Genomic DNA, 57671 nt, shown 5'->3' on the forward strand with positions numbered 1-57671 from the left:
GGGACTCTTGAGTGGGTGAAAAACAAACGGAAAAGTCCCATATCCCGACAAGACTCAATGTCTTGTTTTTCATCGTATTTCTGTTTTTTGCTGCCATCATCTTGCGCCTTGCCTTCGTTCAGCTTGTGGAAGGTGAGAAATATAAGCATGACCTTGAGAAATACAGTACAAGGGAGTTGCCAATCCCTGCTCCCCGTGGCCGCATAGTGGACCGCAACGGAGAAGTAATGGTGGATAACAAACCGGTATACACTGTCACGTATGTGGAGCAACAGAATCAGGATATCAATGAGGATTTGGTTGCGGATAAACTGGCAGGAATTCTGATCATGGATGATGAGGAGATCGGCACGGACAAGGAACTGTTGAAGAAAGCGCTGGACCTTCGTTCGACACTGCCTGTATCCTTTGGCCCCAAGGAGACCTCTCAGCTTATTGCCATGATCGAACCAAAAATCAAGGCATTACCACCTTCTTCTGCTGTCGATACGCTGTCTGATGTTCAACTGGTCAAGACAGCTCTTGCTCTGGGGATGCGAATGAACATCCCGATCGTGGACAAAGAGCGGGAATCGTTGAAGAAGCAACTGACTGCACAAATTCAAGCCATTCAAAAAAAATCAAATGGCGAAGAATTTACGGACATCGAGTTATTAAACCTGGCGTTTCAATCCAATAAAACCGTCAAAATCACCCTCGATGAGAAAGAGAAAGACGATCTGAATAAGGAATTGAAAGCACAGCTTCGAGCGTTGCCGAATCCTTCCGATCTTCTCAAACAGGATGATATGGATTTGCTCCGAATCGCAGCGATGTTCAATTTGGATGTTCCATTGCCGCTGACGAATGAGCAACGACATTTTCAGTGGCGCAAGATGGCGATCCTAAAAGAAATGAGAGCATACGGGATTGCTAGCTACATTCCAAGACGTGTGAAGGTAAATATTTCACAGAATGAAATGTTCAAAATAGAAGAACGACGCACAGAACTCCCTGGAATCAATGTTATCGTGGAACCAATCCGACAAATCCGCAAAGATGCTGATGGAGGGCCTATAGCGACTCATATTTTGGGCTATATCAACGCCATCCGCCCCGAGGTGTTAAACGAGTATTTAGCACAAGGGTATTCGGCTACTGACCGTGTAGGGGAGAATGGTCTGGAGCGTTACTACGAGCGTCAATTGCGTGGTAAGGACGGAATTGAGGAAGTTCATGTCAACAAGGATTCAGAGACGGTGGAAAAGAAAATGCAGCGTGCTCCTGAACCGGGGAATGACTTGGTTCTTGCCCTGGATTGGCGCTTCCAAAGCAAAGTGGAAGATATTTTGAAAACGAGTCTTGCAGAAATGAAAAGCAATCCCAAAACAGCAAAGTATGTAACAGACGCACACGCTTTGGTCATGAATCCGAAAACAGGAGAAATTCTGGCAATGGCAAGTGCACCTGACTACGATTTGAATGTCTACTATGATCGGAAGCAGTTTAATAAAGATTACCGCACGATCATTTTGCCAAACGAGGCCAATCGTTTCATTAATGCTGCATACGCTCCTGGTTCAACTGTGAAAGCCTTATCCGTCATGATGGCTTTGCAAGAAGGGTTAACAACTCCTACTGAGACAATTTATGACCGAGGTGGATGGAAAGTAGGGAACATGTACAAGCGCAACTGGAAATTGAGTGGGCACGGCCAGGTCAATGCACGTAGAGCACTCCAGGTTTCCAATAACACCTACATGTACGCCATGGCAATGCGTCTTGCAGACAAAGGATACAGTCAAGGCAAGCACTATAAAGAGATGTTTTCCGTTATTGATTTTTATAACGCTCAATTTGGTCTGGGTGTCAAAACGGGAGTGGACTTACCTTTTGAAGGAAACGGGTATTTCTCTCCATATACTGAATACGGTCGTCTGGCAGATGCTTACATTGGCCAGTATGATTCATTCACTCCCATGCAGTTAGGACAGTATGTAAGTACAATAGCCAATGGCGGTTATCGCATTCGTCCTCACTTAGTCAAGGAGATTCGCAAAGGAACTATTGATCCAAAGAAACCAGGTAAAATCTTGACGATGATGGAACCTGAGGTCTTGAACCGTGTAGGAATTGATCAGCAATGGATCAAGGTTGCACAAGAAGGTATGCGGATGGTAACTCAGCCAGGAGGTACCGCTTATAACACGTATAACGGACTTCCTTTCAGTGTTGCTGCAAAAACAGGTACAGCACAAACTGGCGGAGATCAGGACAACTCGTTGATCGTTGGATATGCTCCTTACGAAGATCCTGAAGTAGCGTTTGTCGTCCTCGTTCCTAAAGGAGGACACGGGTCAGACTCATCAGGCCCAATCTCACGTAAAATTCTAGAAGCGTACCATTCGTTGTATCCTTTAACAGCAAACGGTTCTTCTGAAATTGCTACAACAAAGTAAACGACTTTTTTCGGCAAATTTTTGCAACTGAGCAGGAAAAATTTCTCTTCATGGCGAATGGTTACGGTCGAGGTGAAGAAGGTCCATGTCGAACAAGAATAAAGTTACCATAAAAGGAACAAAAGATGGCCTTGTCTTCTTCATGGACGACATGTGTTCTTTTGAAGAGCTGCTAAGCGAACTGAGAGAAAAGATCGAACACAGTCATCAGCAGATCTTAAGCGGGCCGTTAATTCGAGTATCTATCAAGCTAGGGAAGCGATATTGCTCCAGTGACCAACAAGAAGAATTGACCAAAATCATTCGCCAAAAAGGTAATCTAGTCATACAGACGATAGATTCTGACGTGATCACCAAAGAAGAGGCTTTTGCTGAATCTCTTAAATCAAAATTTACCATAGAGACCCATACGGTACGTTCCGGGCAGGTTTTGGATGTAAACGGAGATATTTTATTGTTAGGCGACGTCAACCCGGGTGGGACCATACGAAGCACTGGCAGTATTTATGTACTGGGCAATCTGCGTGGAATCGCCCATGCAGGGATGCAAGGCGACACACAGGCAATAGTGGCTTCAGCCGCAATGGCTCCCCAGCAATTGCGTATTGCAGATGTGATTAGCAGACCAGGGGAAGAATGGGCTGAAGTAACTGGTGGAGCCGAGTTTGCCTATCTGGAGCAGGAGAAAATGGTTGTCGGTAAAATGAATCTGCTTCATCGGGTTCGTGCTGATTTCGGACAGAAGAAAGTGTAAGTGGGCTAAAGGAGGAGAACGACTTGGGGTTAGCAATCGTAGTCACTTCGGGGAAGGGTGGCGTGGGCAAAACCACGACATCAGCTAACATAGGTACCGCTTTGGCATTAAACGGGCAAAAAGTGTGTATGGTGGATACGGATATCGGGCTGAGAAATCTTGATGTAGTCATGGGACTAGAGAATCGGATTATCTATGATCTTGTTGATGTAGTAGAAGGAGCTTGCCGGCTTCAGCAAGCGCTGATAAAGGACAAGCGGTTTGAGAATCTCTCCTTGCTCCCTGCAGCACAAACCAAAGATAAGTCGGCTGTTCAGCCACATCAAATGGAAGAAATTATTACTCAGTTAAAACGGGAATTTGATTATGTCATAATTGATTGTCCTGCCGGAATTGAGCAAGGTTTTCGCAATGCAGTAGCAGGTGCTGATCAGGCAATTGTAGTCACCACTCCTGAGAAAGCCGCTGTTCGTGATGCTGATCGAATCATCGGATTATTGGAGCGAGAAAAGGTTGGAATGCCAAAGTTGGTCATTAACCGTGTCCGCTCGCATATGGTTAAAAATGGAGACATGCTGGATGTAGAAGACATACTGGATTTACTAGCCATTGACTTAATTGGCGTCGTGCCAGATGATGAGTTTATTATCAAGTCAGCCAACTCGGGAGAGCCTGCAGTGATGAACCACGAGTCACGAGCAGCGATTGCGTATCGCAATATTGCCCGTCGTCTCCTGGGCGAGTCTGTGCCATTACTCCCGATGGAAGAGAAGCAAGGTGTATTCAGCAAAATGAAAAAGTTCTTCGGGATGAAGTAACAATCAAACAGGGGAATTCTCCTGTTTCTTTTTTTGGAATAACTCCTATAGATACTTTTTAGGATAGGGGGAGAAGAGAGTGGACCTCGAAAAAAGACATCTGAAGGAATTGGATTGGTCGATCATCTTGATTCTTTTCGGATTGGGCATATTTAGCTATCTTGGTATTTCAGGATCTGCTCCTGGCCCGGAGATGGCAAGCAAACAAGCCATGTGGTATGTAATTGGTTTTATCGTACTAGGATTATCGCTGCTCTTTCATTATCGCCTGTACCAGAATCTGGCGTATATCTTCTATGGTATGGGAATTGTATTGTTAATCGGGGTATTTTTCACACCTGAACGGAATGGGGCTACAAGCTGGTACAACCTTGGCCCGGTGTTATTCCAGCCTTCCGAGTTGATGAAGCTTTTTGTCATTTTGGCCGTGGCGAAATACCTGTCCAAAAAGGAAGAGGACCCGGAGAGATTTCGCAAGTTCTATCAACTCTTTCCCCTGTTTCTGATCATCGGGTTTCCGTTACTGTTAATTTTTTTACAGCCTGACCTGGGGACTTCCCTTGTTTTCACTGGAATAATGGCGACTATGCTTGTGGTTGCCGGTGTTCGTCTGCTTCATTTTATCTATCTGGGCACCAGTGTTCTCAGTGTATTTGGATTTTTGGCTTATCTATACCACTTTAAGCAAGAAGTCTTCTTCAAAGTGATCAGACCATACCAATGGAAGCGGATCGAGTATTGGGTCAATCCTGATCTGGATGTAATGGGCTGGGGTTTTCAGTTGAAACAATCGCTTATTGCCATTGGCTCCGGGCAGTTGATGGGAAAAGGGGTCAATACAGCGACTCAAGCAAGCTATGGCTGGGTACCCGTTGGTGAAAGTGATTTTATTTTTACGGTAATTGCTGAGAAGATGGGCTTCATCGGTGCTGGAATCCTAATGATTCTGTTTTTCTTTTTGATTTACCGCATGATCCGAATCGCAATGGAAACCAAGGACCCGTTTGGCTCCTACGTTGTATCTGGTGTTGTCGGGATGCTGACATTCCAGATTTTCGAAAACATTGGAATGACCATCCAGTTAATGCCAATTACGGGTATTCCGTTGCCGTTTATCAGTTACGGGGGTAGCTCGCTAATTACGAACTTCCTGATCATGGGGGTTGTTCTGAATATCGGCATGAGAAAAGAGCAGCTTCGTTTTGATTAAAATGAATTTAGGAAATATTTCCAAATGTGTGTTATACACCCGCAAAAACAGATGACAAACATGTAGTGATATGGTAGAATTTTTCTAAGTTAACCATTTTACTTACCTAGTGATTTGATGGATTGGATGATAAGCCGTACCTTTAAGAGATACGTCACCATGTGATCAAATCTCTTTCAGGTGTGGCTTTTTTCCATTCATGAAGGAAGTGTAAGAAGGAAGGTTAACGAATTTCTCACCAACAGTTTGGTGGTTATTTTTAGGAGGTTTATCCATGCAACAAGGTACAGTAAAATGGTTTAATGCAGAAAAAGGTTTCGGTTTCATCCAAGTTGAGGGTGGAGAAGATGTTTTCGTACACTACAGCGCAATCCAAACTCAAGGTTTCAAAACTTTAGAAGAAGGTCAAAAAGTAGAATTTGAAATCGTTCAAGGTAGCCGTGGACCACAAGCTGCTAACGTAAACAAAATCTAATTTGACACCTCAAATGAAGCAGTCTCCAACAGGAGGCTGCTTTTTTGCGCTGTTAAGAATTTATAAGTTTGGGGGCCCCGCCCGACGCCAGCGATAGCTTGTGTCGGGTGGGTAACTTTCGTTATGGCCTTGTGGGAATATTGGGAGTAGACAAGTCATAAAAATAGTACAAACGTAGGTGAGGAGGAACGGGGATGTTTGATGAAGTAGAACGAGTAAAAGAAAGACGTCGCGAACGAGTAGAACAAATACGGTTAAGGACAAGGGACAGTCTGCCCCCTTATTACAATGAAATACATGATCCGATAGATGACCCATATCCTTCTGCACGTATTCAGACAGCAGCTTACAGGGAAAACAATCCCCCTTCAACCTTTCAACCACAACAAATCCTTTCCTTGCAGGTCTTCTTTTCCGTTTTATTAATTGGGTTTGCCTATTTATTGTTTCAATCACAAGTGCCTTTCCCGTCCTCGTGGCGAACAACTGGACAGGAAGTGATGAACCGGGATTTCAATTTCGAAGCGGTTGCTGTATGGTACGAGTCTCGATTTGGTCAAGTCCCAACTGTTCTGCCCGTGTTAACACCGCATAAAGGTTCAGTGCCAGCAGCTACATCTACACAGATTCCGGCCTGGACGATACCGAAGGATTGGATGATCGTAAAAAAATACGCACCTGCCAGTTCACGAATTGTCGTCGATGTAGGGGAGACAGGACATGTACTCAATCAAGAAACTGGCATTGTTACGTTTGTTGGCGAGAAAAGCGGCTACAATCAGACAGTGGTGGTTCAGTTGGCAGGTGGGAGAGAAGTATGGTACGGGAACCTAGAGGCATCACAGGTACAAGTGAACGATTATTTGAAAAAGGGTGAGTTGATCGGTATTGCCAAAAAGTTCTCACCCCAAAGCAGATATTTATATGTAGCCATGAAGAAAAAGGATGTATTCATTGATCCGATGGAAGTGATTTCGATTGACTGAGCTTTTGCTCTTTCAAATTCGCTTCCGCATCCACCTCCTGTTTTGGGGAATGATCGGACTGTCCATCGTAGCTGGTTACTTTATCGAAGTCATTACATTGTTTTGCATTGTATTGATTCATGAACTGGGACATGTTGCCGTAGCTAGAGAAGTAGGGTGGAGGGTAACAGAAGTTCAGTTGTTGCCCTTTGGTGGCGTTGCTACGGTAGATGAGGAAGTGTCAAGCGATCCATTGGACGAAATTGTCGTAGCACTGGCTGGGCCATTTATGAATGTTGCGATGATCTTTGTCTCTTTTTTATTTTGGTGGTGTGATCTTTGGACAACGGAATGGACCTCTTTTTTTATGAAGTCCAATCTGATGATCGCCGGGTTTAACCTGTTGCCCATTTGGCCGCTGGATGGGGGGAGGATTGTCCAGGCGTTACTCTTTTACAAGCTTCCATACCGCAAAGCGTGTCTTATCTCGATGGGAACCAGTTGTCTGTTGGCGGCGTCCATGTTTGGAACCGGGCTGATGTTATGGCAGTTTAATCTCGTGGCAATTGCAATCTATCTGGTCGTTATCAATATTCAGGGATACATCCGCTTTCCCTATCAATTCATGCGATTTCTAATAGGCAAATACATGCAAGAGAGGAAGGATGTCCCCGTACAGTCAGTCATGATTGAGTCTCGGTCAAGTACAATGCAGGCAGCACAAAAGATGTACAAGGGATATGACCATCTGTTCTATGTACGGTTGGGCGATAAAGGGACATTTATTCATGAGTCACAGCTTTTGCATGCGCTTCTGGTTGAGCAGAGATACGATGACGAGGTAGCAAAACTTTTGTCTTGAGAGGAAACAAAGGGTACAATGGATACGTCTTACAGAATAGATTGCTAGCATTCTGAAGGAGAGTGTATCTATGCTGATCTCACTAAAACGGGTGATTTTTCGGCTATTCCTAATTGGGAGTCTGATTCTTGTTCCGCAAATTGGCTGGGCACAAGCCGCTCAAGGACAAGCAGTCATGTTTCAAGATATACAAAATCACTGGGCAAAAGATACGATTGAGAGACTGGCCAAACAACAGATCATTCGTGGCGTTACACCACAGCTTTTTGCTCCCGATAAAACGGTTACCTATGAAGAATGGTATGCTTTACTTGATCGGATCAACAAATATCAGCCGATTTCTACGGCAGCCGATCCTCTTATGGAAGCGTATGTACCCACCAACCACTGGGCCTATCACTCTGTGAACCGTCTGTACAAAATCGGCGTGTTATATGGATTCGATCGGGGTAACCCCATTTTGCGAGAAGAAGTAGCGGAGACGGCGGCCCGATTCCTTGGAATCGATGAACTGCGTCGCAAGTATTACGATCAACCTGTTAACCGGTTCAAGGATATCGCCAAAAATGAGAATGAACAATTTATTCAACCCTATACAGCTATTCTGGCTGCCAACGACTTTGGTATCATTAAAGGCTTCCCTGACGGCACATTCCGACCGGCTGCTCCTCTGACCCGTGCACAAGCTGCTGTGATTATCGAAAACATCCAGAATCAACATCAGGCAATGATTAAAGCTGCATCGAATGATCAGGCATTGAAGGCAGACATTACGGAGGCACTGCAATCGATTAAGACGGTCAGTGAACAAGCACATGGGAATCAGACATATTCCGAGTTGCAAAAAACGCTCTCTGGTATCGCATCTCCTGCATTTTTGGACACGCATGTGAAGTGGTATCATGACATGAACTTGGAGGGAACCGATGCTTCCGTCATGATTCCTTCTGGGAAAATTGCAGCGTCAGGGCATGGGATCTATCTGGTAACACCAGTCGTGAACCAGTCAGAGATCTACAAGGTTTACATTCGTGAGAACTGGGGTGAGCTTCACGGCTTCGTACAAATCGAATGTTATGTCGTCCGTGACAAGAACCAGTTGAAAGTTATATCGAGCCAGGATGTTTATCAACAGACAGCGAATTGAGAAGCATTTTTCCATTGATCCAGGAGGTACCCTTCGTTGAAACAAATTGTAATCAGTACCCAAGAAAAGCAAACCAGAATCGCCGTGCTGGAGCAAGGAACGCTTGCTGAACTGTATTTCGAATCCGCTCAAAACGAGGCAGTGGCAGGCAATATTTATCATGGGAGAGTCGTCAATATCGTCGCTTCCATGCAAGCGGCTTTCGTAGATATTGGAACAGACAAACATGCGTTTTTGTATATTGACGAAGCTCTTCCGCCAAGCTGGCAAAACGAACGGGGCAAAAAAGAGAAGCCTGGTATACAAGAGCTGGTTCAAAACGGCCAAGAGATTTTTGTCCAGGTCGTAAAGGAAGCATATGGAACCAAAGCGACTCGGGTGAGCACAGAGATTAGCATTCCAGGAAGAGCACTTGTTTATTTGCCTTCTGGTGAACAGATTTCGATCTCTAAAAAAATACGAAAAACCATCGAACGAAATCGTCTGGAGGAAATTGCCAGAGAGCAACTGACGGGTTCGGAGGGAGTCATACTTCGAACGGCTGCGGAAGGTATGGAACGTGAGCAGTTACTAGCTGAGTTGCAGTATTTACGCAAAATTTGGCTAGAAGCGACCAACAAAGTCCGTGACCAAAAGCCGCCTGTTCTTGTCCATCAGGCGACAGACAGCATTTCGTGGACAATCAGAGAACTGTTTTCCGAGCAGGTGGATGAATTGATCGTTGACTCTTCCACCTTGTTCGCACGTATTCAATCAATGGTACAAGCTTTATTTCCATCTCTGCGCAAAAGAATCAAAGCGTATTCAGGAAAGCAGTCTCTCTTTGAAAGCTTGCGAATTGAAGACCAGATTGACAAGCTGTTAACCCGATATGTACCGCTGGCAAATGGCGGATCAATTGTAATTGATCGGACAGAGGCAATGACCGTCATCGATGTCAATACCGGCAAGTATACGGGAAAGAGCATGCAGCAACTGGAGCAGACTGTTACCCAAACCAATTTGGAGGCAGCCCGGGAGATTGCCCGACAACTTCGGCTGCGAGATATTGGTGGTATCATAATCATCGACTTCATCGATATGAAGGCCAGTTCCAATCAAGATAAGGTGCTTGAGCGGTTGCAGATGGAATTGTCTAAGGACCGCACGTCTACCTTTGTGCTCGGCATGACCCAATTGGGATTGGTGGAGCTTACACGCAAGAGAGTGCGTGCCAGTGTTCCGGAACTCCTTACCAGATCATGTCCTACTTGTGATGAGCGAGGAAGAATCCTGAATCAGGAAGAAGTGCTTTTGCGCATGAAGCGAGAGATACGGGCACTGATTCAAAACCAGGAAGCAGAAGCGGTTATCGTGGAGCTTCACCCAGAATTTGCTCCGTACCGCAATGATCTGACAGACTGGGCTCAAGCAATCGGGACTCAAATCCACCTGCACTTCCAACCAGAGGTTCATCCGGGAGAGTATTTCCTGCGATTTGTGGGATCCCTTGAAGATGCCCGGCGACTGTCTATTTGAATTCACCTATAAATCACCTGTATTCACCTATAAATCACCTGTATTCACCTAAATAATGCCTTGACTTGCTCTTGCAGATTGTGATAATCTAAGCTTTGTTCATACAGATATGCTTGTCACCTCAAGCATGCTGTAACCGCACGAAACAGGTCATGTAAGCCAACATTTCTTTCGAGAGAGTTGCACCTGCAAAGGCGAGTCTGAGTATAAGAGGAGGTGCAATACATGTACGCTATTATCGAAACTGGTGGAAAACAATACAAAGTTGAAGAGGGTCAAGTACTTTTCATCGAGAAATTGGCTGCGAACGAAGGTGAAGCAGTTACTTTTGATAAAGTATTGTTCGTAAGCAAAGACGGCAAAGTTACTGCAGGAGCTTCTGTTGCTGGAGCAACTGTAACTGGTAAAGTAGAAAAACACGGTAAAGGTGAAAAAGTTATCGTGTACAAATACAAAGCCAAGAAAAACTACCGTCGCAAACAAGGTCACCGTCAACCATTCACTAAAGTTGTAATCGAAAAGATCAACGCATAAGGTGAACGACGATGATCAAAGTCTCTGTTACCCGCAGTAAACAGGGGGTCGAGGAGATTACGATATCGGGTCATGCCAGAGCTGCCGAGCACGGGAAGGACATTGTATGTGCTGCTGTGTCAGGTATCAGCTTAGGGTTACTGAACTCGGTTGTCCATCTCTTGGGCTTCAAGCCAGATGTTTCACAGGCTGGCAAAGAAGGCGGGTTTCTCCGCTGGAGCCTTCATCAACTCGATGATCAAAGTCTCCATGAGAAGCAACAGCTTTTAGCTGAAAGTATGATTATTTCCCTCGTTGCGATTGAGCAACAGTATGGGAAGTTTATAACTGTCCGAGATTCCAAATTACAAGGAGGTGCAGAATAATGACAATGCTCTTTACAATGGATCTCCAGTTTTTCGCATCCAAAAAAGGGGTAGGTTCCACAAAGAACGGACGTGACTCCATCTCGAAGCGTCTTGGTACAAAACGAGGTGACGGTCAATTCGTTAAAGCTGGAAATATCCTCGTTCGTCAACGTGGCACAAAGATTTATCCAGGTGCTAACGTAGGAATTGGTGGCGACGATACATTGTTCGCAACAGCAGACGGTATCGTTCGTTTCAAACGCTTGGGTCGTGACCGCAAACAAGTGGTAATCGAGCCAGTAGCTGTTGAAGCATAATACTCGACTGAATCAAATAAACCCAGCCTTTGCGCTGGGTTTTCTTTTTGTCCGGGAAAATGTGTGCTACAATAGTAAGGATAGGAATTCACATGTATAATGCAGGTAAATTCGAGGTATCGGGTGGGAAAAAATGAAGGACAAACAGAATTTGTTGTATGAGGACGCTGAGATGCTGCTCACGATTCTGAACCAACAGCGGCACGATTGGCTGAATCACTTTCAAGTTCTCTTGGGGTATCTGCGTTTAGGCAGACCTGCAGAGGGCGAGGCATATTTACAGCGAGTAACAGAACAAACCCACCAGGAAAGCAACATCGCTCGGATTCAGTGTCCACCTTTATCGGTATTCTTTTTGACGTTTCATGCACTGCATCATGATTTTCGCTTGGAAGTCGAGATTTATAATGATGTCAATCTCTCTACTCTACCTATCTCTCAGATGGATTTATATCATTTCATCACCCAAGTGATCTATACGATCAAAAAATACATACATTCAGAAGATGTTGAGCTGCCAAATCTGCTTATTTCGTTAGAGAGCAAGGAAGAAGGAGTGGTTTTCCACTTTGATTTGGCAATGAATGTTACAGCATCTGCAAAGCCAGAAATGGAAAAGCTGTTAGAGAGCGGGAAAGCAACAGGATTTACAATCGTACACAATACTTACGAAGAGGATGAATGGGTACTGGAATTGCTTGTTCCTTATCGTACCTAAAGAGGTGACTTCACATGTTTGTCGATCAGGTAAAAATATATGTAAAAGGCGGAGACGGTGGGAATGGTGCTGTATCTTTTCGCCGTGAAAAATACGTTCCCCTCGGTGGCCCCGCAGGCGGAGATGGTGGACGAGGTGCCGATGTAGTCTTTGTCGTAGATGAAGGGCTTCGTACACTTGTCGATTTTCGCTATCAGCGACATTTCAAAGCGCAACGTGGTGAGAATGGACGCAACAAATCCCAACACGGAGCAGGTTCAGAGGATATGGTCGTTCGAGTCCCGCCAGGAACCGTTGTCCACGATGCTGATACCAACGAGATGATCGCTGACTTGACTGAGCATGGTCAACGTGCCATCATTGCCAAGGGTGGTCGTGGAGGAAGAGGAAATAATCGCTTTGCCACATCAGCAAATCCAGCTCCAGAAATTGCCGAGAATGGTGAACCAGGTCAAGAGCGCAATGTTATTCTTGAGTTGAAATTACTGGCTGACGTTGGGCTTGTCGGTTATCCAAGTGTAGGCAAATCAACGTTATTGTCTGTTGTTTCTGCAGCAAAACCGAAAATTGGTGCTTACCACTTTACAACTCTGACCCCTAATCTGGGTGTGGTTGATTTGGGTGAGAAAAGTTTTGTTCTTGCTGATCTTCCCGGATTGATTGAAGGGGCACATGAAGGAGTTGGACTTGGCCATCAGTTCCTGCGCCATGTGGAGCGAACTCGCATCATCGTTCACGTAATTGATATGGCTGGGACAGAAGGACGAGATCCTTTTGATGATTATCTAAAGATCAATGAAGAACTAAAGCTGTATAATGCTCGCCTGGAAGAACGACCGCAAATGATTGCTGCAAACAAAATGGACTTGCCCGAAGCCCAAGAGCATCTGGAGAAATTCAGACAAGAACTTCCCCACATTCCGATCTATCCAATATCTGCTGTTACTAAGCAGGGTGTGAATGAATTAATGTATGCACTTGGGGACTTGCTCGCTACATTGCCTGACAAGATTCAGGTCGAAGAAGTAGCAGAAGTGGAAGAGCGTGTGGTTTATAAGGCAGAACCGGAAGATACTGGATTTGAAATCTCTCGTGAAGAAGATGCCTTTGTCGTCACTGGAGAAAGAATCGAGAAGCTGGTGCGGATGACCAACCTGAACAGCTATGATTCTATTCAGCGTTTTGCTCGCATTATGCGTCATATGGGAGTCGATCAGGCATTAAGAAAGAACGGAGCCCAAGACGGTGATACTGTTCGAATTGGAGATTATGAGTTCGAGTTCGTCGAATAGGAAAGAGATGATGTAGATGCTAGGGCGGTTCCTGAAGGATAATTTGCTTACACGCGGTCAAACTGTTCGCTTTGCCGATTCCAAGTTGGTCGGTCCACCATTGGAAGGAATTATCGAGCATGTGCGAAATAATTACATGGTTTTATCCTTTGAGCGTCAAAAAGAAGGGAAAAACCTGGTTGGATCCACCGTCCGCATGGATTTGAATACACCTGACAACACCATTCAACTTCAATTTGAGACCATAAACGAGACCAGTATGTGGCCTGTTAATCTGTTAGGCCTCATACCAATTCATGTGAATATCGTCGAAATGGACACCAAGACGATGGTAAAGCCTGATTATATCATCAATGTTCCCTACAAGGTCATGGGAGCCAAACCGATTGAAGAGAAGGGAGAAGGCGTGATTCTGTCCTTTTCTCCTACTACCATCATGCTGGGAACCGATGGATATGTGGCAAAAGGTGAATTCATGAAGCTTTCTTTTCTGATTCCCCGTTCAAAGGAACAAATTGTTTTTATGGGGCAGGTAATAGAAAAGGAATTTATCGAAGGAAGTGCCGAGCTGACCATTACGATCACGGACATGGATGACAAATACAGAAAATTGATCACCGACTACTATAAGAAGCTTCGAAAATAAAAGGAGATCCTGTCAGCACAAATGACAGGATCTTTTTCTTACGTTACATGGCTGATGTAACCATTCCAATCACGTCATCGAGGGTAGCCTGTTTGGGATTGAACAGGGCGCAAGGATCTTTCATCGCCAGTTCTGCCAATTTGGGTATTTCCGATTCTTTTACTCCTATGGCTGACAAGCCTGCTGGAATTCCGACGGTTTGAGCCAGTGATTGAATGGCTTCAACTGCTTTTTGGGCAGCTTCTATTGTGGATAACCCAGCTACATCCTGACCGAGTGCAATCGCAATTTGAGCATAACGCTCAGGCTTTGCATCCAGATTAAATGAGCATACATGAGGCAGCAGGATCGCATTGCAAAGTCCGTGTGGCAAGTTATACAATCCACCTAACTGATGAGCAATCGCATGAACATAACCAAGTAAAGCATTGTTGAAAGCCATACCTGCCAGGAATTGTGCCTGCATCATATTCGAGCGTGCCTCAATGTTCTGACCGTTCTGAACAGCAGAAGGCAAATTCTCACCAATTAGTCGAATCGCCTGAAGGGCACATGCATCTGTTACGGGATTAGCTAACGGTGAGACATAGGCTTCGATGGCATGTGTCAGTGCATCCATGCCCGTACCTGCTGTGAGTTCAGCCGAGAGCGGTATAGTAAGCTCCGGGTCATTGATGGAAATGGCAGGGGTAATGTGCTTATCGACGATGACCATTTTATGTAAGCGAGATGTGTCTGTAATTACGGAGATTCGTGTCATTTCACTGGCAGTTCCTGCTGTTGTATTAATCGTAATCAAAGGGAGCACCGGTTTTTTGGAACGGTCAATTCCTTCATAATCTTGAATGGTTCCACCGTTGGAAGCAACCAGAGCAATTGCTTTGGCGCAATCCAATGAGCTGCCTCCACCCACAGCCACAATTGTATCGCAGCTTTCTTGCAGACAAAGCTCAACGCCTGCCGCTACATTCAGATCAGTCGGGTTAGGATCAACTCCAGAGAAGTAGGTAACATGGGCACCTGCCTGACGGATGATTTCTCCCACTTGTTCTGCCACTCCAAGCTTGTAAATAACTTCACCAGTAACAACCAAAACGTTGCGAGCGTTTAGTTGGTTTATCAGTTCACCCACTTGTTTTACTGCACCTACACCGATGTAATTTTGAGCAGGCATGAAAAAACCGAATACTTGATTACTCATGATCGAACACCTCAATTATTCATTTTTTAGGCACGCTCCCATTTTATACAAATTGGTATAGTGATTTTTGTGATTGTTATCACGTTTAAAATATTGTTTATACACAAAAACCACCGAGGTTTTTCCCACGGTGGTTATCTGTTTTCTTAGCAATGATGCTTTTTACTATTGCCGCCTCCGACCCCTGGTTCCACGGGTTTTCGTCCACGGATGTCACCGAATTGATCCAGATCACTTGGTTTACCCGGAGGATGATTGTTGCGACTCTCCGATTTATCGAACTTCCTGCGTCCTCCCACAGCTACCACCTCACTTTGTAGAATGTGTAAGTCCAATCTAAAATTATTCTGTACAAAGGTAAGCGTTCTCATGTAGGAAACTCTCGGCAACTGCGTACACAATTTTTGCAAGTATGATAAATGTGCTTGTAACAGAGGGAAAGCTCTATTATAATGTCTCCTATGGGTAAACATTTGTATCCTTATGGAGGACATATGACGAAGCGTGAAGAGAAATTTTATCTGATTCGATCAGATATTTTGCCGGAATCCATTTTGAAAACAATTGAAGCCAAAAAGCTGCTGGAATCTGGCGAAGTGGATACAGTAAACGAAGCAGTTGAACGGGTTGATCTAAGTCGAAGTGCTTTTTATAAGTACAAGGACGGGATTTTTCCGTTTAACGCCATGATGAGTGAGCAAATCATTACCGTTAATTTGACATTGGAGCATCGGCAAGGAATCCTTTCTAAGGTACTTCAGTTTGTCGCAGAAAAAGGCGGAAACGTGCTCACCATCAACCAGACCATTCCGTTACAGGGGATTGCCAACGTAGCGATGTCGGTCGATATGGCACATCTGCAAATCTCAAGCACAGAGCTTCTTGACGCCCTGCAACAGCTTTCCGGTGTTCGCAAAGCGATGATTGTAGGACGAGGATAGGATAGATAAAGGAGGCAATACAATGGGGAAACATACGGTGAATGTAGGCTTGATGGGATTTGGAACAGTCGGAACAGGAGTGGTTCGGATTGTTCAGGCTCATCAGGAGGATTTGGTGAAGCAAACAGGTCTGGGAATCAATATACACAAGATTCTGGTACAGGACGTTGATAAAAACCGCAGTATTGACAATGTAAATCATCTGGTGACCAATGATCCGAACGAGCTGCTGCTTGACCCGGAGATTGACGTAATCGTGGAAGTAATTGGCGGAATTCATCCGACTAAAGAATATATTCTGACAGCGTTGGATCAAGGAAAACACATCATCACTGCCAACAAAGACTTAATGGCATTGCACGGCGGTGAAATTTTGAAAAAGGCACAAGAAAACAATTGTGATGTTTTTTATGAAGCGAGTGTTGCAGGTGGAATACCGATTCTGCGTGCCTTGGTGGAAGGATTCTCGTCTGATCGAATCACCAAAATGATGGGGATCGTGAACGGAACCACAAACTATATTCTGACCAAAATGAGTCAGGAAGGTGCAGATTACGCCGAAGTGCTGAAGGAAGCACAGCAATTGGGTTATGCAGAAGCAGATCCAACTTCCGATGTGGAAGGATTGGACGCTGCCCGCAAAATGGCCATCCTCTCGACATTAGGCTTCCGTGTAGCGATGAATCTGGATGAGGTTAATGTCAAAGGAATCAGCAAGGTGACCAAAGAGGATATTTCGTACGGGAAAAAACTCGGCTATGAAGTGAAGCTGCTGGGGCTCGCCAGAAGAGATGACGAAGAAATCGAAGTAAGTGTTCAACCGACAATGGTTCACAAATCACATCCACTGGCATCGGTGAACGGCGTATTCAATGCTGTATATGTTCACGGGGAAGCGGTTGGAGAGACCATGTTCTATGGTCGTGGAGCAGGAGAACTTCCGACTGCTACGGCTGTTGTATCTGATCTCGTAACGGTTGTGAAAAATAAAAAGCTTGGTGTTAATGGCCGAGGCATGGTGGCACCTTATAAAGAGAAGAAATTGAAGCCAGACTCAAAAATCCTGTCCAAATACTTCTTGCGCATTATCGTAGCAGACAAACGAGGTGTACTTGCACAGATCACACAGTTGATGGCTGACAAGGACATCAGCCTGGATCAAGTATTGCAGCAGCCGTACAATGGCGGAAAGCAATCAGAAATAATCATGGTAACCCACGTAGCTGCCAAACAGAACATGGATGAAGTGATTCAATCAATGGAGGACATGGATATCGTGGATGAAATCAAGAGCTGCTTCCGTGTAGAAGGAGGAGATCAGGCATGAGTCTCGATATTCAGCAGTCCAGACAAAAAGGGATCATTTCCCGCTATCGTGAGTACCTGCCAGTAACGGCTGACACACCAGAATTGACTCTGCACGAAGGAAATACGCCGCTTATTCATGCACCGAACCTTTCCAAGCAATTAGGTGTAGAATTGTATCTGAAATATGAGGGGCTGAACCCAACCGGCTCATTCAAAGACCGTGGTATGGTGATGGCAGTAGCCAAAGCCTTGGAAGAGGGCAGCACGACGATTATGTGCGCTTCGACAGGGAATACATCGGCAGCAGCAGCAGCGTATGCTGCGAGAGCAAACATGCGCTGTATCGTGTTGATTCCGAATGGCAACATATCCCTTGGCAAACTGGCACAGGCGTTTGTCTATGGGGCAGAAGTAATCGCGATTGATGGAAACTTCGATGAGGCACTCCATATTGTAAGAGAAATAACAGCAAGTGAGCCGATTACACTGGTTAATTCTGTGAACCCGTATCGAATTGAAGGACAAAAAACAGCATCCTTTGAAATCAGCGATGCGTTGGGCAAAGCACCTGACATCCTGGCGATTCCAGTTGGCAATGCAGGCAACATCACGGCTTACTGGAAAGGGTTCAAGGAGTACCATGCTGCGGGTAAAGTAGCCAATCTTCCTCGTATGTTTGGATTCCAGGCGGCAGGAGCGGCTCCCCTCGTCCGTGGAGAAACGGTTGAAAACCCTGAAACCATTGCAACAGCAATCCGAATCGGGAACCCGGCAAGTAAAGAGGGTGCACTTAACGCTCTGAAGGAATCAAACGGATACATTGATGCAGTTACCGATGACGAGATTTTGGAAGCCTATCGTCTGTTGGCAAGCAAAGAGGGAGTTTTCTGCGAACCTGCATCTGCAGCATCTGTAGCGGGCATTCTGAAACTGCATAAAGAAGGCAAGCTGCAACAAGGGCAAACGGTCGCATGCGTCTTGACGGGTAACGGACTCAAAGACCCGAATATCGCTTTAAAAGCGGTAGCGGCAGAACCTCGTGTCGTTGCTGCGACACGTGAAGCAGTAATGAATGTGATCCGAGAAAACAAAGCAGGTGAATAGCAGCATGAAGAACCAAACGGTCAGAGTGAAAATACCTGCGAGTACCGCAAACTTAGGCCCGGGCTTTGATGCACTGGGAATGGCATTTCAACTCTATACAACCATATCGATGCGAATTTCAGACACAACTACCATCCAGTTGCATGGAAAAGAGCTGGAGGGAATTCCTCAAGACAAGTCCAATTTGCTCTATGAAGTAGCAAGCTTCTTATTTCAGGAAGCGCAGATGGAAGTTCCGGAACTTGCGATGGAGGTAGAGACGGACGTACCGCTTACCCGTGGATTAGGCAGCAGTGCATCAGCCATTGTAGGAGCGTTGGTGGGAGCCAACGTTCTTGCTGGTAATCCGTTCAGCTATGAACAGCTTTATTACTTTGCCAGCAAGTGGGAAGGCCATCCAGACAATGTAGGTGCGTCTTTCTTTGGAGGTATCATTGTCGCAACCATGCCAGGAGACGACGAAAGCAAGCAGATTCCTTATGTCCGTTTTCCGGTTCCTGCCGGCCTTAAAACACTCGTGGTCATTCCGAACTATTTTCTGGCCACGGAGAAAGCTCGCAATGTTCTTCCAGAGAAATATGACAAAAGCGATATTGTTTTCAACATTGGCAGAAGCAGTTTGCTAGTTGCTGCGCTTGCCACAGGAAATCTGGATTTGCTTGGAACGGCGATGCAAGACAGGGTTCACCAGCCGTATCGCTGTCAACTCGTACCAGGACTTGAGGAAATGTTGGAAAAGTCAACCGGACACGGTGCGATTGGTGCCGCTTTAAGCGGAGCTGGGCCGACCGTTCTTTTCTTTTACAATGGAGAAAATGAAAGAGAAAAGCTGGTTTATTTCGTCGAGACTGTCATGGCCAAGCATCAGATCACATACGACTTATTGGATTTATTGCCGGATGAAAACGGTGTAGAGGTTGACGTATTTGCTTCCATTGGCTCATAATACAAAAAACGGTCATAACGGATAGTGGTTGGCTGTTTGTGAAAAACATCGTGACGTTTTTCACAAGATAAAAATTCAGAGAAGTTTGTAAATAGGAAGCCAGGAGAGAAAACCATGACAAGTACAATCGCTTTTTTGGGCCCGCACGGCACGTTCACGGAAGAAGCGGCCCGTTCGTTTCCGTTACAGAGTGGATCTGTATTTAAGCCGTATGGAAGTATTATTGATGTGATTGCAGCCGTTCATCGGGGAGATGCCGATTACGGAGTTGTCCCGATGGAAAATTCCATTGAAGGCTCTGTAAATGCCACGTTGGATTGGTTGATTCACGAGGTTGATTTGCCGATCATCGCAGAGCTGGCTTTGCCCATTTCACAGCACTTGCTTGTGGCCAAACGGGATTCCGCGCTCACCTTCGAGCAAATTACCAAGGTATTGTCTCATCCTCATGCGGTAGCCCAATGTCATACATTTATTCAGAACTATTTACCGCATGCCGAGATTGAATACACTAACAGCACGGCACTTGCCGGACAAATGGTCAGCTCCCAGCCTGGTGAGTCATGGGCAGCTATTGGCCCACGATTAGCTGCAGAGGTATATCCGCTGCAATTTGCCAAGCAAAATATCGAAGACTATCAGAACAACTATACGAAATTTGTGTTAATCAGCAAGCAGTCTCACAGCATGCCAGAGGCAGCTACGGAGAAGACAACCATTCTCGTTACGCTGCCAGAGGATTTCCCAGGTGCCTTGTATCAGGTACTGGCTGCTTTTGCTTGGCGCAAAATCAACTTGTCCCGGATTGAATCGAGACCAACGAAAAAGGGACTGGGCAGTTATTACTTTGTCATTGATATTGAGCAGCGAATGGACGATGTCCTTCTTCCAGGAGCATTTGCTGAAATTGAAGCGCTAGGCTGTCAGATTCGCTCATTAGGCACGTATCCTTTTTATGTCAAAGAATTTCAGCCATCCACAACCTAAAAGAAACAGAAACGTTTTGTAAAGAATCGGGGGAAAGGCATTGACGAGCCAAATCCCCCGTTTTATAATCGAATCCATAGTCTGAAAAGTGTGATTTTTCTGTTGAGTAATGCGGTGAGAATGAGAGATAGAAAACAGATGGAGGGAAACCAGATGGAACAACAGCAGTTGATTTACTTAAATGGGGAATTTGTTGAGAAAGAGAATGCCAAAATATCTGTCTATGACCATGGCTTTTTGTATGGCGATGGGGTTTTTGAAGGCATTCGTGCATACAACGGCAACGTTTTTCGCCTAGATGAGCATATTGAACGTCTGTATGAATCGGCATTGTCCATTCTTTTGGAAATTCCTCTTACTCAGGAAGAGATGGCTCAGGCTGTAGTAGAAACGATCCGCCGCAACAATTTGCGAGATGCATATATTCGACTGGTAGTTTCCCGTGGGAACGGAAATCTGGGATTGGACCCCCGTAGTTGCAGACTACCAAATATCATTATCATTGTTGAACAGCTTCAGTTGTTCCCCAAAGAGCTGTATGAGACTGGCATGCGTATTATCACCGTTCCGACCAGACGAAACAAACCAGACGCTCTGAATCCAAAAATCAAATCGCTCAACTATTTGAATAACGTTTTGGTGAGAATTGAAGCTCATCTGGCAGGTGTGAGTGAGGCGCTGATGCTCAACAGCGAAGGATATGTAGCCGAGGGGTCTGGAGACAACGTATTTGTTGTCAAAAAAGGGGTTATCTATACACCGCCAAGCTATGTCGGAGCATTGCAGGGAATCACTCGCCAATCTATCATTGAAATTGCCGAAAAGCTGGGCTATTTAGTCAAAGAGGAACCATTTACACGTCACGATGTTTATGTGGCAGATGAAGTATTCCTGACGGGTACAGCAGCGGAAGTAATCTCTGTGGTCGAAGTGGATGGCAGACGGATTAAAGAGGGCAAGCCAGGGCCGATTACCAAACACCTGCTCACAGAATTCCGTCGCATCGTAGAAGAAGATGGCGTAAAAGTGTATCCGGAGGCATTACCGAAAATGGGATAAAAAATTAAGGCATGTGAGGGTAACAGCTTACATGTCTTTTTTTGTTTGAAAGTTAATTCACTTTAAAACGTTAAAGTGAATTAACTTATCCATTTGCTGAGCCAGAAAAATGCTTGTTCTTTGTAAAGCGACTTTGACAGTGCAGCTTAGACTTTCCCTCAATCGATAGGGAAAAAGTGGTCAACCAGCGATTCATAAGAGGCGGCAGCGTGTTTGACCACTTCCTAGCGATGAGGAAAGTCGGACAGTTGATCTCCTATGCAAGCTGTCAGGGAGACCTGCAAAGGACAAGCATTTTTCTTTTTTTTGGGCTGGGAGAGATTGGCTTTTTGTGAGCAAACAGCCTATGGGTGCATACCATGGTATGGAATTTACCAGGGAGGAGATCGACTACGTGAAAATCCATACCGTACAAAAAGGCGATACCCTATGGAAAATCGCCAAGCAATACAATGTAGACTTCAAAGAATTACTCCGTGTCAACAGCCAAATAAAAAATCCGGATCGAATCATGCCAGGTATGAAGGTCAAAATCCCTTCAGCACAGGTCCCGCTACGGTCGTACGGAAATCCAGGACATTCAGGAAATCCACGACATTCAGGAAATCCAGGTCCAGGCAATAACAGACCTGCCAAGAAGGAGTTTCCGATTACGCCACCACAAATGGAAATGGAGATTGAAGAATTGCCCCCTCTTTTAGAAGAGCTGGAGCTTCCTCCTGTAAAAGAGGCGCCAATCCCGCAAATGCCGATGCAGCCAGCGCCACAGCCAGCACCGCAACCACCGATGCAACCACAAATTCAATTTCAACCACAGATCCAAATTCAACCACCACCACAGCCGCCCATGCAACCACAAATTCAATTTCAACCACCGCCACAGCCACCGATGCAACCACAAATCCATCTGCAAATGCCACCGATGCAACCACAATTTCATTTGCAGATGCCACAGATGCCGATGCAACCGATGCCACAGCCGCAAATGCAACCGCCAAGACAGTTTTTCTTTCAAATACAACCCCGGTTGAATGTACCAATGCCAATGATGCCTTGCCAGCCTTGTCAACCTGGGCCAATGCCGCATATTCAGCCGTTATGCCCGCCAGTACCACACGCTCCGCATCATCAATCACACGGGCAATCTACTTATGATTGTTCAACTTCATCAGAGTATCATGCGATGTATCCATCTTCTACTTACCCTAGTCAAACCTATCCGTCTTCATCGTACCATGGTTCAACTTACCATAGCCCCATCTTCCCGATAACAACCGGGCAATCTTCTTCCGGCTACCAGCACCACCACCCTGTCAGAAAAGAATCGTCTTCCAGAGAGATGAAGGAATCTTCGTGTCATGAAATGCGGGATTCCTCAACGGGAGATAGCAGTGGTGAGTGTCATGACGGGTGCTCTGGCAGAAGTATGGATCAGCCGATGAGACAGCATCCAACGATGCATTCTTTGTTACATCAGCCTTATCATCATCACTCAAGCAGTAGTTCGACTCATTTGCATGTCACCCCGCATATGCACAGCCCGATGTACCATCTGCATCAACCAATGCCTTTCATGCCGGGACATGAAGTAAGTCCATGCTGGGATGACGGGTTTGATTGGTCATCCTCTGGAGATTGAGTGATCGCCTATGAGCGAAGCCTTTCTTTCATCACTTGAAAAGGCATTCCGTTGTCATATTTATGGGGTGAAACCAAAACGTAACGTCTACCAAGTAAGGACAAATCGTGGTTCGTGGATTGTAAAAAGCTATCGAGAACGTGAAAGAGCTTATTGGGTTACACAACTGGCTCAGACGCTCAATGATCAAGGGTTTTACAAAACCGTACATTATGTCAGCTCCGAAGATGGGCAACAAGTGTATCCATTTGAACGGCGGTTCTATACAGTGATGAAAACGATTGACGGTCAAGAAGCCACCTATTCTTCGGACTATGATATCAGGAAAGCGGCAACAACACTCGCTCAATTTCACCAGGCTGCACACGGAATACCGTTTATGACGGAGAGCCATTCAGGGAGTTTTCCGTTACTTGATAAATGGGATGCCCGGGTAGAAAGCTTCGATAAAATTACAAAAAGAATTGCAAGAAAAGGACCTGAGAACCGATTGGAGCAGTTGGTTGCACAAATGATGGACGATGTGAAAGAGGGCGCTTATGAAACACTGGAGCAAATGAGGAAGCTTCCGTTTGAAAGAGAAATGTACCATGCCTACCGTGAAGGAACCTTGGCCCATCGTGATGTAGCCAGTCATAATTTCTTGATTACATCAAAAGGCAATTGCTATCTGATTGATTTGGATACTGTGCATTCAGATATGCAGCTGGTTGATCTGGCACAGTTCATGAGTCGCATGCTGCTGCTGCAAGGGTACCAGATGAATGCATATATCGATGCCCTGCATGCTTATATGAAAGTCAGGCATCTCTCCGATACACAAATCAGACTGCTGACCGCCTTGCTGCAATTCCCTGATAACTTTTTGCGAGAAGTTACCGGATTGTATGGGAAGCGCTCTGGTTATAAAGTTCGCGGGGTTACTCAGTTGCTGCAAGTCAAGCGCCGTTTTTGGGCGAATCGGAAAGAATTTCTGCGCCAGGCAAAACTTACGATGCAGTATTCTTCGGCAAACAGCAATCTGTACGAGTATTCCAGATGAAGGTAGAAAAAAGAGCCGAATGACTTGGAAAACGTCAAACGGCTCTGATTTCATATTAAGTTATTATTTTTTTGCTCCGAGGTCAATCGTATACTTGGCAAATCCAGTATCAAGCGTAGAAACGTATTTGATTTGTGGAAGTTTATCCAAGTATTTTTGTGCATTTGGAGAAGATTCAAAAGTCACTTTTCCTTTTGTTGCTACAGGTGCAAATGTCCAGTTGCTGTCAGCAGCAGGGTTAATTGTTTTTTGATCAAGGATGTAGTCGATGATCACTTGACGGTTTTCATCTGGAGAATCGATGATGATGTTATCGCCTTTCAGACCTGGGAAGTTTCCGCCACCACTTGCACGGTAGTTGTTAGTTACTACAACGAATTTTTGATCTTTTGTAACCTCTTTGCCGTTGAATTGAAGATTTTTGATACGGCTGGAGTTTGCATTAACCACATTACCTTTTGCATCGTATTTTGCAGGTTGGGTAACATCGATTTGGTATGTTACGCCATCGATTACGTCGTAGTTATAAGTTGGGAAGTCAAGGTTCACAAGGGCTTGATCTTCTGTTTTGTTCGGATCGATCTGATTGAATTGTCCTGCAGACATTTCCAACCATTCTTTTACTTGATCGCCTGTTACGAGAACAGCTTTAACTGTATTTGGATATACGTACAAGTCAGATACGTTTTTGATTGCGATGGTACCAGCAGCGATATCAGTAAAGTAGCTCGCACCGTTACGGCCACCAGCTTTGAATGGTGCACCTACAGAAAGAATTGGTGTGCCATCGTATTCAGTACCTTGCAATTTCTTGCCAACATACCATTTTTGAGCGTTGGTAACGATCTGAATGGATGGATCATCATTTACCAGAGCGAAGTAGCTGTTGATCGGAGCAGTAGTTGTACCTACAGCGCCACGAACGTAAGCAAGCGTACCTTCGTGCTCAGCTTTCACGGAATCGACAATCGCCTTATCTGCTTCGACCAGCGCTTTTTTGTTCGCTTTGTCGTAGATAGGCAATGCTTTGGATTGGGAAGTCACTACTGTCCATTTGCCTTGAACTTTTTGCAAAGTCAAATCGATTTGACCCAGGTTGTCGCCCCAGAAGCCAGGCATTACAGAAGCAACACCGTTGATTGTACCTTTTTCTGCGTCTACACCAGGTACAGTTGCAAATTCTTTACTTGGGAAGATTTTGTGAGCATGCCCGAAAAGAATTGCATCAATTCCTTTAACATTGCTCAAGTAGTATGTAGCATTTTCGTCGAATCCTTTTGCTGCTGCTTTTTCGAAACCGCTGTGAGCGATCGCTACAATGACATCAGCGCCCGCTTTTTTCATTTCAGGGATGAATTTGTTCGCTGTTTCGACGATGTCTTTCGTAATTACTTTTCCTTCGAGGTTTGCTTTATCCCAAGCCATGATTTGTGGCGGAACGAAGCCGATTACACCAACTTTGATTTTTTGGTCTTTGCCGTTTTCATCCTTGAACACTTTGTCGAGGATGATGTATGGAGTGAAGTAGTTTTTGTCGTTGTTCGGGTTCTTGTCCTTGTCATCGATAAATACGTTTGCATTTACATAAGGGAACTTGGAACCTTTGAGGGATTTGCCCAAGAAGTCAAGACCATAGTTAAACTCATGGTTACCGATGTTACCTGCATCGTAGTTCAATTGGTTCATTGCTTTATAAACCGGGTGAACTTCTCCGTCTTTTAAAGGTTTTACTTTCGCAACATAGTCACCGAGTGGGTTACCTTGAATCAAGTCCCCGTTATCAAACAATAAGCTGTTTTTCACTTCAGCTCGAGCTGCTTTGATCAAAGATGCTGTTTTTGCCAAACCAAACTCGTTCGTTTCTGCATCTTTATAGTAGTCATAGTTCACCATATTGGTGTGCAGGTCAGTAGTTTCGAGGATGCGAAGCTTGACCACCGGATCGTTATCAGCGAACGCAGGAACAGCCAATACGCTTACTGCCAAAGAAGAAGCGACTAAACCACTCAGTACCTTTTTCTTGTTCAAGAAAAAAAACCTCCTTAAAAATAGAAAAATAATATCATTAAGAAACATCTTGGAAAAAAAAGTTTCTTAACACTCAAATAATATCATATAAATTGGGAATTCGACATATGATTCACCCTTTTATAAAATATTTTTTACAAAAACTTTTTCAATCTTCTCTATTTTTCACCCCAACACTAGTATATCGAACAGACTGGTTGGGAAGACTGAGAAAAAAGAAATTGAAGGAGTTTTTGGAATGCGAAGGTACAAGCTATTCTTCCTGACACTCATATTGCTTATCGGGGGTGTGTTGGGCGGAGGAATTGTAAACATACAACAAAATTTGCAATCAACCAACCAACTTGAAGAAGAAAAAGCAATGCCTGTGATGGCTAAATCGTTTGAGCTTATTCTGCGAAGGACGTATCTTTGTGGAACCATGGATGAGGAAAAAATACAAGCTGCCCGATTGACGATTGATGAGCTGTTGGCAAAATATATCGGCTGGGAGATTGTCTCCACAGAAGGCGAACAAATCGTTCTGGCGAGACACGAGAATGACATTTCACCCGAATGCAAGAAAAACGGGTATTTTGGGCTGACACCGGATGGCATGTTAACGTTGTTCAACGGTCTTCCTGGAGAGCAAAAGGTGATTCAAACGTTCTATCAGATTAATACGGCTCGGATGGAAGCCAGTTTGCCCAAGGAAGAGTTGGATTTGCTCCGAAACGGCATTCGTGTACACGATTTGGCAGAGTACAACAGCATTCTTTCCACGTATGGAGAATTTCAATCAGAAGATGAAAAAAAAGAATAGAAGACGAAACAACAGTTTCACATATTTCAGTGAGAAGATTGCCATACTTGATTTCATACGGTGCTAACAAAAGGAGGAGACCTACAGCATGTCTTCGATGCCTCGAGGAAGCTATAAGGATCAATACCATCAGCGCTTGTACGTTCAACTGAACCAAGGGCACAATAAGTTGGATTACCGCAGAATCAACATTCTGAAGGAAGATATGCAGGAGCACGTAGACAACTATGCGCACATGCAGCACGACTTTTCCGACGCTCTGGGAATGAACAAGCACTAGGCACCGTGTAACCCGACTCAGGTCATACTGGGTCGGGTTTTTACTTTTCGTAGCCCAATCAAGAAAAACGCTTGTCCATTTTCAAAGCGACTTTGGCAGCGCCTGCCCAGATTTTCCGAAATTGTCAGGAGAAAAAGTGGTCAACCAGCGAAGCATAAGAGGCGGCAACGTGTTTGACCACTTCCTGACAATGAGGAAAGTCGGACAGTTGGTCTCCTGAGCAAGCTGTCAGGGAGACCTGAAATGGACAACGTTTTTCTTTGCACACAAGTGTTCGCTTTTCCTCACTCTTGTGGTACAGTTAATGGAGAAGGAAGAAAGCGGAGAGTGGAACATGCGGATTTTAGGAATAGACCCGGGTATTGCGATTGTAGGGTTCGGATTTGTCGATAAACAGGGAAGTCAGTTGAAGCCTGTCCAATATGGTTCAATTCAAACAGAGGCAGGATTATCCGTTCCGTTGCGGTTGAAGATGATATACGAAGCGACTCAGGAGTTGCTCGCAACTTACAAGCCGGATGAGATTGCCGTAGAGAAGCTGTTTTTTAATAAAAACGTTACCAACGCATTCAGTGTAGGACAGGCACGTGGAGTCATTTTGCTTGCAGCAGAATTGGCGGGAATCCCGTCATTTGAATACACGCCAATGCAAGTAAAGCAGTCTGTTACGGGATATGGCGGAGCTGAGAAAAAGCAGATCCAGGAGATGGTTCGTATACTGCTCAAGCTGCCTTCCGTTCCCAAACCGGATGACGTAGCAGATGCACTCGGTGTAGCAATCACTCATGCTCATTTCAGGGCATACCACCAGATGGTAGAAGGAGTACGGTTATGATTGATTTTGTTGAAGGTATAGTTTGTTACATAGATACGGAATTTGTTGTGGTAGAAGCAGGGGGCATCGGGTATCGTCTGTTTTGTCCGAATCCTTATTCCTTTGTAAAAGATGAAGGGACGAAGCGCCGTTTTTTCACGCATCATCATGTGAGAGAAGACGCCATTCACTTATACGGTTTTGCTAGTCGAGATGATCGGGATATGTATCGTCGCCTGCTCGATGTAACCGGAATCGGACCAAAGGGAGCACTGGCGATTCTTGCAGCAGCATCACCGGAACAGATCATTCTTGCGATACAACAGGAGAACGTCAATTATTTGACCAAATTCCCAGGGATCGGCAAGAAAACGGCACAACGAATTATAATTGATCTCAAAGACAAGCTGAAAGGATTTACACCATCCATGCTGACCTTGGAAGTGGCATCAACATCGCAAGAAGTGGCTTCGATTGGCTCATTCCAGGAAGCGCTTGAAGCATTGGAGGCACTCGGATATTCAGATAACGAGCTTCAGACCATCAAAGCGATGCTGCGTGATAAATCACAGACAGGAAGCTCGGTAGAACAACTGGTGAAGTTGGGATTAGCACAACTGATGAGGGGGTAGCGGGACGTGGAGGAACGTATCATCACAACTCATATGCAATGGCAAGAGGATATGAGTGAACTTAGTTTGCGCCCCCGGTATTTGTCGGAGTACATCGGACAGTCTCAAGTAAAAGAGAATCTGAAGGTGTTTATTGAAGCAGCTAAAATGCGCAAGGAATCACTGGACCACGTCTTATTGTACGGTCCTCCAGGGCTTGGGAAAACGACACTTTCCCAGATTATCGCAAATGAGTTGGGTGTAAATATTCGCACGACATCAGGGCCTGCTATCGAGCGTCCCGGTGATTTGGCAGCGATTTTGACAAACCTGCAAGAAGGAGATGTCCTTTTCATCGACGAGATTCACCGACTGCATCGGACAGCCGAAGAGGTATTGTACTCTGCGATGGAGGATTTTGCGCTGGATATCATGATCGGCAAAGGGCCGAGTGCAAGGAGCGTTCGACTCGATCTTCCATCATTTACACTAATCGGTGCGACCACACGAGCGGGCCTGCTTTCTTCTCCGTTGCGTGATCGCTTTGGTGTCGTCAACCGCCTCGAATACTACACGGTGGATGAACTGAGTTTTATCGTCAGCCGTGCAGCCGACATATTACAAATCGGCATTGCAGAGGGCGGAGCAATCGAAGTGGCCAAACGTTCAAGGGGAACACCAAGGGTAGCGAACCGCCTGTTAAAGCGTGTACGTGACTTTGCCCAGGTACAGGGTGAAGGCATGATTACGACGGAAATAGCCCATGAGGCATTGGAGAGACTACAGGTAGATGCTTGTGGACTCGATCATGTGGATCATAAATTACTGCTTGCGATCATGGATAAATTTGCGGGTGGCCCAGTCGGTCTGGACACAATTGCTGCGACGATCGGGGAAGAGTCTCAGACCATTGAAGATGTGTATGAACCATACCTGCTGCAAATTGGCTTTTTGCAACGAACTCCACGAGGACGGGTTGTGACACCAAGTGCTTATTACCACTTTGGGAGGGAGATGAAGGAATGAGTTCATTCCCCAAGCTCTTGATTGGAATTGGTGCACTTTTGATCGTGATTGGACTGCTGTGGCAAATCGGTGGCCGGTTCCTTCCATTGGGAAAACTGCCGGGAGACATCGTGGTAGAAAAAGAGAATGTGAAGGTGTACTTTCCGATTGTCACCTGTATTATCATCAGCATCTTGTTATCGCTCGGAAGCTATTTGTTCCGCTTATTTAAATAGTTGGCAAACTACACAAGCGATCAAACACCAGAAGATAGCCGTCAAAAGCTATCTTTTCTGTTATTAGGAAGGTATTCATCCTGTTTTATGCCAGATGAGAAGGGAAGTTTTTAATGAAGTTAAACTTTGATGGAAAAGGATTGACAGAGACACCAGAAGTCGTGTTTGAAGCGAATCACCTGATCGAGTTAAGTCTATATAACAATCGGATTGAGGAAATACCGGAAAGACTCTTTTTGCAGCAACGGGAATTAGAGGTACTAAATTACGCTGGAAATGAAATCGAAGAATTGTCGGAGGGAATCAAAAACCTGATCAATTTGAGAATGCTCGATCTTGGTCACAATAAACTGAAGAAATTGCCTAAAGAGATCGGACTGTTAACGAGTCTGGATTCGTTTCTCTATCTGAGCAATAATCAGTTTGAACACCTGCCAGATGAGATTTGTGAGCTTTATCAGCTAAAGTACTTGAATGTGACCGACAATCGTTTGAAAGGGTTGCCTCCCAGCATGGGCAATTTAAAGAGTCTTATTGAATTACGATTGTATCACAATCAAATCGAGCAACTTCCCGAATCGCTAACTACGATCACGAACCTGAGGGAAATGCATCTATACGGCAATCAATTGAAAAACTTGCCAGAAAGACTAGGGAATCTGGAGCAACTCCGCATCTTAGATCTGGAAGACAACAAGCTGAAAGGACTGCCGAAATCCATTGGCAATCTGAAAAAATTACGAAGATTAAATCTACGTACAAACAAACTAACGGAACTGCCTGAGGAAGCAGGTGGATTAAGCAATCTCATCGAACTGGACTTGAGAGAAAACGATCTGAAAGAAATTCCTGATTCTATTACATACCTTGAAAACCTGGAGAAGCTGGACTTGCGATGGAACAAAAATTTGAAAGTAGCAAAATGGTTGGACGATTTGGAGAATAAAGGGTGTATTGTATATTTATAAGTCCATGGAAAAGGAATGAGTTTGATGAATAATCAAAAGCAAATCACATTCAGGAATCCACAAACGATGCCGTCTGGAAATGGCTATACACAAGTTGTAGAAGTACGAAGCGGCAGAACCATCTATGTTTCCGGCCAGGTTGCGATGAATCAGAACGGGGAATTGGTAGGCGCAGGTGATTTGGCTGCCCAAACCAAGCAGGTATTTGAAAATATTAAAGCAGCATTGGAAGCGTCCCACGCAAGTTTTGACGATGTGGTAAAATTGACTTTCTTTTTAACAGATTTCTCCCAGATACAGATCGTTCGTGACATTCGTGATATGTATATCAATACGAAAAACCCACCAGCCAGTTCGGCGGTTGAAGTAAGTAAACTGGTGAATGAGCAGTTTTTGATTGAAATAGAAGCAATCGCTGTTGGTGAATAGTTATTGGGTTCAAAGAAACTAAGATAGCCGTCAAAAGCTATCTTTTTTTATTCTTTAAAGGTTACTGTGACGTACCATCTAAAGACCAGGAACCACCCATCAAAGGTTCAGGTGTAACGGGATATGATGTGCCTCCTACGATTTGATGTTCACTGACAAAAACAAAGGTATTTGTTTTACCCGACGGCTTCATCTTGCAGCATGTAAAAAGGTCTAGTGGATGGTTTTTCACAGTGTGATGATACACGTCAATTTGCTTGCCATACAAAGCGGCGGGATTGTTTCCGGGGAGATGCCAAGTCCTCTTGTAAGGCAAGGTTTGAACAAGCTCATGAGTTAGAACATACGTCTCCACAAGCCCTTTTGAGGATATGATTTCATAACCTTTTTCATGTAAAAAAAGCTCCACAAGTGCTTTGTCATTATCAACTACAAGTGTTTTGTCATCCTGACCAAGTTGAATGCCAAACCAAACCGCAAAGGTAAACAACAATATAATCAAGAAATACGCAGCCAAGCCATTTTTTTTCACTTGAAAGTTCCTTTCTAATCTAAGGATTATTTCCGAATGGTATGACGATATAAATGAACAGGATGTTACGAGCAGAACATCGATAAAAGGCTTATTTCCCCCAAATAAAATAAAGAAAATTTAGTAATACTGAACTACAAAATGTTGCAGGAATAGACATTTTATTTGACGAATTCATAGAAGTTATACGCGTGAAATGACAAGCTAAAAAAAGCCACCCGACTCAAGCTATCGCTAGCGGTCGACTAAACGCAACATCCGTGTTGCACCGTCGACACTTGCACGTCCTGAGCATCGACTGGCGCGGCCCAAAACCATGCTCAAAGAATTACATAGAAGACTACAACGAACCAGTAAAGGAGTTGAGCAGATTGTCTAAACGCTGGTTAACCAAAAATATTTTCGTCTTTGCAAGCGTTCTCTCACTTACTCTTCCCAGCATGAGTGCACCCGTCAAAGCTGCAGACGACATGATTCGTGTTGCCCTTTTTGTGGACACCGGGCAGGGCTATCGAGGTGTCGTACCTTCTGTCACCATAACGGGTGAAGCAGGTATCGAAATAAAAGCAACAGCGAAACAGGCTTCCGCATCCATTCCTGTTTCCGACAAGCAGGCAAGATTTCGTGTAGATGAATTTTCTCTGATTGTAGAAGAAACAAGTGACCTGCAGAGAGCAGAGCGTGTGGCGCAGCTTTTGAACAAGCAGAAACTCGATGCGTCCATTACACAGGAGAATGGGGCGTATCAGGTAATTAGCGGTTCATTCACCACATACGAAGCGGCTCAGTCACAAAGTAAAGTTGTCAGCTCGAAAATCGGTCAAGCTCCTTCGATTATCGGGCCGTACCGTGTGGAGGCAGGCCGCTACAAGGAAGAGGCAGAAGCAAACAACTGGGAGTCTGCCTATGAGGCGTCTGGTCTCAGGGCACATACAGTGCTTCTGTTGAACGGCTCCAAACCGGTCTATTCGGTGTGGGTAGGAGACGAAATATCCAAATCAAAACTGAACCAGGTGATCGCAGCAGCTTCCCGGATCAACCCGGAAGTTTCCTTTAATGAGACAAATGAAGCTGCCTATGTCGTCATGAAAAAAGAAGTCGTTGCATCAGGAAATGACCTTGATACCGTACCTCTCTTTGCTTTTTCACCTCAGGTAAAGCTGCATGTCACTCCTAAAAAATCAAAGAGTCTGTTGACGGTGGAAGAACGAGATCATCGAAAGTACCGTGGCAAGATAGAACTGTCTGATTACAAAGGCAATTTGACTGTTGTAAACGAGCTTCCCCTCGAACAGTATTTGTACGGGGTAGTTGGTACCGAAATGGTTACGGGATGGCCGATGGAGGCTTTGAAAACCCAAGCGGTTTTAGCGAGAACCAGAGCCGTTGGACAAGGAAACAAATACGGTGTCGCCAATCTTTCCGATACAGTCTACGAGCAAGCGTATTACGGGTATGGAAAAGAAGCAGAGGATATTCGAAGAGCGGTTGATGAGACAGCAGGTGAGATCATTCGCTATCGGGGAAAAGTGGCCCAATCTCTGTTTTATTCCAATGCTGGCGGGATGACGGCAGACGGTTCCGAAGTGTGGGGGAATCCCGTGCCTTACCTGCCTGTAGTAGACAGCTTTGATACAGGTCCGATGGAAACAGCAATGACGTGGTATCAGGTTTCTTTGGATGATGGAACGATCGGCTATGTGAGAAGTGATTTTATCGATGTGTCTGACACCCGCAATCCAATGGGGCTTATGCAGGGCAGAGTGAATATTGACAATCTCAACTTCCGGATTGGCCCAAGTACCTCCTACCATCGCAGCATTACTACCTTGCCTATCGGGACACAAGTAACCATCATCTCGTCTGAGCCGGAGGAAAACGCCTATTCGTGGACGAGAGGCCCTTATACAGCGACGGAATTGACAGCAATCGTAAATGCGAGTCAAGCTCGTAACAAAGCTGCTCAGTTCAGTATTCCGATCGAATCCATTGAGGTAACGAAGCGGGGACCTTCAGGACGTGTTATGGAAATGCAAGCAGATGGAATGGCAATTGCTGCCTCTAGCCCAGATGCCTATCGTTCTGTTTTTCAGCAAAACGGCAGCAGTCTGCGCAGTACCAAATTTGAGATTGAGCAAATGGGGTCTTATACCGTACTGGGAGCGAATAATAAAACTGTTCACTTCCCGCAAGCCTCTTTTGAACTGTATGCAGTCGGAGCAGATGATGTGGGACCGATCACAGCAAACAACTACAGTGATGAATATATTATTTTTAGTGGCAATAATGAGTTTCGGGTAGCATCCAAACAACCTAAATTCGTCATTCGAGGCTATGGGTTTGGACATGGACTCGGTGTATCCCAGTTTGGAGCCAAGGGGTTGGCCGAACAAGGGTATGACTACCGACAAATCCTGCAACACTATTATCAAGATGTCACCATCGAACCATAGCGAAGAGGAAGTTCAAAAAGTCTGGGAAACATAGCGTTCGAATCTCTGCGTTGCGTTGCCCTTCCGCTGCTCACGTAGACTCACCTACGCTGCGCTGCTCAGGTCTTCCGCGCCTTGACCTTCGAGGCTCTGTTTGTCCTCCTTTTTGAACAAGTTCTTATAGAGGAGTTTTTTAGCGTGAATGTTCAACTATTTGATTTTGATTTGCCCGATCGTTTAATCGCCCAACATCCGCTCGAGGATAGGACGTCATCTCGACTGCTGGTTTTACACAAAGAGACCGGACAAATTGAACATAAACAATTTACAGACCTGATTGATTATTTACTGCCAGGAGATGTACTCGTGTTGAATGACAGCCGGGTACTTCCTGCACGGTTAATCGGGGTAAAAGAAGATACGGGAGCCAAAATTGAGGTTCTTCTGTTGAAATCACTGGGCGATGATCGCTGGGAAACATTGGTCAAGCCTGGAAAACGGGTGAAGCCGGGAAGTGTCATCCAATTCGGAGATGGTCTGTTGCGTTGTGTCTGTGAAGATACGACAGAAGTAGGCGGACGAATTGTGCGCTTTGAGTATAGTGGTATTTTCTATGAGGTTTTGGACCAGCTTGGCTCGATGCCTCTGCCGCCTTATATCCATGCACAACTAGATGACAAAGAAAGGTATCAAACAGTTTATGCAAAGGAACGAGGTTCAGCAGCAGCCCCGACAGCAGGACTGCATTTTACTCGTGAGTACCTGAATCAATTAGAGCAAAAAGGCATACAACTGGCTTTTGTCACCCTTCATGTCGGCTTGGGTACATTTCGCCCGGTGAGTGCTGAGACGATTGATGAGCATGTGATGCACTCAGAGTACTATGAGCTGTCTTCCGAAACCGCAAGAATTGTACAGCAGGCAAAAGTTGAGGGAAGACGTGTCATTGCCGTTGGAACAACGTCCTGTCGAGTGCTGGAGACGGTAGGTAGCACAAACAGCGGACAGGTTGTTGCTCAATCGGGCTGGACGGATATTTTTATTCATCCGGGTTATCAGTTCACCGTAATCGAAGGCTTGTTAACGAATTTCCACCTGCCTAAATCCACGTTGGTCATGCTCGTGAGCGCATTGGCTGGACGTGAGAATGTTTTGGCAGCCTATCATACAGCGGTACAAGAAGAATACCGGTTCTTCAGCTTCGGGGATGCAATGTTAATTATTGAATAGAGAACAGGGGGATGGGAACGTGAGTACACACGAAGAATTGCTTTCTGCCGAATTTGCACAAAAGGTCTGTGATATCTTTTTGGAGGAGACAGGTCGTCATGTCATTTTAGTCAATCGACAAGGCACGATTTTTGCTGCAACCAAAAAGGAGAGAATTGGATCTACGCATGAGACAGCAAGGCAAGTCGTCGAGGGAATGCTTAAAGAGGGTGTAGTAACGTTTGAGCAAGAGAAAGCTTCAGGCGGCAAAATGAAAGCGGGAATTAATATTCCGATCATTTTTGAGAATCAAAGGTTGGCAGCGATGGGGATCTCTGGTGATCCAGTCGAGGTTCGTCCGTTAATTGGATTGGCAGCGAGAACCATTCAGCTTTGGCTGCAAAACCAAGCGCAATTACAGCATCTTACCCATGTCGTCCAAGATATAAATGAACAATTGCATGGCATTGTTGCAACCGTACAACAACTGACTGCTGGAGCTGAGAATGTAGCCATTTCCAGCCAAACCACACATGAAATTGCAATGAGCTCCGGTGAGAAAATGCAGAGAATTGAAGAGGTTTTTAAACTGATTAAAAATATTGCCTCTCAAAGTAATCTGATCGGGTTAAATGCAGCAATTGAGGCCGCCAGAGTCGGTGAACAAGGCAAAGGCTTTGCGGTCGTTGCCAATGAAGTTCGCAAGCTGGCGGCAACGAGCCAAACGTCTGTAGAAAATGTTCAAACCGTACTGAATGATATCCGTGACGTATTCCGAATTATTTCCGAAAAGGTCGCAGAGAACAAGGAAGTGAACCAGGAAGTTCTTATGGCGCTACGATCCATCTCAGGAAATATCATGACCATTGAAGAATCGATGAGTAATCTGGTAAGTCGAATTAACGAGTAATGTTGTCTGGGGTCATCTGATGATCTTATCAATTGTATTATTTTTTTCAGTGTTAGCGCTTTCCCAAAAAGCCCTTGAGCAAGAGATTCAAGGGCTTATCGTGCTTCTTGCCTTGTGAATCTTTCTCAATCACACTATAATAAGGAGACGTGGAAAGAAGATGATCTATCAAGGAGTGCAACTTATTTGGCAGTTCGTTATGAATTAATCAAAACATGCAAACAGACCGGAGCAAGATTAGGCAAGCTACATACCCCACATGGGACAATTGATACGCCCGTTTTTATGCCTGTAGGTACGCAGGCGACAGTTAAGACCATGAGCCCGGAAGAAGTCGGGGAGATGGGTGCGGGCATTATTTTAAGTAATACATATCATTTGTTTTTACGGCCAGGACATAAAATTGTAGAAAAAGCTGGTGGCTTACATAAGTTTATGAATTGGCCAGGAGCGATCCTTACTGACAGTGGGGGTTTTCAGGTTTTCAGTCTGAGCAATCTGCGGAAGATTACTGAAGAAGGCGTCTCGTTCCGTTCCCATCTAAATGGAGAAAAGCTGTTTATCGGGCCGGAAGAGGCAACCAATATTCAGAACTCGCTTGGCGCAGACATTATGATGGCATTTGACGAATGTGCGCCGTACCCAGCCGAATATGATTATGTAAAACAATCCATGGAGAGAACGACACGTTGGGCAGAACGCTGTCTCAAAGCGCATAAAAATCCAGATAGACAAGCTTTATTTGGAATTGTGCAGGGCGGAATGTACCGTGACCTGCGTGAACAAAGTGCTCGTGATCTCATTTCTCTCGATTTTCCTGGATATGCGGTTGGTGGATTGAGTGTGGGAGAGCCATTCCCGCTCATGTATGAAGTGTTGGACTATACAGTTCCACTTTTGCCTAGCAACAAACCGCGTTATTTAATGGGTGTCGGCTCACCGGATGCTTTGATTGAAGGAGCCATGCGTGGAATCGATATGTTTGACTGTGTATTGCCTACCCGTATTGCACGCAATGGTACATGCATGACAAGCCAGGGGCGTCTCGTGATCCGGAATGCCAAATTTGCCGAAGATTTCACTCCGCTTGATCCAAATTGTGACTGCTATACATGCCGTAATTACACGAGAGCGTATATTCGTCACCTGATTAAAGCAGAAGAAACATTTGGTATACGTTTGACCACGTATCATAACCTGCATTTCTTGATCAAGTTAATGGAGCAGGTACGTCAAGCAATTGCAGAAGACCGCCTCGGCGATTTCCGCAACCAGTTTTTTGCCCAGTATGGTTTGGGTGAAGATAGATCTTTCTAACATGCTAAGGAGGAATTTGTAGTGCAAGGATTGGAAAGCATTTTACCTTTAGTGATTATGTTTGCGATTTTTTATTTCCTGTTAATTCGTCCGCAACAGAAAAAAAACAAGCAACGCAATGCCATGCTCGCAGCCATTAAAAAGGGTGACAAAGTGATAACAATTGGTGGAATGCACGGTACTATTCAAGAGTTGACTGATGATTCAGTTGTGCTTCGTGTGGCTCACAACACGAATGTAACATTTGATCGTGCAGCAATTAACAGTGTGACTGCAAGCAGTGAGGTAACAACACCACCTGCAGCGTCTACTGAAAAAGAAAAAGAAGCATAATCATTGACCCCATAGAAAGAAGCAGGCCGTTTACAAGCGACCTGCTTTCTTTTTTTTACGAAATTACTTTTGTGGAGTGTAGTCGTTTATCTACGTGCCATATTCACACCAATGGCACCACCCATGGCGCTCACGACGAACGCTCCGATGAGATAGAGCAGCGTCATGAGTTGCAGCGGAGCATCGAAACCGAGGAATCCGATCAGCAGGACGAGCGTAAAGTAGGCGAGGCCCGTCAATCCGCCATAGTACCAGCCCTTTGCCCCGCATTTTCTGCCCGTAACAATGCCGCCAATTAAGAGCCCGATTGTATTTATGGCGTACGTAAAATAAGGAAGTGAATTTTCTCGTAAGTCAGTAAATTGGAGTAACAACGCTGTCAGCAAAGACCCGATCAACACTAGGCCAAAAGTAAATAGGAGCCCCGAAACAACTGAGGCCGTAGTTGTTCGCATACCAAGTAACCTCCCCTGCACTTGAGTTTGTACCATTTATATGAAAAGCTTGGACGTGATATTCATCTTCTGCGTTGAACATATCGGTGTTTTTTCGTATGATGAATGGTGGAACCAGATAGGGTGGTGAGCGATATGATAAAAACTTACTTCTATAATCATTCAGAACAAAAGATGTATCATGATGTCGATCTTGCAACGAAGGATGATTGGTTGCGTTCTCCCGAAGACCTTCTGTGGATTGATCTGTATGACGTGGGCAATCATGAGCTTCCGTATATCGCTCGAATCTTTGACTTTCACCCGTTAGCAATTGAGGATTGTCTTCATGTAAGTCCACGTGCCAAGGTAGATAATTATGAGGATTATTTCTTTTTTGTTTTTCATGCGCTGCGATATAACGAAGAAAGTGACAATGAGATTACTACGGTCGAGTTAAACGTTTTTTTAGGGCCGAATTACATCGTTACCATCCATAAGTCACCGATGAATACCATCGGCCGAATCGCTGCCCAGTGCCATCGAAGCAAAGCATTTATGAATCGTGGTCCCGATTATTTGCTGTATGCCATCGTGGACGGTATTACCGATGAATATTTCCCGATTATGGATCGAATCAGTGTCCGTATCGACGAGCTGGAAGACGAGATTTATGAGCATCAGATGGAAGAGATTACGGAAGAATTCCTTGCGTTGAAGAGAACGATTATCCTGATTCGACGGGTGATTATGCCGCAAAAACGGATTTTCGCCAATGTAAACGGACGTTATTCGTTTGATATCTCCGAAGATAATGTTCCCTTCTATTCTGACCTGACCGATCACCTGGAGCGGATATCAGACTCAACCGAGACGTTCCGTGACCTCGTGAACGGTGCACTTGATACGTACTACACGATTATCAGTGCTAAAACAACAGAAACCATGCGAGTCCTGACGATCATCTCGACGATCATCCTGCCGCTTACCTTTATCACCGGATTGTTCGGGATGAATACATTTAGTTGGCTGGGACATGAGGCGGAACCGATTATGCTTGCCATTGCCTTGTTTGTCATGGTGTCGATGTGTGCGGGGATGCTGTATCTGTTCAAACGAAAGAAATGGCTGTGAAGGAAGTTCAAAAAGTCCGGGAAACATAGCGTTACTAACCATATGTGAAAACTGGTACGCATAGAGCCGTTTTCCTAAGCAGAGAATAGAAATGATTCTCTGGAGGGGAGGTTCGGTCCAAAGTGGAAATAACGACCATTTTGATGCGTACCCTTTTCACGTATTTTTTTATACTCGTGCTGCTACGGTTAATGGGTAAACGAGAGTTAGGTAAAATGTCTGTTTTTGACGTGGTTATCTCCATCATGCTCGCTGAAATGGCTGTTCTTGTGATAGAGAATGTCGACCGGCCCGCCATTCATTTTTATTTGCCGATGCTTTTAATCGGGGTGCTGGAAATAGGACTTGCTTATATTTCGCTCAAAAGCAAAAAGTTCCGTGATATCGTCGACGGATCTGCTGAAATGGTCATCGAGAACGGTGAAATTCGTGAAGAGGTGTTACGTCGAAACCGACTCAATCTGGATGACTTGATGGTACAATTGCGTCGAAAAAACATAAACAATTTTGCTGATGTCGAGTTTGCCTTGCTTGAACCGACGGGTGATATCAGTGTGTTTCCGAAAGAAGAGAAGCATCCTGTCACGAGGGAGGATTTAGGCTTGCCTCCGAAGCAGCCTGTCTCCAAAGTAACCTACACGGGACTCCCGATACCTTTGATTATTGATGGGAAAATCAGAGAAGAGGCTCTGAATCGAATTGGTCAAAATACGTTTTGGCTCAAACAGGAAATTCGAAAATTCGGAATCAAAAGTTTCAAAGAGGTAAGTTTTTGCAGTATCGATAATCGGGGTATCATTTTCATCGATAAAAAAGATGACCCCAACCGTTCGAACTAACGGCGGGGGAAAAAGATGGCTAATTGCTCACCGATCCATGGGATGCGCTGGACGTCTTGCCTACCGAGCACTTTGAGAGCGATCAAGAGAAGTAGATACAGCATACCGCTTGAGATCGAGCAGATAAGCAGCATTTTGCCAATGCTGACATGATCAAACCAATGACTGGCCATATACGATCCAGCGTACCCCATAGCAACCATCGCTGCTCCGATTTTCGTAAATTCCATAAAATCGATCGTAAACCCGATGCCTTTCATCAAGCTGGCAAAATGCAACAGAGTTACCAGTGTAATGCCAAGATTCAGCGCGAGGATGGCACCGTGAATACCAAATGCAGGTTGAGAGGTTAACAGAAACATGGCTGAGGTTTTTATGATTGCGCCAATCAATGTGTTGCGAAAAACAACATTGGCCTGATCCAGCCCCTGCAAGGCAGCAGCCAGTGGAGCCTGAAAGAACAGGAAGATGGAAAACGGAGCCATTGCCTTAAGAAGTTCCCCCACCTCTGCATTGCCATATAACAAATGGCACAAGGGTTCGGCAAAAATATAGAGCAGCACAGCGCATGGTGCACCGATGACAAGTGTCACTCGCATCGCTTGATAAATTCGACGGTGAACCAATCTGGCATTTTTTTGAAAGGCAGCTTCTGCTACAGCAGGAACTAGTGACACAGACAGGGAATAGGTAAGGAATGTCGGAAAAAGCAACAAAGGAACAGCCATGCCGGAAAATTGCCCATACAATGACGTTGCATGAGCAGTTTGCAATCCTGCCAGTACGAGAGCAAACGGAACAATCATCGGTTCTAGAACATAGGCGATTGAACCAACAATTTTACTCATCGTGACAGGGAGGGATACGCTGAAAAGCTGGCGTAAGCTCTCCTTGCTTTCGTTGAAGGAGGAAATAATCGATTTTTTCATCATCTTTGTAGCTGCTTGGTGTGTACCTTTGCGGATTTGCCAGATAATATATAGAAGTCCGCTTAGTTCGCCAAAAATAATACTTCCAACCGCACCAGCTGCAGCGTACTCGATTCCCTTGTCCAGAAAACTGATCGTCATGACCACGACAAGCGCCATGCGAACCACTTGTTCAATGAGTTGAGAAAGTGCAGTTGGTGTCATATTGTGTTTTCCCTGGAAGTACCCTCTCAGGACTGCTGATATGCTCGCAATCGGTATGACAGGTAGTGCAGCAAGTAAAACAATATAGGCACGGACATCTGCAAATATCCAACCGACCAGGAGATGAGCGCTAACCAGCAAAACAATACATACGAGCAGACTTAACCCTGTTGCGATCAGCAAGGAAAGAACGAGAAACCTCTTGGTCTGTCTGACATCGTTTATTGCCTCAGTCTCTGCCACTTGCTTGGCAATGGCAACAGGCAACCCGAATGTGGTGAGTGTAATGAGAAAATAGAGGATGGGTACAACCATCTGGTATAGACCCATCCCTTCTGCTCCGATGATTCGGGAGAGAATAATTCGATGGGCAAAACCCAATACCTTGGTTACAGCGCCAGCAGCAATCAGTATAATGGTTCCATATAAAAAGGATTGTCTCATGTTTGAGCCCTTTCTTTTCAAAAATTCTTATGGTGGATGTTCAAAAAGTCCGGGAAACATAGCGTTCGAATTTCTGCGTTGCCTTGCTCCTCCGCTGCTCACGTAGACTCACCTACGCTCCGCTGCTCGGTTCTTCGGCGCCTTGAACTTCGAGGCTCTGTTTGTCCTCCTTTTTGAACACACATTTATGGAGCAGGGTCCTACTGTTACAATATGGACTTGCTTAGCATTGCATGACTGTTTTTCGGTCTCCGAGTGGCAAAGTGGGGCGGAAGTGAAAGTGAAAGGTGGATGGCGGATGTCAAATAAAGATGCCCTGAATAAGGAAGCAATGTTTGAAGAATTGGCTGAAATTTGCGAGAGTAAGGCGGAAGAATTCGCTATGCTCGGATATGATAATGTGACAGGCCAAGATATTTGGGATTGTGTGTTTGGTTCGTATAAAGAAATACCGCTGAAACACAAGCTAGTAAATGATATTTTGTCACTAAAACCAAACAAGTACATGAATTGGCTGATGATTAATATGTACAAGAATTCCGGTTCGATTTGACATGCATTTTTTGACTTCGTTATAATTGGAATATTGGCTAGAAATATCGATAAAGGGTTAGCCGTAGAGGGAAAGGAGCATTCGAGTAGATGATTAAATGGAGTAGATTCATGCTCTTCTTGCTCGTAATCGCCGCATTGGGCGGATTAATGTTTACGACAACAGGACAAGTCTCGCAAAACATTAAACTGGGATTAGACCTTAAGGGTGGTTTCGAGATTCTGTATAAAGTTGAGCCATTAGAGCAAGGCCAGCAAGTAACCACAGAGCTTCTCAAAGCAACTGCTCAAATGGTGGAAAAGCGGGTAAATATCGGTGGGGTTGCCGAACCTGAAATCTCGGTTGAAAATCCAGACCGTATCCGTGTTCGTCTTGCAGGGGTCACCAATCAGGAGAAGCTGCGTGAACTGATCGGCAAGCCAGCCGTTCTAACGTTCCGTGACGAAACAGGAAAAATTGTTCTTCGTGGTAATGATCTTGCGCCAGGCGGAGCAGGTGTAGGATATGATGATCTGAAACGCCCATTGGTTACATTGAAGTTTGCTGAAGCGGAGAAATTCGAAGAGGTAACTCGTGTGAATCTGGGTAAGCAAGTAGCGATATTCCTCGATGAAGATATGCTGACGAATCCAACGATTCAGTCTGTCATCTCTGGCGGAAGTGCCCAAATTACAGGGAATTACACGGTAGAGTCCGCACAGGAGCTGGCTGACATCCTGAATTCAGGTGCACTTCCTGCCAAACTGGTAGAGATGCAGGCAACGGCAGTAGGTGCAAGTCTTGGTGTGAAAGCCTTGCATGACACCATTTTTGCTGGGTATATAGGCGCAGCAGCTATCTTTTTGTTCATGCTTGCTGTTTACCGCATGCCAGGTATGATCGCTAACATTACACTTGTTGTGTTTGCGTATTCTTGTTTGGTCATTCTGGATTGGATGAATGCAACACTTACCCTTCCAGGTATCGCCGGTTTTATCCTGGCAGTTGGTATGGCTGTTGACGCCAACATCATCACCTATGAGCGCATCCAAGAAGAGATTCGCAGCGGTAAAACGATTCTTTCTTCGTTCCGTGCCGGTCAACGCCGTTCCTTTATCACCATCATTGACTCACACGTAACTACGATGATTGCTTGTGCTGTTTTATTCTATTTTGGTTCCAGCTCCATTCAAGGCTTTGCAATTATCTTGACAATGACCTTGATTGTAAGCTTGATCACGAATGTATTCGGCTCTCGTCTCCTTCTCTGGATGGTACTTAAAGCCAACATGTTCAACAAACCGAAATGGTTTGGTGTAAAGGAGAGTGATATCGGTGAGCTCTAAGAAAAATAAAAACGATCATAATGACGTGATCAAGTTTGATATCGTCAAAAACCGGAGAAAATTCTTTGCCTTGTCAGGAGCCATTCTTGTTTTGGGATTCCTCTCCATGTTGATCTTTGGTTTTAATCTGGGAGTAGATTTCAAATCAGGTACGCGACTGGATGTTTTTATCGGTAAAGAATTCAACACGGCAGATGTGGATGCCATTATCAAACAGCAAATTCCTGAAGTCGTATTCAAGCCAGTTGCCAAAATGGGGAATAATAATGATCAGGGAACAACGACTTTTGATCAGCCAATCGAGGCAACCAAGCTGGAAGCTGTTGAAAAAGCGCTAAAAGCAAAATATGGTGATCAGGTATCGAAACAGGAATCAACGGTATCACCAATTATTGCGCAAGAGCTAGTCCAGAAAGCAATGGTTGCGATTCTGCTCGCTTCTGTCGGGATTGTTATTTATATCGCCATTCGCTTTCAATTTCTATTTGGGATTGCGTGTGTAATTGCACTCTTGCATGACGTGTTCATTCCGATTGCATTGTTCTCGATTATTGAAATCGAAATTGATTTGACCTTTATTGCAGCGATCTTGACGATTGTTGGTTATTCCATCAACGATACCATCGTAATTTTTGACCGGATTCGTGAAAACCTGCGTCTTATGAAAGTACGTACGGTTGAAGAACTGGAGCATATGGTCAATGTGAGCTTGTGGCAAACCATGCGCCGCTCCTTCTACACGGTTGCAACTGTATTCTTTACAGCATTAGCGATTGCGGTACTTGGTGGAGAGGGGATACGCAATTTCTCCATCTGTCTCATTTTCGGTTTGCTTAGTGGTACGTACTCTTCCATCTTCATTGCGGCACAGGTTTGGGTTTCGCTGAAAAAACGTGAAATGGCAAAAAAACGTTTAGCTCCAACCCCGAATGAAGCATAAAATACTCGTAAAAACTATGGCCGCGGTACTGTTCCGCGGCTCTTCTTTCCTTACTTGCCTCAATCACACATGATAAGGGGGATATTACAGAGATGGACGATCGGTTAGCAAAAGCGCAGTTCGGTGCCTGGGTAGGAATTATCGGCAACATTTTGTTAGCTGCGGCAAAACTGGTCATCGGGATCATGGCGAAGTCACAGGCACTGATTGCTGATGCTGCTCATTCGGCCTCCGATGTGATTGGGTCTATCGCTGTTCTGATTGGACTTCGTGCGGCAGAAGCACCACCTGATGAAGATCATCCCTATGGTCACGGAAAAGCGGAATCCATCGCTTCCATCATCGTTGCCGTGCTTTTGGCGATTGTCGGATTTGAAATTGGAAGTTCATCCGTCCAATCCATGTTTGAGCCACTGAAAGCACCAGCAATGATAGCGGTTTGGGCGGCAATCGGCTCTATGGCAGTGAAAGAGTGGATGTTTCGCTACAAATACAACCTCGGTAAAAAATTGAACAGCCCTTCCCTGATCGCCAATGCATGGGAGCATCGATCGGATGTCTACTCATCTTTTGCCGCACTTATCGGGATCGGTGGGGCGATTCTCGGTGAATATCTGGCCATACCGTGGATGGTTTATTTAGACCCTGTTGCAGGGGTGTTCGTCTCTGCACTCGTTCTGAAAATGGCTTATGACATTTTGATGGAATCGATACATACCACGCTGGATCACGTCCTGCATCAGGAAGAGAAACAGCCGTTAATCGAAACATGTGAAGCTGTACCTGGGGTGCTTCGAGTGGATCAATTGCACGCCAGAGAGCATGGCCACTACGTGATTGTCGATGTGAAAGTAGGCGTAGACCCGCATATTACGGTTGAACAAGGTCATGCAATCGGCAAACAGGTGAAGCTGGCTCTGATGAAGCAGCACGAGAATGTCCGGGATGTATTTATTCATATCAATCCGTATGATTCCGTCTTTCCGATCGCGGGTGCTCCGCAGCATCACGAGGAAGACCGCGAGTTTTTACATTAGTCCCCGTTTCAACAATCCCTGGTACCCGCCATCAATTGTTCATTCCTTTCGCGGGAATGCTTTCTGGAAAGTGGATGATACTTGGCGAAGATTCCGTTTTCTAATATAATTAGAAATTGGGATTGGAGGGACGAACTCTTGTTACAGGCGAAATCACGTTGGCAATTAACTCCATATGACGAAAAGGCAAGCGATACGATTGCACGTGAATGTGGCATTTCCCCTCTTTTGGCCAAATTATTGGTCATCCGTGGGATTGACACGGTCGAGAGAGCCCACGCCTTTTTGAATGTAAATACTGATCAGTTTCATGACCCGTACTTGCTTGACGGGATGAAGCAAGCAGTCGATCGAATAAGATTGGCTATTGAAACAAAAGAGCCGATTTGTTTGTACGGTGATTACGATGCGGATGGTGTCAGTTCGACAACCTTAATGATTCATGTGATGCGCCAACTGGGTGCCGTGTTTGACTACTACATACCGAATCGTTTTACAGAAGGTTACGGGTTAAACGTGGATGCGATCACAACGATACACGAAAGAGGCTTTAAGTTAATCATAACAGTGGATACTGGCATCAGTGCCGTGGAGCAGGTGGCGCATGCGAATCAGCTTGGGCTTGATGTCATTGTTACGGATCATCATGAACCTCCTGACATACTGCCCGATGCTTACGCTGTCATTAACCCAAAGAAGCCAGGCTGCTCGTACCCGTTTGATATGCTGGCCGGGGTAGGTGTTGCTTTCAAGCTGGCACATGCTCTATTTGGTGAGCCGCCGATGCATCTGGCCGATTTGGCTGCAATTGGAACCATCGGTGATTTGGTTCCATTGGTGGATGAAAATCGTCTTTTGGCTACTTATGGTTTGCAAAAACTTAATCGAACAACGCATATCGGGATGAAAGCTCTCATTCGAGTATGCGGCCTTGATGATAAAGAATTAACCGCAGGGCATGTTGGTTTCGCCATTGCTCCAAGAATCAATGCGGGAGGGCGTCTGGAGACTGCCGAGGCAGCCGTCAAGCTGTTGATTGAAACGGACATGACGCAGGCAGAACAGTATGCACGTACATTAGATCAGCTTAATCAGGAAAGACAGGAACTTGTCCAATTGATTACGGTTGAAGCCGAAGAAATGGTGCTTCAGCATTATCCTCCTGGCGATCAGCACGTTCTGGTGCTTGCTAAAGAAGGCTGGAATCCGGGGGTTGTAGGGATTGTTGCCTCCCGAATGGTGGAAAAATTTTACCGTCCGACGATTATTCTTTGTATCGATCCGGTAAAAGGGACAGCCAAGGGATCAGCAAGAAGCATCGCAGGGTTCGATCTATATGAGGCACTTACCAGTTGCAAGGAACTGTTGCCTCATTATGGCGGACACACAATGGCAGCAGGGATGACACTGCCAGTGGACAATGTTGAACAACTTCGTACGCAACTGAACCAGTATGCAAGACAAAGCCTTACGGAAGAGGATTTAATTCCGCTGGCAAGAGTTGATTTGTCCATGTCCATTGACGATGTGAAAATTGACACGATCGAGGCTTTTGAGAAGTTGGCACCGTTTGGCATGGGGAATCCCACACCAGTTGTGATGATTAAGGATGTTTCCCTGGCAGGGCTTCGCAAGATAGGACGGGATGATTCTCACTTGAAGTGTTCGCTTGCTCGAAGCAGTGTGGCTGTTGACGCAATCGGCTTTTCGATGGCACATGTCAGTGATGAGATCACTCCTTCTGCTGTGGCTGAAGTCATAGGGGAGCTTTCGATTAATGAGTGGAACGGAAACCGCAAACCACAATTTGTGATGAAAGACATAGCTATTCGCCATCGTCAATTGTTTGATTGGCGGGGGATGAAAGATAAAGAGAAAAAGTGGATGGAGCTCTCAAGGCAAACAGGAGTGCTCACCGTCTTTTTTCAGGAAGACCACTTCCAAAAAGGGCAGGAAAGTGTAACCGATCCTTTGCAGATCAATTGCTTGTTTGCAAACGATCTGTCTGCACTACAGCAAGCTCTGCGTGAATATGATGTGCGTGGAAGTCGTTGTCATTCTCTGGTTTTCTATGACTTGCCCAAACAAAAAGCGGTTCTGGAGCAAATCTTGCGAGCATTCCCAGATTGCAAACGGATCTACGTCCTTTTTGGCGATGGAAATCAGAACTTTGATAAGATTGATGTACCAACAAGGGACCAATTCAAACGACTGTATCAAGTCTTCCATCAGCACCGCACGATTACTCACATTCAGCTTGATGCGCTGGCAAAGAAGCTGGATTGGAAAAGAAAGAAATTGGATGCAATGATTGCCGTATTCACAGAACTTGGTATTCTGCAAAAAGAAGAGCAGCAAGTCAGCTTGCACCCAGAACCGACCAAAAATTCACTCGATCATTCTCGTTTGTATGCGGATTGGAAAGAAGAAGCAAATCTCGCAACAGAGTTATTACTATCTTCACAAGAAGAGTTATCTAACTATATGAATCAATGGATGGTTACAGCCGTCTCCTAGGAGGATTTATTCAATGAATTTCAAAGATTATATTCGTGTGATTCCAGACTTCCCTCAACCAGGCATTCGCTTCAAAGACATCACCACTCTGCTCCAAAACGGTGAAGCATATAAAGCAGCAATTAATGAATTGGCTGACTTTGCCAAAGATCTCAATGTTGACGTAATTGCTGGGCCAGAAGCGCGTGGATTTGTAGTTGGCGCACCACTTTCGTATGCCCTCGGAGTCGGTTTTATTCCTGTTCGCAAATCAGGCAAACTGCCTTACGAGTCGATCAAGGAAGACTACAGCCTGGAATACGGAAAAGATGCCCTGGCGATGCATATTGACGCAATCAAACCAGGTCAAAGAGTGTTAATAGCGGATGATTTGCTGGCAACTGGCGGCACGATTGGCACTACTATCAAACTGATCGAGCAATTGGGCGGTGTAGTAGTGGGTGCAACCTTCCTGATCGAACTTTCGTATTTGGATGGACGCAGTCAAATGAAAGATTTCCCAGTCAAGTCACTCGTCCAATACTAGGACAGAACGAACGGGCTACTTATGCCCGTTTTTTCTTTTCACATTCTAAACCTTTACAATACAGCTTCCATACAAGATAATAATATGAAACAGTTTTTTTCTAACATTGGAACAGACATATACTTGAGCATAATAACGGGTTCTTTATACCCTTTAGAACGAGAATAATAAATCGCTTCTTTTTGGAAGTTATTCTGATTTGGAGGATAAGGGAAGGGAATTATGACAACGGGTGTTGATGAGGTAATTAAGAAAGCAAGCACCTATATGCCACCAGAAGATGTCACGTTGATCAGCAATGCCTATCAACTGGCAGCCAAGGCGCATGAGGGGCAAATACGCAAGTCAGGCGTTCCTTACATCATGCATCCCATTGCGGTTGCAGGTATCCTCGTCAATCTCAGACTGGATGCTACGACGGTCGCTGCTGGCTTTCTTCATGATGTCGTAGAGGATACAGAGATTACGCTTGATATGCTTCGCCAGCAATTCGGCGAAGATGTCGCAGCACTTGTCGATGGGGTAACCAAGCTCGAAAAGATTAAGTATAAATCAAAAGAAGAGCAGCTTGCAGAAAACCATCGGAAAATGCTCGTTGCCATGGCTCAAGATATTCGTGTGATATTGATCAAGCTTGCTGACCGTCTGCACAATATGCGGACGTTGAAGCATATGTCAGAAGAAAAACAACGTGAGATTTCAGACGAGACGCTGGAGATTTTTGCACCTCTCGCCCATCGCTTGGGGATCGCATCAGTCAAATGGGAATTGGAAGATATCTCCCTTCGTTATCTGAACCCGCAGCAATACTATCGCATCGTCAATCTGATGCAAAAAAAGCGGACCGAACGAGAAGAGTACATTAGTGAAGCGACTGATATGATTCAGGAGAAATTGAAAGAGCTGCACATTGAGGCTGACATTTCTGGACGTCCGAAACATATTTTCAGTATCTACAAGAAGATGACTTCCCAAAGCAAGCAGTTTAATGAAATCTATGATTTACTTGCCCTGCGAATTATTGTTCATGATATTCGTGACTGTTATGCAGTCCTGGGGATTGTGCACACGCTGTGGAAGCCGATGCCAGGCCGGTTCAAAGACTATATCGCAATGCCCAAAGCGAACATGTATCAGTCCTTGCACACCACTGTAATAGGTCCCAAAGGTGATCCGCTCGAAGTCCAGATCCGTACGATGGAAATGCATCAGACGGCAGAGATCGGGATTGCGGCACACTGGGCGTACAAAGAGGGAACAGGACAGGTACAGGGATCGTTCGAAGAGAAGATCGGTAATTTGCGTGAGATTATCCAGGGTGGACAAGAGGAAGCGCCGAATGCCCAGGAATTCATGGAATCACTCAAGCAGGATTTGTTCTCTGATACGGTTTTCGTATTTACGCCAAAGGGAGAAGTAATCGAGCTCCCCAAAGGGTCAGTGCCCCTCGACTTCGCCTATCGGATTCACTCTGCGGTAGGTAATCGCTGTATCGGAGCCAAAGTGAACGGCAAGATTGTTCCACTGGATCATGCACTCAAAACGGGCGATATCGTTGAGATTCTCACTTCCAAGCACTCGTATGGTCCGAGTCAGGACTGGCTTAAGATTGCCAAGTCGGCACAGGCCCGCAACAAAATTAAGCAATGGTTTAAGCGCGAAAAACGGGAAGAGAATGTTGCCAAGGGCAAAGAGATGATTGAAGCGGAGATTAAATCCCGTGGATTCGAATTGAAGGAAGCCCAAACCGAAGAGAATTATGAGGAAGCAGCGAACAAGTTTAACTTCCAATCCATAGAGGACATGTACGCTGCAGTTGGATACGGCGGATTGACTGCTTCTCAGGTCGTTTCCCGATTGACGGAGAAACTTCGCCGGGAGCGGGAAGAACAGGCACTTCCTGAATTCAAATCCCTGCCTACTCATCAACAGTCCACGAAAAGTGAGTCTGGAGTCCGGGTCAAAGGCGTAGATAACCTTCTTGTTCGCCTTTCCAGGTGCTGTACACCAGTCCCTGGAGATGACATTATCGGGTTCATCACAAGGGGACGAGGGGTATCCATTCATCGCAGAGACTGTCCGAATATCCTCACAGACGACTGCAGCGAACGGCTGATTCAGGTGGAGTGGGAAGGCGATCTCAAGCACAACTACAATGTCGATATCGAAATTACGGGACATGATCGCAGTGGCTTGTTAAACGATGTACTGCAAGTGGTAGGGGAAACAAAAACCAACATCACTGCTGTCACCGGAAAAGCGGACAAGAACCGTGTAGCCACGATCCTCATGACAATCTCGATCAGCAATATTGATCACCTGCAAAAAGTAGTGGAGCGCATCAAACGGATCAAGGATATTTATTCGGTCCGAAGAATTCTCAATACCTGATTACAGGAAGCAGGCTCGTTTCAGAGCGCTGCTTCTTTCTTCAATGAATCGGAAAGTAACTAATTCGAAGCGATTCTTCTACGATTCATCGGAAAAGCTACCGCAAAAGATGGATTCGACGGCATCTTTGAAGGGCTTCAATGGAAGCTTTTCTTTTAGAGATTGATGGATAAGGAGTCTAAAAGATGAGAGTAGTTGTTCAGCGTTCTAAGCAGGCACGAGTCGAAGTAGAAGATACGATTGTCGGTCAAATCGAGCACGGACTTGTGTTATTGGTAGGAATTACACATGAAGACACGGAAAAAGATGTGGAATTTATTGCAGACAAAATCGCAAACTTGCGGATTTTTGCTGACGATGAGGAGAAGATGAATCATTCTGTCATCGATACAGGCGGGCAAATCTTGTCCATTTCGCAATTTACACTGTACGGCGATTGTCGCAAAGGACGCAGGCCGAATTTCATGGCTGCGGCAAGACCGGAGCAAGCAGAAGTCTTGTACGAAATGTTTAATCAAAAGCTTAGAGAAAAAGGCCTGATTGTAGCAACGGGCAAATTCGGAGCGATGATGCAAGTGCATCTGATCAATGATGGTCCTGTGACACTGATTGTGGAGAGCAGTCAGTCGTAAATAGATGCGATGAAAAATTACTTTGTTATAGAAAAAAGCAGGAAGTGACATCTCGATTTAGGAGAGGTCTTTCCTGCTTTTTCTTTACTTTTTGTACAATCCGAACATATAGACCTCAACGATCGTTTTGGCGATTTCCTCAGCCGTATGAGCAGATTCACCAAGGGCAATTTGCCACAGGTTATTTTCTACAGCAGAAAGAAGTACCCATGCGACCTGTTCGGCTGGTAACTGTCGAGCCATCCCCAGTTCCTGAGAGTATTGAATATCATGTTTGATCCGCTCATGAAATTTGCGCACAATATCCTTCCATTTGCTTTGTACCAGTGTGGATAAACCGATGCCCTCCCAGATGATAACAAGTGTGTCCCGATACATTTCGGCCAGTTTCAGAAAGTGAGTTACCTGTGCCTTGATAATCGCATGTGCTTCCTCAATCGTTTGGGGAATGAAACGAATATCGGCAATCGCGTAAAATTCGCTGATCAGATCCTCAATCAGGCAGATGAAGATCTCGTCCTTGCCACCGCTAAAATGAGCATACACCGTCCCGTATCCGGTACTCGCTCGTTCGTTAATCATCGTCACTGTCGTTTGCTGGTATCCGTTTGCGAGGAACACCTCTTTGGCGGCTGCCAGTATTCGGCTGCGGGTTTCTATTGAGCGTTTTTTCCGCCCATCAATCCTCTCTCTATCAATGCTTACGATGCCAAGGGTCTGCTTATTTCAGCCATCCGCAGTGAAGATCCTGTTCTCTTTTTGGAGCCATTGAAGTTGTATCGAGCGTTCCGCATGGAGGTACCTGAAGAAGACTATGAGATTCCTTTAGGAAAAGCAAATGTCGTCAAGCAGGGGAAAGATGTCACGATTGTTACCTGGGGTCCTGCCGTTCCATTGGTTGCCAAAATCGCTGAAGCAGCCGTGCAAATGGGTGTGGATATTGAAGTAATTGATCTGCGCACCATCCAACCACTGGATATCGATACGATTATTCAATCCGTGGAAAAGACCAGTCGATTGATGATTGTCCATGAAGCGGTAAAATCCGGCGGGGTTGGTGGCGAAATTGCTGCTTTGGTCAGTGAAAGAGCGCTCTTCTCCCTATCTGCCCCGATCGTTCGGGTAACAGGCTATGACTCTCCTTATCCGGTGGCTACCATGGAGGATGACTGGCTTCCCAATGTAAATCGGATTCGTGCAGGATTGCAAAAATTAATGTCTTACTAGGGAAAGGGAGGTGGATGAAATGAACTTGTTAGAAGAATTACAGTCGTTGGTAGCGGACCCGAAACAAGTATCAACCGGCGAAACCATTCTGGACCAGCACAGCAGAGCTGTCACCTATTACCCGCCTCATCGACCGGACGTGGTTGTCTTTCCACAGACGAAGGAGGAAATCAGCAGGATTGTCGCGTTTGCCAACCAACATAGAGTACCGATTGTGCCCTTTGCGGCGGGAAGCAGTCTGGAAGGACAGATCATTCCCGTACAAGGCGGAATCAGCATGAACATGATGCAAATGAACCAAATACTCGAAATTCGCCCTGATGATTTTCTCGTTCGGGTACAGCCGGGTGTCACCCGCAATCAATTAAATGAAGAATTAAAAAAATACGGACTCTTCTTCCCAGTCGATCCGGGAGCTGACGCTTCTATCGGAGGAATGGCTGCAACCAATGCGAGTGGAACCAATTCGGTACGGTACGGCGTGATGCGTGACTCGGTGTTGGGACTGGAAGTAGTGCTTGCCAATGGCCAAATCATTCGGACGGGCGGCATGTCGTTCAAATCTTCGTCAGGCTATCACTTGACGGGGATGTTCGTTGGTTCGGAAGGGACGTTGGGCGTTATTACAGAGATCACGCTCAAAGTATATGGCATACCTGAAGTCATCCTGGCGGCAAAAGCATGTTTTTCGTCCATTGACGAGGCTGGCAGAACGGCTGAGGCACTGTTGAAGTCGGGCATACCCATCGGAAAAATGGAACTGGTAGACGAGCGGACCATTCGTGCAGTCAATGCTTACAAAAAAACGAACTATATTGAAGCGCCAACGTTATTTTTGGAGTTTAACGGAAGTAAAACCAGTGTTGATCACGATGTGGAAATCGCCAGGGAGATTGCCGAGCACGGTGGAGTTCAATCATTTGAATTTGAGACAGATTCACTTGCTCGAGCGATGTTATGGGAGGCACGCCATCATGTGGCTTTTGCGATCAAAGCATCAGCACCTGCCAAAGGCTTGGTGAGCACGGATGTATGTGTGCCAATTTCGGAGCTGACCAATGCCATTGTGGAAACCCGCCGGATCGTCGATCAATACGGGATGGCATCAGCAATTTTTGGCCATGTGGGTGACGGGAATTATCATGCGGTTTTGTCGGTCGACGAAAGTAACCCAGAGGAAATCGCTAGGATGGAGGAGATCAACTCACATATTGTGGACTATGCGCTGAAAAAGGGCGGAACCTGCACGGGAGAGCACGGGATTGGCCTTGGCAAGAAGAAGTATTTAAGACAAGAGCATGGGGATGCGGTTGATATCATGATGGTGATCAAGCATTCGCTGGACCCCCATGGTATTTTCAATCCAGGTAAAATTTTTGAATAATAGTACTGTAGTGAAAAGTCAAAAGCGACTGATACGAGATAATTTTCTCCGATCAGTCGCTTTTTTAGTGTTTATAGGTTTGTGCCCCTCCAGACGCCAGAGATAGCTTGTGTCTTGCGGGTTACTTTAGTTTGCCAAAAAGTAGCGAACGATTCCTTTGTAGATCCCCTCTGCAGCCAATTCCTGCTGCTTGGACGAGCGGAGCAGGAGTTCTTCTTCATAATTGGTCAAAAAGCCGATCTCACACAGAATGGAGACAACCGGATTTTCCCGCAATACGAAATAGTTGCCGAAGCGGGCGTTCATGTCTTTATAATCAGTCGCTTTTACGACTTCATTTTGAACAAGGGAAGCCAGTTTGCTTGATTTTCCTTCGGTGTAGTAAAAAATCATTGTCCCTTTTGTCGTCGTATTGGGGGATGTGTTGTGATGCACGCTAATAAACAAATCAGCATTGTTGGAAACCGCTGTGTCTACACGCTGTTGCAATGTCAGGCGTCGATCATCGCTTCGGGTCATAATTACTTTGGCCCCTGCGGCCTCAAGCTTGTTTTTGAGCAGCATGGCTACCTGCAAATTGATCACTTTTTCCAAGGTAGAAAAGCTTGTGCCCGTTGCTCCGTTATCTTCCCCACCATGGCCTGCATCTACTACAATCACTTTATCTTTGACGCTATCTTCTCGAATGACATCATTGATCCCATCTGCATTTACGAGCCATCCGGCGACATACCCTTCAGTTCCGTTGTTCAGACGGATGCGGAACCAATCACCTTCTGTAGCCACAATCGGATACCTTTCTCCACTCTGTACACGACCGAGGATATCAAAGGTTGTTGCTGCACCTGAGCGCAGATTGGTATCAGGATGCAGGATCGTCACATAGGCTTGTCCACTTGGAACATTGGTTGAATCGCCAGGCTGATCTGGTGTTGTGCCTGTTACATTTACCAGCCAGTTTGCTACCCATCCGGTTTGCTGACTCGCCGTTTGCACCTGTACCCATTCTCCTTGACGAGAGAGGACGGTCAAACTATCGCCTTGTTTGAGTTTCCCGATGATTGTCGAGGTCAGACCCGGTTGGCTGCGCAGATTGACAGTCTCTGCCGTAACGGTTGCTTGTCCTTTTGTCAGTGAATCATCGACAGGTTGAGTGACATCTGGAACTGGATTTCCCTGAGGGAACGAGTTGTTGATCCAGGCTGCCTGACCGTCGAACGTAATCCGAAACCAGCCAGCTTGCTCCTGCTCGATGGTAACCTGATCTCCTTTACTAATCATTCCAAGCACAGTTGAGTTTGGGTCGGGAGTCAGATACACAGGAGTATCGACAGATAAAATTTTTATATTGGTGCTTTCAGCAGGAATCGAAACTTGATCTGTAGTTGCCTGTGTTTCTTTTACCAACCAACTGGCCACCCATCCTGACTGATTGGCTGACAGTTGTATCTTGATCCAATCTCCTTCTTTTTGCAGAACGGGATACGAGATTGTTTGGCTAATCGTTTGAATGACAGGAAATGTCTGGGCAGGACCTGAGCGAACGTTTAACTTGTCGACTGTTCCTTGCACTTTGGTTTGAATCGCTGTCGAATTTTGAGTATTCGCCGCAACAGGTTTGACCAGCCAGGATGCGAGCCAACCGGATTTTCCGTCAGGCAACTGAACCTGGTACCAATTATCCTGTTCTTTGAGGACAGGTAATTTGGTGTTGGATGAAATATTGGATGTGATGGTATATGTAAGTCCCGGACCTGAACGTATGTTTAACTTGTCAACAGTTACATGCACATGACTGGGTGTTTCTGAGGAAACATTTGGTGTTTCTAGAGAAACACGCGGCGCAGCGAACGCGGCACTCGGTGTAGCCAAAGCAGTAAGCGTAGGGACGAGTAGACAAGCAAGCATCAGCCCAGTTCCGATTTGATGTCGAAACAAGAGTCTCATCCTCTCTTACATTTTTTTGGGTATTGCAGATTACTAGAGATTCGTTCTCACTCACGCATTTTCCTGCATAAAACGACAATTTCTACCTCACAGTAACTCTTATGGATTCCACCAAAAATGGAAAGACTAACAAGAGCGAAAAGGAGGATGTAACATGCGGCAATCCATCAATGAAACCATTGCAAACAAGACGAACAATCGACTGTTTTCGGTAGACTTCCACGATTTTATGGAGAAAGAAAGCATCTTGAATGATGTAGAACTTTCATCGGAATTTCATATCAGTGTCAGAGAGGTAAATCAATTGAAAAGGAAAATGAAACGATAGAAACTGTTTTTCTTATTTGACCATGTTTTTGCCATTCGATAAACTGTTCTCTAGGCTCGAAACAGTCGTTGAAATGGAAAAGCAGGTGAACAACTTGATTCAAGTTCGAAATATTGGTCACTCATTTGAACGGGAAATCGGATTTATTCTTGCCATGTTTTTTGAGGACCCACAAGTCATGTACGGAACAGAGTGGGGGCAAAAGACAGAGGGACAGGACGACGATTTACTGATCGAATTAAGCGTTAGCCCCAACCTGGATGGTGTACATGCAACTGGCCGACTCGTTGCAGGTTTGACTGAGTACGAATATAACTATACAAGACCCTACCAAGAGCGATCAGAGAAGGGCGAACGCAAGACTGCCAAACAAGCGGTAAGCTATACGCTCCTGACATTGCTCGAAAAACATACTGGAATGGAGCAGGGGTGGGGAATTCTTACGGGCATTCGTCCGACGAAACTGCTGCATAAATTCCTCACATCCGGTATGTCACAGGTGGAAGCGGCACATCACCTGAAAGACGATTATATGGTACGTCCCTACAAGCTTGCGCTATTGCAAGAGATCGTGAATCGTCAGTTGGCGGTCGTTCCAGACTTGTACAAAATTGACCGGGAAGTATCCGTCTATATCGGAATTCCGTTTTGTCCTACCAAATGTGCGTACTGTACATTTCCTGCGTACGCCATCCAGGCGCAACAG

At 45.3% G+C, this 57671-nt stretch carries 57 protein-coding genes, 2 pseudogenes and 1 other annotated feature (1 of these 60 running past the window's edge); of the genes and pseudogenes, 51 read left to right on the forward strand and 8 right to left on the reverse strand.

Annotated features, from left to right (window positions below; genetic code table 11):
• Window positions 1-11: 11 nt before the first annotated feature.
• The 15 genes from ACPW7N_RS21045 to ACPW7N_RS21115 all read left to right on the forward strand — a co-directional run bounded on the left by ACPW7N_RS21045 (window position 12) and on the right by ACPW7N_RS21115 (window position 14041).
• Entirely contained in the window at window positions 12-2438 is a 2427-nt protein-coding gene (locus ACPW7N_RS21045; RefSeq protein ID WP_425653229.1) for a peptidoglycan D,D-transpeptidase FtsI family protein, read from the forward strand.
• An 85-nt stretch (window positions 2439-2523) separates the two neighbouring features.
• Window positions 2524-3192, forward strand: a complete 669-nt coding sequence (gene minC, locus ACPW7N_RS21050) for a septum site-determining protein MinC (protein WP_425653231.1) — start codon at window positions 2524-2526, stop codon at window positions 3190-3192.
• A 23-nt stretch (window positions 3193-3215) separates the two neighbouring features.
• A complete protein-coding gene (minD, locus tag ACPW7N_RS21055) occupies window positions 3216-4010 on the forward strand; it encodes a septum site-determining protein MinD (protein ID WP_425653232.1) in 795 nt (264 codons plus the stop codon).
• A gap of 79 nt (window positions 4011-4089) precedes the next feature.
• On the forward strand, window positions 4090-5220 hold the full coding sequence (gene rodA, locus ACPW7N_RS21060) for a rod shape-determining protein RodA (protein ID WP_425653233.1): 1131 nt from the start codon (window positions 4090-4092) through the stop codon (window positions 5218-5220).
• A 274-nt stretch (window positions 5221-5494) separates the two neighbouring features.
• Window positions 5495-5695 (forward strand): cold-shock protein, encoded by a 201-nt coding sequence (locus tag ACPW7N_RS21065; protein WP_425653234.1) that lies wholly within the window; start codon window positions 5495-5497, stop codon window positions 5693-5695.
• 194 nt (window positions 5696-5889) lie between these two features.
• Entirely contained in the window at window positions 5890-6681 is a 792-nt protein-coding gene (locus tag ACPW7N_RS21070) for a peptidoglycan DD-metalloendopeptidase family protein (protein WP_425653236.1), read from the forward strand.
• Window positions 6674-7522 carry a M50 family metallopeptidase gene (locus tag ACPW7N_RS21075; RefSeq protein WP_425653237.1) on the forward strand — a complete coding sequence of 283 codons (849 nt, stop codon included), beginning with the start codon at window positions 6674-6676 and terminating at the stop codon, window positions 7520-7522. The genes ACPW7N_RS21070 and ACPW7N_RS21075 overlap by 8 nt, the downstream gene beginning before the upstream one ends.
• 70 nt (window positions 7523-7592) lie before the next feature.
• A complete protein-coding gene (locus ACPW7N_RS21080) occupies window positions 7593-8669 on the forward strand; it encodes an S-layer homology domain-containing protein (protein ID WP_425653238.1) in 1077 nt (358 codons plus the stop codon).
• 36 nt (window positions 8670-8705) lie between these two features.
• Window positions 8706-10187, forward strand: coding sequence for an Rne/Rng family ribonuclease (locus ACPW7N_RS21085; protein ID WP_425653239.1), 1482 nt, complete (start codon window positions 8706-8708; stop codon window positions 10185-10187).
• Between the two features lie 124 nt (window positions 10188-10311).
• Window positions 10312-10399 (forward strand) — a sequence feature (ribosomal protein L21 leader region).
• A 13-nt stretch (window positions 10400-10412) separates the two neighbouring features.
• Window positions 10413-10721, forward strand: coding sequence for a 50S ribosomal protein L21 (gene rplU / locus ACPW7N_RS21090; RefSeq protein WP_425653240.1), 309 nt, complete (start codon window positions 10413-10415; stop codon window positions 10719-10721).
• 11 nt (window positions 10722-10732) lie between these two features.
• A complete protein-coding gene (locus ACPW7N_RS21095; RefSeq protein WP_425653241.1) occupies window positions 10733-11086 on the forward strand; it encodes a ribosomal-processing cysteine protease Prp in 354 nt (117 codons plus the stop codon).
• Between the two features lie 5 nt (window positions 11087-11091).
• Window positions 11092-11385, forward strand: a complete 294-nt coding sequence (gene rpmA / locus ACPW7N_RS21100; RefSeq protein WP_425653300.1) for a 50S ribosomal protein L27 — start codon at window positions 11092-11094, stop codon at window positions 11383-11385.
• Between the two features lie 133 nt (window positions 11386-11518).
• The gene (locus ACPW7N_RS21105) at window positions 11519-12103 is read left to right on the forward strand and encodes a Spo0B domain-containing protein (protein WP_425653242.1); all 585 of its coding nucleotides are present in this window, start codon (window positions 11519-11521) and stop codon (window positions 12101-12103) included.
• A 14-nt stretch (window positions 12104-12117) separates the two neighbouring features.
• Window positions 12118-13395 carry a GTPase ObgE gene (gene obgE, locus ACPW7N_RS21110; protein ID WP_425653243.1) on the forward strand — a complete coding sequence of 426 codons (1278 nt, stop codon included), beginning with the start codon at window positions 12118-12120 and terminating at the stop codon, window positions 13393-13395.
• 16 nt (window positions 13396-13411) lie between these two features.
• Complete coding sequence (locus tag ACPW7N_RS21115) at window positions 13412-14041, forward strand: PilZ domain-containing protein (protein WP_425653244.1); 630 nt, start codon at window positions 13412-13414, stop codon at window positions 14039-14041.
• Window positions 14042-14084: 43 nt separating this feature from the next.
• On the opposite strand, the gene ACPW7N_RS21120 is transcribed toward ACPW7N_RS21115, so the two are convergent.
• Together ACPW7N_RS21120 and ACPW7N_RS21125 are read right to left on the reverse strand one after the other, a co-directional pair.
• On the reverse strand, window positions 14085-15242 hold the full coding sequence (locus tag ACPW7N_RS21120; protein ID WP_425653245.1) for an iron-containing alcohol dehydrogenase: 1158 nt from the start codon (window positions 15240-15242) through the stop codon (window positions 14085-14087).
• A gap of 146 nt (window positions 15243-15388) precedes the next feature.
• The gene (locus tag ACPW7N_RS21125) at window positions 15389-15541 is read right to left on the reverse strand and encodes a hypothetical protein (protein WP_425653246.1); all 153 of its coding nucleotides are present in this window, start codon (window positions 15539-15541) and stop codon (window positions 15389-15391) included.
• 195 nt (window positions 15542-15736) lie between these two features.
• Between ACPW7N_RS21125 and ACPW7N_RS21130 the strand changes: the two genes are divergently transcribed.
• From ACPW7N_RS21130 to ACPW7N_RS21165, 8 genes are all read left to right on the forward strand, one after another.
• Window positions 15737-16183, forward strand: coding sequence for an ACT domain-containing protein (locus ACPW7N_RS21130; RefSeq protein ID WP_425653247.1), 447 nt, complete (start codon window positions 15737-15739; stop codon window positions 16181-16183).
• Window positions 16184-16205: 22 nt separating this feature from the next.
• On the forward strand, window positions 16206-17510 hold the full coding sequence (locus ACPW7N_RS21135) for a homoserine dehydrogenase (RefSeq protein ID WP_425653248.1): 1305 nt from the start codon (window positions 16206-16208) through the stop codon (window positions 17508-17510).
• Entirely contained in the window at window positions 17507-18595 is a 1089-nt protein-coding gene (gene thrC, locus ACPW7N_RS21140) for a threonine synthase (protein ID WP_425653249.1), read from the forward strand. The genes ACPW7N_RS21135 and thrC overlap by 4 nt, the downstream gene beginning before the upstream one ends.
• Before the next feature lie 4 nt (window positions 18596-18599).
• Window positions 18600-19541 carry a homoserine kinase gene (gene thrB, locus ACPW7N_RS21145; RefSeq protein WP_425653250.1) on the forward strand — a complete coding sequence of 314 codons (942 nt, stop codon included), beginning with the start codon at window positions 18600-18602 and terminating at the stop codon, window positions 19539-19541.
• Window positions 19542-19655: 114 nt separating this feature from the next.
• Window positions 19656-20528 (forward strand): prephenate dehydratase, encoded by an 873-nt coding sequence (gene pheA, locus ACPW7N_RS21150; RefSeq protein ID WP_425653252.1) that lies wholly within the window; start codon window positions 19656-19658, stop codon window positions 20526-20528.
• A 153-nt stretch (window positions 20529-20681) separates the two neighbouring features.
• Window positions 20682-21587 (forward strand): branched-chain-amino-acid transaminase, encoded by a 906-nt coding sequence (ilvE, locus tag ACPW7N_RS21155; RefSeq protein WP_425653253.1) that lies wholly within the window; start codon window positions 20682-20684, stop codon window positions 21585-21587.
• A gap of 331 nt (window positions 21588-21918) precedes the next feature.
• Window positions 21919-23226: a SafA/ExsA family spore coat assembly protein gene (gene safA, locus ACPW7N_RS21160; RefSeq protein ID WP_425653254.1), complete on the forward strand. Its 1308-nt coding sequence runs from the start codon at window positions 21919-21921 to the stop codon at window positions 23224-23226.
• Window positions 23227-23236: 10 nt separating this feature from the next.
• A complete protein-coding gene (locus ACPW7N_RS21165; protein ID WP_425653255.1) occupies window positions 23237-24268 on the forward strand; it encodes a phosphotransferase in 1032 nt (343 codons plus the stop codon).
• Window positions 24269-24331: 63 nt separating this feature from the next.
• Here the strand turns inward: ACPW7N_RS21165 and ACPW7N_RS21170 are convergent, their stop codons facing one another.
• On the reverse strand, window positions 24332-26296 hold the full coding sequence (locus ACPW7N_RS21170) for a bifunctional 2',3'-cyclic-nucleotide 2'-phosphodiesterase/3'-nucleotidase (RefSeq protein ID WP_425653256.1): 1965 nt from the start codon (window positions 26294-26296) through the stop codon (window positions 24332-24334).
• A gap of 238 nt (window positions 26297-26534) precedes the next feature.
• On the opposite strand from ACPW7N_RS21170, the gene ACPW7N_RS21175 reads away from it, so the two are divergent.
• The 8 genes from ACPW7N_RS21175 to ACPW7N_RS21210 all read left to right on the forward strand — a co-directional run bounded on the left by ACPW7N_RS21175 (window position 26535) and on the right by ACPW7N_RS21210 (window position 31441).
• Window positions 26535-27098 carry a BofC C-terminal domain-containing protein gene (locus ACPW7N_RS21175; RefSeq protein ID WP_425653257.1) on the forward strand — a complete coding sequence of 188 codons (564 nt, stop codon included), beginning with the start codon at window positions 26535-26537 and terminating at the stop codon, window positions 27096-27098.
• Between the two features lie 88 nt (window positions 27099-27186).
• On the forward strand, window positions 27187-27378 hold the full coding sequence (locus ACPW7N_RS21180; protein ID WP_425653258.1) for a hypothetical protein: 192 nt from the start codon (window positions 27187-27189) through the stop codon (window positions 27376-27378).
• A gap of 334 nt (window positions 27379-27712) precedes the next feature.
• Window positions 27713-28213, forward strand: coding sequence for a crossover junction endodeoxyribonuclease RuvC (gene ruvC / locus ACPW7N_RS21185; RefSeq protein ID WP_425653301.1), 501 nt, complete (start codon window positions 27713-27715; stop codon window positions 28211-28213).
• A complete protein-coding gene (ruvA, locus tag ACPW7N_RS21190) occupies window positions 28210-28824 on the forward strand; it encodes a Holliday junction branch migration protein RuvA (RefSeq protein ID WP_425653259.1) in 615 nt (204 codons plus the stop codon). The genes ruvC and ruvA overlap by 4 nt, the downstream gene beginning before the upstream one ends.
• Before the next feature lie 6 nt (window positions 28825-28830).
• Window positions 28831-29829 carry a Holliday junction branch migration DNA helicase RuvB gene (gene ruvB, locus ACPW7N_RS21195; protein WP_425653260.1) on the forward strand — a complete coding sequence of 333 codons (999 nt, stop codon included), beginning with the start codon at window positions 28831-28833 and terminating at the stop codon, window positions 29827-29829.
• Window positions 29826-30044, forward strand: a complete 219-nt coding sequence (locus ACPW7N_RS21200; protein ID WP_425653262.1) for a DUF2905 domain-containing protein — start codon at window positions 29826-29828, stop codon at window positions 30042-30044. Before ruvB ends, ACPW7N_RS21200 begins: the two co-directional genes overlap by 4 nt.
• Window positions 30045-30157: 113 nt before the next feature.
• The gene (locus ACPW7N_RS21205) at window positions 30158-31012 is read left to right on the forward strand and encodes a leucine-rich repeat domain-containing protein (RefSeq protein WP_425653264.1); all 855 of its coding nucleotides are present in this window, start codon (window positions 30158-30160) and stop codon (window positions 31010-31012) included.
• 24 nt (window positions 31013-31036) lie between these two features.
• Window positions 31037-31441: a RidA family protein gene (locus tag ACPW7N_RS21210; RefSeq protein ID WP_425653266.1), complete on the forward strand. Its 405-nt coding sequence runs from the start codon at window positions 31037-31039 to the stop codon at window positions 31439-31441.
• A 61-nt stretch (window positions 31442-31502) separates the two neighbouring features.
• Here ACPW7N_RS21210 and ACPW7N_RS21215 read toward each other — a convergent pair whose 3' ends face one another.
• Complete coding sequence (locus ACPW7N_RS21215; protein ID WP_425653268.1) at window positions 31503-31973, reverse strand: hypothetical protein; 471 nt, start codon at window positions 31971-31973, stop codon at window positions 31503-31505.
• 371 nt (window positions 31974-32344) lie between these two features.
• Between ACPW7N_RS21215 and ACPW7N_RS21220 the strand changes: the two genes are divergently transcribed.
• From ACPW7N_RS21220 to yajC, 6 genes and pseudogenes are all read left to right on the forward strand, one after another.
• Window positions 32345-34426: a SpoIID/LytB domain-containing protein gene (locus ACPW7N_RS21220; protein WP_425653269.1), complete on the forward strand. Its 2082-nt coding sequence runs from the start codon at window positions 32345-32347 to the stop codon at window positions 34424-34426.
• Window positions 34427-34603: 177 nt separating this feature from the next.
• Window positions 34604-35635 (forward strand): tRNA preQ1(34) S-adenosylmethionine ribosyltransferase-isomerase QueA, encoded by a 1032-nt coding sequence (gene queA, locus ACPW7N_RS21225; RefSeq protein ID WP_425653270.1) that lies wholly within the window; start codon window positions 34604-34606, stop codon window positions 35633-35635.
• 19 nt (window positions 35636-35654) lie between these two features.
• A pseudogene (locus tag ACPW7N_RS21230) lies at window positions 35655-36044 on the forward strand (sugar diacid recognition domain-containing protein); the annotation flags it as partial.
• A 27-nt stretch (window positions 36045-36071) separates the two neighbouring features.
• The gene (locus ACPW7N_RS21235) at window positions 36072-36524 is read left to right on the forward strand and encodes a methyl-accepting chemotaxis protein (protein WP_425653302.1); all 453 of its coding nucleotides are present in this window, start codon (window positions 36072-36074) and stop codon (window positions 36522-36524) included.
• 186 nt (window positions 36525-36710) lie between these two features.
• On the forward strand, window positions 36711-37841 hold the full coding sequence (gene tgt, locus ACPW7N_RS21240; RefSeq protein WP_425653272.1) for a tRNA guanosine(34) transglycosylase Tgt: 1131 nt from the start codon (window positions 36711-36713) through the stop codon (window positions 37839-37841).
• A 21-nt stretch (window positions 37842-37862) separates the two neighbouring features.
• Window positions 37863-38174 (forward strand): preprotein translocase subunit YajC, encoded by a 312-nt coding sequence (gene yajC, locus ACPW7N_RS21245; RefSeq protein WP_425653273.1) that lies wholly within the window; start codon window positions 37863-37865, stop codon window positions 38172-38174.
• 86 nt (window positions 38175-38260) lie between these two features.
• Here the strand turns inward: yajC and ACPW7N_RS21250 are convergent, their stop codons facing one another.
• Window positions 38261-38629 carry a TIGR04086 family membrane protein gene (locus ACPW7N_RS21250; RefSeq protein WP_425653274.1) on the reverse strand — a complete coding sequence of 123 codons (369 nt, stop codon included), beginning with the start codon at window positions 38627-38629 and terminating at the stop codon, window positions 38261-38263.
• A gap of 135 nt (window positions 38630-38764) precedes the next feature.
• On the opposite strand from ACPW7N_RS21250, the gene corA reads away from it, so the two are divergent.
• Together corA and ACPW7N_RS21260 are read left to right on the forward strand one after the other, a co-directional pair.
• A complete protein-coding gene (corA, locus tag ACPW7N_RS21255; RefSeq protein WP_425653275.1) occupies window positions 38765-39742 on the forward strand; it encodes a magnesium/cobalt transporter CorA in 978 nt (325 codons plus the stop codon).
• A gap of 143 nt (window positions 39743-39885) precedes the next feature.
• Window positions 39886-40581: a DUF421 domain-containing protein gene (locus tag ACPW7N_RS21260; protein ID WP_425653303.1), complete on the forward strand. Its 696-nt coding sequence runs from the start codon at window positions 39886-39888 to the stop codon at window positions 40579-40581.
• Here the strand turns inward: ACPW7N_RS21260 and spoVB are convergent.
• Complete coding sequence (gene spoVB / locus ACPW7N_RS21265) at window positions 40578-42158, reverse strand: stage V sporulation protein B (protein WP_425653276.1); 1581 nt, start codon at window positions 42156-42158, stop codon at window positions 40578-40580. The genes ACPW7N_RS21260 and spoVB overlap by 4 nt on opposite strands.
• A 298-nt stretch (window positions 42159-42456) precedes the next feature.
• On the opposite strand from spoVB, the gene ACPW7N_RS21270 reads away from it, so the two are divergent.
• The 8 genes from ACPW7N_RS21270 (at window position 42457) to dtd (ending at window position 52079) form a co-directional block, all read left to right on the forward strand.
• Window positions 42457-42711 carry a post-transcriptional regulator gene (locus ACPW7N_RS21270; protein ID WP_425653278.1) on the forward strand — a complete coding sequence of 85 codons (255 nt, stop codon included), beginning with the start codon at window positions 42457-42459 and terminating at the stop codon, window positions 42709-42711.
• 89 nt (window positions 42712-42800) lie between these two features.
• Entirely contained in the window at window positions 42801-44036 is a 1236-nt protein-coding gene (secD, locus tag ACPW7N_RS21275; RefSeq protein ID WP_425653279.1) for a protein translocase subunit SecD, read from the forward strand.
• Entirely contained in the window at window positions 44026-44976 is a 951-nt protein-coding gene (gene secF, locus ACPW7N_RS21280) for a protein translocase subunit SecF (protein ID WP_425653280.1), read from the forward strand. The genes secD and secF overlap by 11 nt, the downstream gene beginning before the upstream one ends.
• A 92-nt stretch (window positions 44977-45068) precedes the next feature.
• Entirely contained in the window at window positions 45069-46013 is a 945-nt protein-coding gene (locus ACPW7N_RS21285) for a cation diffusion facilitator family transporter (protein ID WP_425653282.1), read from the forward strand.
• Window positions 46014-46151: 138 nt separating this feature from the next.
• Complete coding sequence (gene recJ, locus ACPW7N_RS21290; RefSeq protein WP_425653284.1) at window positions 46152-48530, forward strand: single-stranded-DNA-specific exonuclease RecJ; 2379 nt, start codon at window positions 46152-46154, stop codon at window positions 48528-48530.
• A 13-nt stretch (window positions 48531-48543) separates the two neighbouring features.
• The gene (locus ACPW7N_RS21295; RefSeq protein ID WP_425653286.1) at window positions 48544-49056 is read left to right on the forward strand and encodes an adenine phosphoribosyltransferase; all 513 of its coding nucleotides are present in this window, start codon (window positions 48544-48546) and stop codon (window positions 49054-49056) included.
• 222 nt (window positions 49057-49278) lie between these two features.
• Window positions 49279-51447: a RelA/SpoT family protein gene (locus tag ACPW7N_RS21300; protein ID WP_425653288.1), complete on the forward strand. Its 2169-nt coding sequence runs from the start codon at window positions 49279-49281 to the stop codon at window positions 51445-51447.
• 185 nt (window positions 51448-51632) lie between these two features.
• Window positions 51633-52079, forward strand: coding sequence for a D-aminoacyl-tRNA deacylase (gene dtd / locus ACPW7N_RS21305; protein ID WP_425653290.1), 447 nt, complete (start codon window positions 51633-51635; stop codon window positions 52077-52079).
• Between the two features lie 84 nt (window positions 52080-52163).
• Here the strand turns inward: dtd and ACPW7N_RS21310 are convergent, their stop codons facing one another.
• Window positions 52164-52787 (reverse strand): TetR/AcrR family transcriptional regulator, encoded by a 624-nt coding sequence (locus tag ACPW7N_RS21310; protein ID WP_425653304.1) that lies wholly within the window; start codon window positions 52785-52787, stop codon window positions 52164-52166.
• Between ACPW7N_RS21310 and ACPW7N_RS21315 the strand changes: the two are divergent.
• Both ACPW7N_RS21315 and ACPW7N_RS21320 read left to right on the forward strand, forming a co-directional pair.
• Window positions 52776-53306 (forward strand): annotated as a pseudogene (locus tag ACPW7N_RS21315) (alpha-ketoacid dehydrogenase subunit beta); the annotation flags it as partial. The gene ACPW7N_RS21310 and the pseudogene ACPW7N_RS21315 overlap by 12 nt on opposite strands.
• Window positions 53307-53325: 19 nt before the next feature.
• Window positions 53326-54690 (forward strand): FAD-binding oxidoreductase, encoded by a 1365-nt coding sequence (locus ACPW7N_RS21320; protein ID WP_425653292.1) that lies wholly within the window; start codon window positions 53326-53328, stop codon window positions 54688-54690.
• Between the two features lie 126 nt (window positions 54691-54816).
• On the opposite strand, the gene ACPW7N_RS21325 is transcribed toward ACPW7N_RS21320, so the two are convergent.
• Window positions 54817-56637, reverse strand: a complete 1821-nt coding sequence (locus ACPW7N_RS21325; protein ID WP_425653294.1) for an N-acetylmuramoyl-L-alanine amidase family protein — start codon at window positions 56635-56637, stop codon at window positions 54817-54819.
• A 154-nt stretch (window positions 56638-56791) separates the two neighbouring features.
• Between ACPW7N_RS21325 and ACPW7N_RS21330 the strand changes: the two genes are divergently transcribed.
• Together ACPW7N_RS21330 and ACPW7N_RS21335 are read left to right on the forward strand one after the other, a co-directional pair.
• Window positions 56792-56965, forward strand: a complete 174-nt coding sequence (locus tag ACPW7N_RS21330) for a hypothetical protein (RefSeq protein WP_425653295.1) — start codon at window positions 56792-56794, stop codon at window positions 56963-56965.
• A 94-nt stretch (window positions 56966-57059) separates the two neighbouring features.
• Window positions 57060-57671 carry the start of a coproporphyrinogen III oxidase gene (locus ACPW7N_RS21335; protein ID WP_425653297.1) on the forward strand. It continues 894 nt past the right edge of the window, so 612 of the gene's 1506 nt are visible here — the first part of the coding sequence; the start codon lies at window positions 57060-57062; the stop codon falls past the right edge of the window.

The sequence above is a fragment of the Brevibacillus nigriterrae genome, from assembly GCF_049846925.1.
Classification (GTDB): Bacteria; Bacillota; Bacilli; order Brevibacillales; family Brevibacillaceae; genus Brevibacillus_H.

Coding starts and splice junctions, on each gene's coding strand:
- corA (WP_425653275.1), top strand. CDS start 38,765: ATGATAAAAACTTACTTCTATAATCATTCAGAACAAAAGATGTATCAT.
- ACPW7N_RS21165 (WP_425653255.1), top strand. CDS start 23,237: ATGAGCGAAGCCTTTCTTTCATCACTTGAAAAGGCATTCCGTTGTCAT.
- ACPW7N_RS21260 (WP_425653303.1), top strand. CDS start 39,886: ATGCGTACCCTTTTCACGTATTTTTTTATACTCGTGCTGCTACGGTTA.
- ACPW7N_RS21080 (WP_425653238.1), top strand. CDS start 7,593: ATGCTGATCTCACTAAAACGGGTGATTTTTCGGCTATTCCTAATTGGG.
- ACPW7N_RS21105 (WP_425653242.1), top strand. CDS start 11,519: ATGAAGGACAAACAGAATTTGTTGTATGAGGACGCTGAGATGCTGCTC.
- ACPW7N_RS21285 (WP_425653282.1), top strand. CDS start 45,069: ATGGACGATCGGTTAGCAAAAGCGCAGTTCGGTGCCTGGGTAGGAATT.
- ACPW7N_RS21115 (WP_425653244.1), top strand. CDS start 13,412: ATGCTAGGGCGGTTCCTGAAGGATAATTTGCTTACACGCGGTCAAACT.
- ACPW7N_RS21200 (WP_425653262.1), top strand. CDS start 29,826: ATGAGTTCATTCCCCAAGCTCTTGATTGGAATTGGTGCACTTTTGATC.
- rpmA (WP_425653300.1), top strand. CDS start 11,092: ATGCTCTTTACAATGGATCTCCAGTTTTTCGCATCCAAAAAAGGGGTA.
- ACPW7N_RS21325 (WP_425653294.1), bottom strand. CDS start 56,637: ATGAGACTCTTGTTTCGACATCAAATCGGAACTGGGCTGATGCTTGCT.
- minC (WP_425653231.1), top strand. CDS start 2,524: ATGTCGAACAAGAATAAAGTTACCATAAAAGGAACAAAAGATGGCCTT.
- spoVB (WP_425653276.1), bottom strand. CDS start 42,158: ATGAGACAATCCTTTTTATATGGAACCATTATACTGATTGCTGCTGGC.
- ACPW7N_RS21250 (WP_425653274.1), bottom strand. CDS start 38,629: ATGCGAACAACTACGGCCTCAGTTGTTTCGGGGCTCCTATTTACTTTT.
- ACPW7N_RS21065 (WP_425653234.1), top strand. CDS start 5,495: ATGCAACAAGGTACAGTAAAATGGTTTAATGCAGAAAAAGGTTTCGGT.
- ACPW7N_RS21120 (WP_425653245.1), bottom strand. CDS start 15,242: ATGAGTAATCAAGTATTCGGTTTTTTCATGCCTGCTCAAAATTACATC.
- secD (WP_425653279.1), top strand. CDS start 42,801: ATGATTAAATGGAGTAGATTCATGCTCTTCTTGCTCGTAATCGCCGCA.
- dtd (WP_425653290.1), top strand. CDS start 51,633: ATGAGAGTAGTTGTTCAGCGTTCTAAGCAGGCACGAGTCGAAGTAGAA.
- ruvC (WP_425653301.1), top strand. CDS start 27,713: ATGCGGATTTTAGGAATAGACCCGGGTATTGCGATTGTAGGGTTCGGA.
- ACPW7N_RS21175 (WP_425653257.1), top strand. CDS start 26,535: ATGCGAAGGTACAAGCTATTCTTCCTGACACTCATATTGCTTATCGGG.
- ACPW7N_RS21130 (WP_425653247.1), top strand. CDS start 15,737: ATGACGAAGCGTGAAGAGAAATTTTATCTGATTCGATCAGATATTTTG.
- ACPW7N_RS21205 (WP_425653264.1), top strand. CDS start 30,158: ATGAAGTTAAACTTTGATGGAAAAGGATTGACAGAGACACCAGAAGTC.
- ACPW7N_RS21330 (WP_425653295.1), top strand. CDS start 56,792: ATGCGGCAATCCATCAATGAAACCATTGCAAACAAGACGAACAATCGA.
- obgE (WP_425653243.1), top strand. CDS start 12,118: ATGTTTGTCGATCAGGTAAAAATATATGTAAAAGGCGGAGACGGTGGG.
- thrB (WP_425653250.1), top strand. CDS start 18,600: ATGAAGAACCAAACGGTCAGAGTGAAAATACCTGCGAGTACCGCAAAC.
- ilvE (WP_425653253.1), top strand. CDS start 20,682: ATGGAACAACAGCAGTTGATTTACTTAAATGGGGAATTTGTTGAGAAA.
- ACPW7N_RS21320 (WP_425653292.1), top strand. CDS start 53,326: ATGAACTTGTTAGAAGAATTACAGTCGTTGGTAGCGGACCCGAAACAA.
- ACPW7N_RS21270 (WP_425653278.1), top strand. CDS start 42,457: ATGTCAAATAAAGATGCCCTGAATAAGGAAGCAATGTTTGAAGAATTG.
- ACPW7N_RS21295 (WP_425653286.1), top strand. CDS start 48,544: ATGAATTTCAAAGATTATATTCGTGTGATTCCAGACTTCCCTCAACCA.
- ACPW7N_RS21300 (WP_425653288.1), top strand. CDS start 49,279: ATGACAACGGGTGTTGATGAGGTAATTAAGAAAGCAAGCACCTATATG.
- rplU (WP_425653240.1), top strand. CDS start 10,413: ATGTACGCTATTATCGAAACTGGTGGAAAACAATACAAAGTTGAAGAG.
- ruvA (WP_425653259.1), top strand. CDS start 28,210: ATGATTGATTTTGTTGAAGGTATAGTTTGTTACATAGATACGGAATTT.
- thrC (WP_425653249.1), top strand. CDS start 17,507: ATGAGTCTCGATATTCAGCAGTCCAGACAAAAAGGGATCATTTCCCGC.
- ACPW7N_RS21180 (WP_425653258.1), top strand. CDS start 27,187: ATGTCTTCGATGCCTCGAGGAAGCTATAAGGATCAATACCATCAGCGC.
- ACPW7N_RS21095 (WP_425653241.1), top strand. CDS start 10,733: ATGATCAAAGTCTCTGTTACCCGCAGTAAACAGGGGGTCGAGGAGATT.
- pheA (WP_425653252.1), top strand. CDS start 19,656: ATGACAAGTACAATCGCTTTTTTGGGCCCGCACGGCACGTTCACGGAA.
- ACPW7N_RS21070 (WP_425653236.1), top strand. CDS start 5,890: ATGTTTGATGAAGTAGAACGAGTAAAAGAAAGACGTCGCGAACGAGTA.
- ACPW7N_RS21135 (WP_425653248.1), top strand. CDS start 16,206: ATGGGGAAACATACGGTGAATGTAGGCTTGATGGGATTTGGAACAGTC.
- ACPW7N_RS21210 (WP_425653266.1), top strand. CDS start 31,037: ATGAATAATCAAAAGCAAATCACATTCAGGAATCCACAAACGATGCCG.